Source organism: Geodermatophilus sp. TF02-6 (assembly GCF_003319115.1).
Taxonomy (GTDB): Bacteria; Actinomycetota; Actinomycetes; order Mycobacteriales; family Geodermatophilaceae; genus Geodermatophilus.
The window spans coordinates 1-57,318 of sequence record NZ_QOHF01000020.1 but is presented as its reverse complement, the minus strand read 5'-3'; the positions used below and the strand labels follow the sequence as shown (position 1 = coordinate 57,318).

Here is a 57,318-nt window from a genome sequence, read left to right as displayed (position 1 = left end):
CGGCTGGTCAGGAGGAGCCACATGATCGCCAGTCTGCCCCGTGGCGTCCCGCGGCAACCGTGCCGGTCAGTCCGGGTCGGGTGCGAGCCGGACCACCATCTTCCCCGTGTTGGCTCCGCGGAGGAGGTCGAGGAAGGCCGGCACGGCGTTCTCGATGCCCTCGTACACCGTCTCCCGGACGACGAGGCGGCCCTCGCGCAGCCAGCCCGACACGGTCTCGGTGAACTCCGGCCGCAGCTCGGCGTGGTCGCCGACGAGGAACCCGCGCAGGGTCAGCCGCCGGCCCACCATCAGCGACAAGTTGCGCGGGCCCTGCGGCGGCTCGACGGCGTTGTAGCCGGAGATCGACCCGCACAGCGCGGCCCGGCCGTGCACCCGCAGCGCGCCGATCGCCGCCTCCAGGTGCTCGCCACCGACGTTGTCGAAGAACACGTCCACGCCGTCCGGGGCGGCGGCGCGCAGCAGCTGCGCGACCGGCCCCTCGTGGTAGTCGAAGGCCGCGGTGAAGCCGAGCTCGCGCAGCCAGGCCACCTTCTCCGGCGACCCGGCGCTGCCCACCACCGACCCGGCGCCGCGCAGCCGGGCGAACTGGCCGACCAGGCTGCCCACGGCCCCGGCGGCGCCGGAGACGAACACGTCCTCGCCCGGGCGCAGGCCGGCCACCCGGAACAGTCCGGTGTAGGCGGTCAGCCCGGGCATGCCGAGCACGCCCAGGTACCAGGACGGGGAGACGTCGGTGGCGGCCGGCAGCCGGGTCACCTGCGCGGCGTCCAGGACGGCGACCTCGCGCCAGGCGGCGTCGGTGAGCACCAGCGACCCCTCGGGCAGCTCCGGTGCCCGCGAGGCCACCACCCGGCCGACGGCGCCGCCGCGCATCACCTCGCCGACCTCCCACGGCGGGGCGTAGGACGGCTCCGGCCGCATCCGGCCGCGCATGTACGGGTCGACCGACATCACCACCATCCGGACGACGACCTGCCCCTCGGCCGGCTCGGGGACCGGCACCTCGACCAGCCGGAAGTCCTCTGGGGTCGGTTCACCGTGCGGCCGGGCGGCCAGGTGCCACTCACGCGTCGTCGTCGTCACGGTCCGATCCTGCATCCGCCGAGGTCGCGCCGCCTGGTTGCCCGATACGTCCTACGCTCGGGGCATGTTCTCCTCCCGGGCCAAGACCCAGCCGGTGGCACCCGAGGACGCCCTGCCGGGCCGCCCCGACCCGCTGCCGAACGTCCCCGAGACGCACGCGGTCAACGGCAACCGCATCAAGCCACCCTTCCCCGAGGGCCTGCAGACCGCCGTCTTCGGCGCCGGCTGCTTCTGGGGGGTCGAGCAGGTCTTCTGGCAGACGCCGGGCGTCTACTCCACCGCGGTCGGCTACGCCGGCGGGTACACGCCCAACCCGACCTACGAGGAGGTCTGCGCGGCGCGCACCGGCCACACCGAGGTCGTGCTGGCCGTCTTCGACCCGGCGGTGGTCTCCTACGACCAGCTGCTCAAGGTGTTCTGGGAGGACCACGACCCCACCCAGGGCATGCGGCAGGGCAACGACGTCGGCACCCAGTACCGCTCGGCGATCTACGTCCAGACGCCGGAGCAGGAGGCCGCCGCCCGGGCCAGCCGGGAGGCCTTCCAGCAGCGGCTGACGGCGGCCGGCTACGGCGAGATCACCACCGAGATCGCCCCGCTGCGCGACTTCTTCTACGCCGAGGACTACCACCAGCAGTACCTGTACAAGGTGCCGAACGGCTACTGCCCGATCCACTCCACCGGCGTCTCCTGCCCGGTCGGCATCTCCGGCGTCTAACCGCATCCCCCTGGGCATGGGAAGCGATACGTGCGCATCCGGCACCAGAACGGGTGTATCGCTTCCCATGCCTCAGGCGGCCCTGAGCGGGGTGCTCGCGCTGCTGCGGCGGGAGCCGGACGTCGAGGCCCCGGACCTGGTCGCCGTCGACGCCACCGACCGACTGCTGCTCGACGAGGCGGCCCCGCTGCTCGCGGCGGCCGGCCCCGGCGAGGTGGCCGTCGTCGACGACTCGTACGGCGCGCTGACCCTCGGCGCGGTCACCACCGGCGCCCGCGACGTCCGGGTGCACCAGGACCTGCTGGTCGGCGAGCTGGCCCTGGCCCGCAACGCCGAGCGCACCGGACTGGCCGGCACCTACCGCCCGCTGCCGCTGGGCCCGGGGCTGGCGGACGGCGCCCGCGTGGTGCTGGCCAAGGCGCCGAGGTCGCTCGACGCGCTGCGCGAGCTGACCGAGGTGGTCGCGGCATCGGCCGGCCCGGAGGTCACCCTGCTCGTCGGCGGGCAGGTCAAGCACATGACCCCGGCGATGAACGACGTCCTGGCCGGCGGGTTCACCGAGGTGCACGCCACGCTGGCCCGGCAGAAGTCGCGGCTGCTGGTCGCCCGCGGACCCCGGCCGGGGGTGACGTCGTCCTTTCCTCGCCGGCAGGAGCACCCCGACCTGGGCCTCGCCGTCTGCGCGCACGGCGCGGCGTTCGCCGGCACGCGGGTGGACGCCGGCACCCGCGCCCTCCTGCGCGCGCTCCCCCGCGCGGCGCCGGACGCCCGGACGGCGCTCGACCTCGGCTGCGGCACCGGCGTGCTGGCCACCGCGCTGGCCCGGGCCCGGCCGCAGCTGGCGGTGCTGGCCAGCGACGCCTCCGCCGCGGCGGTGGCCTCGGCGCAGGCGACGGTGCGGGCCAACGAGTTGGGCGACCGGGTGCGGGTGACGAGGGACGACGCGGCGTCCACCGTCGCGGCCGGGAGCGTCGACCTGGTCGTCTGCAACCCGCCGTTCCACGTGGGCGCGGCCGTGGTGACCGCCGCCGCCGACCGGCTCTTCGCCGCGGCCGCGCGGGTGCTGCGGCCCGGCGGTCAGCTGTGGTGCGTCTACAACAACCGGCTGCCGCACCGGGCGGCGCTGCGCCGGCTGGTCGGCCCGACCCGGGTGGCCGCCGCCGACCGCTGGTTCACCGTCACCGTCTCCACCCGCCGCAGTCGAGGCTGAGCCAGCGGTGCCAGGCGCCTGCTCGTCGCTGCGCCGGCCCTGCCGTCAGGGAGGCCGGCCGACCCCGTCGAGGTAGCCGTCCAGCGCCGCCGCGGCGCGCACCATCGCCCGTGACCGGCCGGTGAGGGCGGCCTCACGGCACGCGACGACCGTGCGGATCGCCGTCGCGTCGCCGCTGTCGCGGAGGGCACAGAGCACGTCGCGGATCTGGTCGAGCCGGGAGTACGCCAGGCGCATCTGGTGGGCGATCCGGGCGTCGCGGACGTCGACGGGTGAGTAGCTGCGGTACCCGCGCGACCCGGTACGGGCCGGGGACACCAGCCCGGCGGCGTCCCAGGAGCGCAGGGTGGAGGGGCGGACGCCGAGCGCTTCGGCCACCTGGCCGATCAGCATGTCGTCCTCCGCCCGCACGTCGGCCAGGACCTCGTCGGCCACGGCCTCGAGGGCCCGGCGGGTGGCGCGCAGCGCCGACCGCTGGCTCTGCAGCTCGGCGTGGCCGGCGTCGACGAGCTCGAGGGCCGCGGCGAGGTCCCCGGCGCGGACGGCCCGCATGACCGCCCGGGCGGCGGGTGCGCCGAACCCCCGCAGCAGGGCGCGGTAGGTCAGCAGCGCCTGCAGGTGGCGCTCGTCGTAGCGGCGCTGCCCGCTGGGGATGCGCTGCACCGGGGGCAGGACGCCGCTGGCCTCGTCGTTGCGGACCTGCTGGGTCGAGATGCCGGCCGCCCGGGCGAGGTCGACCGGCCGGTACGGACCGCTGCCTCTCCCCATGGCCTCCTCCGCGGTTGGCGGGTTCTCACCCGCCCACCTGCCGGGATCTCCGCCGGACCCTCAACCAGCTCGTGAATGCCATGGTGGAGGCATGGCCACCGATCCGGAACCCGGCGAGCGGACCAGCACGGCCCGGCTGCACGACGGCACGCAGATCGAGGTGGTGACGGTCGGCCGCGGTCCGCACGTCCTGCTCCTCGTGCGTCCCCGGCCGCACGACCCGGACGCCGCGACCGCGATGCGGCAGTGGGGAGCCGACCCCGACGCCGGGGCGACGCTGGTCCACGGCCTCGCCGACACCCGCACCGTCGTGGCGGCGGACTACGAGGGCCACCGGCTGGCCTCCCCGGCACCGGACACCCTGACCCCCGACGCCGTCGCCGCCGACCTGCTCGCGGTCGCCGACGCGGCCGGCGCCGAGAGGTTCGTCTGCTACGGCTACTCCTGGCTCGCGCTGGCCGCCCTCCAGCTCGCCGTCCGCACCGACCGGCTGACCGGCCTGGTGATGGGGGGCTTCCCGCCGGTCGGCGGGCCGTACGCCGAGATGCTGGCGGTGACCCGCGCCGCGCACGCCATGGCGGTCGCGCAGAGCGACGCGGCCGCCCCGGACGGCCCCGAGGTCGAGCCGGGGGACTGGAGCGCGGTGCGCGTGCAGACCGGCTCCGGCCAGACCCGGCAGTTCGTCACCCTCTACGAGGCGCTGCAGGACGTCGACGACGCGGCCGCCTCCGCTCGGCTGGACGTGCCGCGTGCCTGCTTCGCCGGCGAGCTCGACGTCATCGAGTACGGCCCCGACTGGGGCGGCGTCCGCGTCGCCATCGGCGAGGCCCTCGCCCGGTACCGGGACGAGCTGCAGGCGGCGGGCTGGGCCGTCGAGCTCCTGCCCGGGCTCGACCACCTGACCGCCGCGCACGGCGACGTCGTCCTGCCGCTGCTGCGTCGTCGGCTCCCCGTGGCCGCCGCGTGAGCGACGACGCGCCGCTGACGGACCTGCGGGTGTGCTTCCTCGGCGGCTCCTTCGTCGCCGGCGTCGGCGACCCCGACCACCTGGGCTGGGTGGGCCGGCTGGCCGCCCGCACCCACCGCGGCGGGCGGCCCCGTCCCGGGTCCCGGCCTGGGCTTGCGAAGGCTGGGGAGGACGGGGTCCTCCTACTACGAGGGCGGGGAGGACGGGGTCCTCTTCGGCCGCCGGGTAGGTCGAGTAGGGGCGTGGTCGTGTACGTCGGTGCTCCTGACCGGCGCAGTCGGTGCGCGGAGCGGCCGGGGACACCCGGTCGAGCAAGGAACGAGCGCCATGGTTGCCATCCGCACCGTTCCTGGCAGACTGGGGACGTGGCCCACCTCCTGCGGGGGGGTGTGGAAGTGAGGACCGGGACGCCCGCGGATCGTGGGACCCGGTCCTCGCGCTCTCCGGAGCCGCTCACGCGGGTCGATGCCGCTCCTCCGGGTCAGTGGGTGGCGACCTCGATCTCCTCCACTCGACCCACCAGGTCCAGCCAGTCCGTCCGGCCCGTCGTGCGAGCCGCGCCGTAGGCACCTGCGATGGCGTCCGGGACCCACAGGAGCGGCTCCTCCACGGCCCGGGCGGTCTCCACCCACAGCGCACCGGTGATCAGCCGCCGACCGCGCCGACCTCGACCGGCTCGCCGGCCGCGACCCTCCCGGGGACGTGCCCTCCCCGGGAGGGCAACCCGCCCCGACCTACCATCACCCTCGTGATGCCGGTCGTGACCGAGCGTGCGAGGTCACGCAGAGCCGCAGCACCCGCGGTCGCGGAGCCGACGAGCCGGGAGCACCTCCCGCTCGCGGGGGACGGCGAGGGGGGTCGGTGACCGGGCAGGCCCCCGAGCGCTCGCTGTTCGCCGGCGGCGGTGAGGTCGGCCGCGCGATGGCCGAGCGCGACTGGGCGCAGACCCCGCTCGGCCTGCCCGAGACCTGGCCGCCCGAGCTGCGCAACGTCGTCCGGATCGTGCTCACGTCCCGGTTCGCCATGTGGGCGGCCTGGGGCCCCGACCTGACGTTCTTCTACAACGACGCCTACCGGGACGACACGCTGCAGGCCAAGCACCCGTGGGCGCTGGGCCGGCCCGCCCGCGAGGTGTGGGCCGAGATCTGGGACGACATCGCCCCGCGCATCCGGTCGGTCCTCGACACCGGGGTCGCGACCTGGGACGAGGACCTGCTGCTGTTCCTGGAGCGCAACGGCTACCCGGAGGAGACCTACCACACCTTCTCCTACAGCCCGTTGAGCGGCCCGGACGGGCGCACCGAGGGCATGCTGTGCGTGGTCACCGAGAACACCGAGCGGGTCCTCGGTGAGCGGCGGATGGCGCACCTGCGCGACCTGGCCGCGGCGATCGGCACCTCCCGCACCGAGGCCGACGTGCTCGCCGCCGTCGGCGAGCAGCTGGGCCGCAACCGCGCCGACCTCCCGTTCAGCGCCACCTACCTGGTCGACGGGTCCGGTACGGCGCGGCTGGGCTGCGCGGCCGGCATCGAGCCGGGCTCCCCGGCGGTGCCCGCCGTCCTGACGCCGGACGACGGCGACCCGGTCTGGCCGCTGGCGCGGCTCCTGGCCGGGGAGCCGGTCCTGGTCGAGGACCTCGCCGACCGGTTCCCGGACCTCCCGACCGGGGCGTGGGACCTCCCGCCGCGGCAGGCGGCCGCACTGCCGATCGCCTCCGGCGTGCAGGACCGCGGCGCGGTGGCGGGGTTCCTGGTGGTGGGCCTGAACCCGCACCGCCGCTCCGACGACGCCTACCGCGGCTTCCTGGAGCTGGTGGCCAACCAGATCGCCTCCGCGCTGGGGAACGCCGGCAGCTACGAGGCCGAGCGGCGCCGCGCCGAGGCGCTGGCCGAGCTGGACCGGGCCAAGACCGACTTCTTCAGCAACGTCAGCCACGAGTTCCGCACCCCGCTGACCCTCATCGCCGGGCCGGTCGCCGAGCTGCACCGCTCACCGGCGGCGGACGCCGACCCGCGGGTGCGCGAGGAGCTCGAGGTGATCGAGCGCAACGCCCAGCGGCTCCGCAAGCTGGTCGACACCCTGCTCGACTTCTCCCGCATCCAGGCCGGCCGGATCGACGCCCGCTTCGAGCCGGTCGACCTCGCCGCGACCACCGCCGAGCTGGCCAGCGTGTTCCGCTCCGCGGTCGTGCGGGCGGGCCTGGCGTTCACCGTCGACTGCCCGCCGCTGGAGGCGCCGGTGCACGTCGACCGCGACATGTGGGAGAAGGTCGTCCTCAACCTGCTCTCCAACGCGCTGAAGTACACCTTCACCGGCGGGATCACCGTGCGGCTGCGGCGGGACGGCGGGACGGCGCGGCTCACCGTGAGCGACACCGGCACCGGCATCCCCGCCGAGGAGCTGCCCCGGCTGTTCGAGCGGTTCTCCCGGGTGCGCGGCGCCCGCGGCCGCTCCGGCGAGGGCAGCGGCATCGGCCTGGCGATGGTGCGCGAGCTGGTCGGCCTGCACGGCGGCACCATCGACGTCGAGAGCACCCTGGGCGCCGGCAGCACGTTCACCGTCACCCTGCTGCTGGGTGCGGCCCACCTGCCGGCCGAGCGGCTGGCCGAGCCGGCGCCGGACGCGCCCGCGGTCTCCCCGGCCGCCGTCCCGTTCGTCACCGAGGCGCTGCGCTGGCTGCCCGGGGACGACGGCGACGCGGCGGGCACGGTCGCGCCGTCCCCGGCCCCTGGGACCGCGGCCGGGCGGGTGCTGGTGGCCGACGACAACGCCGACATGCGCGAGTACGTGCTGCGGCTGCTGGCGCCGCGCTACGACGTCCGGGCGGTCGCCGACGGCTCCTCGGCGCTCGAGGCGGCCCTCGCCGACCCGCCCGACCTCGTCGTCAGCGACGTGATGATGCCCGGGCTGGACGGGGTGCAGCTGCTGGCCGCCCTGCGCGCCGACGTCCGCACCGCTCGGGTCCCGGTCGTGCTGCTCTCCGCGCGGGCCGGGGAGGAGGCCGCGGTCGAGGGGCTGGCCGCGGGAGCCGACGACTACCTGGTCAAGCCGTTCTCCGCGCAGGAGCTGCTGGCCCGGGTCGGTGCGCACCTGCAGCTGGGTCGGGTCCGGCGGGCGGCGGAGGAGCGGTTCACCGCCGTGGCCGACGTCGCCCCCGCGCTGATCTGGGTGGCCGACCCCGAGGGACGGCGGGTGTTCGTCAACCGCGGCTGGACGGAGTTCACCGGCCGCCCGGCGTGCGAGGAGCTGGGCACCGGCTGGGAGGCGGGCATCCACCCGGAGGACCGGGACCGCTACGCCCGGGTCGTCGCCGCCGCGACCGCGCAGCGCAGCGGCTGGGAGGTGGACGTCCGGCTGCGCCGCACCGACGGCGCCCACCACTGGCTCCTGGAGCGGGCCGCCCCGATCGGCGCGGACGAGGACTTCGCCGGGTACGTGGGCAGCTGCACCGACATCAACGCCCGGACCCGGGAGACCGCGCGGCAGACCCTGCTGGCCGAGGTGGGCACCGCGCTGGACCGCGAGACCACCGTCGACGGGCAGGTGGGCGCGCTGGCCCGGCTCCTGGTCGACCGCCGGCTGGGCGACATCTGCACGGTGCGGCTCGTGGGCGAGGACGGCCGGCTGCGCTACGCGGGGATCGCCGGGCTGGACGCCGCGACCGAGGCCGCCCTGGCCGCGCTCGACCCCGACGCGGGGCTGGCGCGGGAGGTCCTGGCGACCGGCCGCCCGGTCCGGCGCGCGCCGCTGCCGGCCGGCTGGCCGCTCCGGGCCGACGCGCCGGAGGGGGAGCGGGCGGAGACCGACCGGCGGCTGGGCATGCGCTCGGGTCTGGTCGTGCCGCTGACCGTCCGCGGCCGGGTCCTCGCCGTGCTCGCCCTGGCCCGCCGAGGGGACGCCCCGCCGGTCGACGACGACGACCGGGTGCTCGCCGAGGAGATCGCCGCCCGCGCCGCCCTCGCCGTCGACAACGCCGTCCTGCTCGCCGACGAGCGGGCCGCCGCGCACCGGCTGGCGCTGCTGCAGCGGGCCACCGCCGAGCTGTCGGCGGCCACCACCCCGGTCGAGGTCGCGCGGGCCGCCGCCGACCACCTGCGCGCGCTGACCGGGCCGCAGAGCCGGGTCGCCGTCTACGAGCTGGACGCCGCACACCGGGCCCTGGTCGCGCTGGCCATCGACGGCGCCAGCGCCGCGGGGGAGCGGGCGTGGCGCGTGCTGCCGCTGTCGGCGCCGCTGATCGCCACCGCAGCGGTCGCCGAGCGGCGCGCGGTCTGGGTGGAGGACGTCGCCGCGTCGCCGCCCGGGGCGCAGCTGCCCCCCGAGCTCGCCGAGTCGGCGCGCGGCTTCGGCCTCGCCGCCCACGTCGCCCTGCCGCTGGCCGTGGCCGGCCGGGTCGTGGGCGTCGTGGCGATCGCCTGGTCGACGGTGCAGCGCTTCTCCGCCACCGACCGCGGCATGCTGCTCGCCGTCGCCGAGCAGTGCGCGCAGGCCCTCGACCGGGCCCGGCTGTTCCGCGCCGAGCGCGGGATCGCCGAGACCCTGCAGCGCAGCCTGCTGCCGGCGCAGCTGCCGCGGCTGGACCGCCTGGCGCTGGCCGCCCACTACCTGCCCGGCGCCGAGGGCACGCAGGCCGGCGGGGACTGGTACGACGTCGTCGAGCTCGCCGGCTCCCGGGTGGCCATCGCCGTCGGCGACGTCGTGGGCCAGGGGCCGGCCGCGGCCGCGGTCATGGGCCAGCTGCGCAGCGCCCTGTCGGCCGCCCTGCTGCAGGGCTGCGGCCCCGCGGAGGCGCTGGAGCTGCTCGACCGGTTCGCCGTCCGCCTGCCCGGCGCGCTCGCCTCGACCGCCGCCTGCCTGGTCGTCGACGCCGCCGCCGGCACCGTGCGGTGGGCCCGGGCCGGGCACCTCCCGCCGCTGCTGGTGACCGCGGGCGGGGCCCGGCTGCTCGACGGCGCCGGCTCCGGGGCCGTGCTCGGCGCTCCGGGTCGGCGGCCCTACACCGAGGGCAGCGCCGACATCGCCCCGGGCGCCACCCTGCTGCTCTACACCGACGGCCTGGTCGAGCGCCGCGGCGAGCTGCTCGACGACGGGCTGGGCCGGGTCTGCGACGCCGCCGGCCGGTACGCCGCGGCCGACCCCGCCCGGCTGACCGCGCGGCTGCTGGCCGAGGTCCTCGCCGACACCGACCAGCCCGACGACGTCGCGCTGATCGCCGCCCGCCTGCTGCCCGGGCCGCTGGCCGAGCGCCTCCCGGCCGACCCGGTGCGGCTGTCGGCCGTCCGCCGGGCGGTGGCGCGGTGGACGGCGGCGGCCGGACTGCCCGAGGAGACCGCCGAGGACCTCCAGCTGGCGCTGGGCGAGGCCCTGGCCAACGCGGTCGAGCACGCCTACGGCTCCGACGGCGTCGCCGGCTCCTCCGGCGGCGGGCAGTGCAGCTACGGGGTGTCCCGGGACGCCGACGGCGGCGTCCGGGTGGAGGTGCGCGACACCGGCGCCTGGCGGCCGCCGCCGGAGAACCGGGGCTCCCGCGGTCGGGGGCTGGAGCTGATCTCCACGCTGGCCACGGACGTCGAGGTCGACCACGGGCCCGGGTCCCCCGGCACGACCGTCCGCTTCCGCGTGCCCCCCGCTCCAGTCGCGCCCGGGGCCCGGCCGCCGCGCGCCGCCTACCCGGCAGCGGACGGCGGCGCGGCGCGGCTGCTGGTGCACGACGAGCCCGGCGGACTCCGCGTGCAGGTGCTCGGCGAGGTCGACCTCGCCACGGCCGCGGCGGTGCGGGAGGAGGTCCTCGGCTGCCTGGACCGGTTGCCCCCGGGCTCGCGGGCGACCCTGGACCTGCGGTCGACCGGTCACCTCGCCAGCGCCGGGGTCGGGGTGGTGCTGGAGGCCCTGACCCGGGCGGGGCAGGCTGGCGTCGACCTCCGGGTGCACACCGCGCCGGCCACGCCGCCGGCGCGCATACTCGCCCTGGCCGGGGTCGACGACTCCGCGGCCAGGGCGCTCCCCCTGCGGTGACGACGCGCACAGGTCACCTCGGCGGAGCAGCCGGAGCAGGTGCACGAGGACGTCGGACGGTCGGCCGGGACGACCCGGTCAGGGAGAGGTCGGGAGCAGTGGACCGAGCGGCAGGCGAGCACCGGACGCCGACCGCCGTCCCGCACCCCGGCAGCGGGCACCCGGCGTCCCCGCGGGTCCGGCACGGCGCCGCGGTGGTGGACGGGGAGGCCGAGCTGTTGGCCGCGGCCGTGTCGTTCCTCGAGGAGGGGTTGCGCGCCGGCGACCTCGTGGCGCTGGCGTCCCCGCCGGAGACCGCCGAGCTGGCCCGCGCCGAGCTCGGCGAGCGGGTCCCCGTCGACCCCGCCCTGAGCCTGCTGGGCGCACGGGCGCCCGACGTCCTCGCCCGGGTCCGGCGCTCCGCCGAGGAGGCGGCGGCCGGTCGCGGCGGCCGGCTGCGGATTCTCTCGCAGGTCGACCTCGGGCCGTACCCGGCCGGCTGGCGGGAGGGGCTGCGGCTGGAGTCGGCGGCCAACCGCTTCCTGGGGGACGCCGCGGTCGACGTCCTGTGCGTGTACGACCGGCAGCGGCTGCCGGCCGAGGTCGTCGACCACGCCGCGCGCACCCACCCGCTGCTGGTCCGGGACGGCGCCTGGTCGGTCAGCCCGGCGTTCCGGGACCCCGCCGCGTACCTGCGGGAGCTGCCGTGGCCGCGGGAACCGGTCGAGGACACCGCACCGGTGCTCGCCGTCGACGACGCCCCCGGCCTCGCGGCGCTGCGCCACGCGCTCGGCGCCGTCCTCGCTGACCGGGTCCCCGACCGGGAGCAGCGCGAGGACCTGCTGCTGGCCGCCGCCGAGGTCGCCGCCAACGCCTTCCGGCACGGCGAGCGGCCCGTGTCGGCGCGGATCTGGACCGACGGGCGCCGGGTGGTCTGCGCCATCACCGACTCCGGGCACACCTTCGCCGACCCGCTGGCCGGTTTCCAGCCCGCCCACGGCGCCGACCTGTCCCGCGGCGGCATGGGGCTGTGGCTGGCCCGCAAGCTCTGGGACTCGGTGGACCTGTTCCCCGGGCCCGCCGGGCTGACCGTCCGGCTGTCCAGCCGGCTGCGCTGACGGAGGATCCCTGCGGTGATCGTGGTGACGGCGGCGGGTGGGCAGACCGGCGCCGCCGTCGTCCGGGCGCTGCGGGCCCGCGGCGAACCCGTCCGCGCCGTCGTCGGCCGGCCGCGTCCCCGCCCCGAGCTCACCGGCCTCGGCGCCGAGGTCGTCGTGGCCGAGCTGACCCAGCCGCTGCCCTGGGCCGACGTCCTGGCCGGCGCCGACGCGCTGTACCTGGCCTGGCCGAACTTCGACCCCGACGAGGCCGAGGGCGCCCGCGCGCTGTTCGGCGAGGCGCGGCGGGCCGGGGTGGGGCGCGTCGTCTACCACTCGGTGCTGCGCCCGCAGGCCCGGTCGATGCCGCACCACGCCGGCAAGGACCGCGCCGAGGAGGCGCTGGACGCCGCCGGGCTGCCCTCCTGGCGGGTGCTGCAGCCCTGCGCCTACGCCCAGAACCTCGACGACCAGCTGCCCGACGTGGCGGCGACCGGCCGGCTGCGCAGCCCCTGGGGTCTGCGGACGGCGCAGTCGCTGGTCGACCTGGCCGACGTCGCCGAGGCGGCGGCGGTGCTGCTGTGCGAGGACGGCCTGGACGGCGGGACGTTCGAGGCGGCCGGGCCCGAGCCGCTGACCGCGCCGCGGCTGGCCGAGCTGCTCGGCACGCACCTGGGCCGCCAGGTGACCGCCGAGGACGTCGTCCCCCGGGGCGAGGTGCCGGCCTCCTACGCCGGGCGCTGCCGCCGGCTGATGTTCGACCACTACCGGGCGCACGGCTTCGTCGGCAGCCCCCGGGTGCTGACCGCGCTGCTCGGCCGCCCGCCGCGCTCGTTCGCCGAGCACCTGGCCGCGGTGCCCGACCCGGGAGGGGGAGCGGGCCCACTAGCGTGAGTGGCGTGGGGGACGCGGTCGACCTGATCCTGGAGCAGTGGGCCCGGGAACGGCCCGACCTCGACTGCAGCCCCATGGGGGTCATCGGCCGGATCACCCAGCTGCAGCGCGAGGTCTACCTCGCCCAGCGGGAGACCTTCTCCCGGCACGGCCTGGACGCGCCGTCCTTCGACGTGCTGGCCGCGCTGCGCCGCGCCGGCCCGCCCTATCAGCTCACCCCGACGGAGCTCATGCGCACCGCGCTGGTCACCTCCGGTGCGATCACCCAGCGGCTGGACCGGCTGGAGGAGAAGGGACTGATCACCCGCGAGCGCAGCGAGGCCGACGGGCGGGCCGTCGTCGTCACGCTGACCGACGCCGGCCGGCAGGCCCTGGACGCCGCCCTGCCCGACCACCTGGAGACCGAGCGGCGGCTGCTGACCGGCCTCCCCGACACCGACCGCGAGAAGCTCGCCGAACTGCTGCGCCGGCTGCTGGTCGCCCTCGGCCGGGTCCCCCAGCGGCCGTGACACCGCCCTTCCCCCGACACCGCCCCTCCCCCGCCGGATCTCCCTCCGCTGTCTCCCTCCGCCGATCCTGAAGTGCGGGAAGCGACACGCCGTCGAACGGCGGCGTGTCCCTCCCCCAACTCCATGATCGTCTGCCGGGGAGGCCTGATCGCCGGGGCGAGGCCGGGGAGGCCTCAGGGCAGCGGCGGCAGGTCCCCGGGCTCGAGGTCGGGACGCACCCGCACGAAGCGCAGCGGGTGGCGGAAGACGTCGGCCTGCAGCGCGGCGTCCGCGCGCACCTCGACGACGACGTCCGGCCGCACCCGGGTGAGCGGGACCGACAGCCGGCCGCCGCCGAACGAGCCGCTACCGATCCGGTCCGGCCAGGGGTGGTCGGGCGCGGCCGGGCGGAGGACGGCGGCCAGCTCGGCGCCCTGCGCGGGGGGCAGCGGGCTGGTGCGGCCGACCACCACCAGCTCGCCGTCCCGGTACCGTCCGACGACCAGCTGGCCGGGCCGCTCGAGTGGGCCGACGACGCCGCCGACGACCACCTCGGTGGTCTCCCAGGACTTGACCTTGACCCACTCCCGCCGCCCGGGGGCGTAGCGGGTGCCGGCGCCCTTGGCGACCAGCCCCTCCACCCCGGCCGGGCGGAAGTCGGCGGCCCACTGCCGCGCCGCGGCGGGGTCGGCGGTGACGGGGGAGAGCTGCAGCGGCGGTGCCCAGCGGGCGGCCAGCTCCTCCAGCGCGGCCCGGCGGGCGCGCAGCGGGCGGCCGCGCAGGTCGGCGCCGCCGAGCGCGAGCAGGTCGAAGGCGACGTAGGACGCCGGGGCGGCGGCGACCAGGGCGCCGATCCGGCGGGGCGCGGTGACCATGCGCCGCTGCAGCTGCCCGAAGTCCAGCCGCGAGCCGCTCCAGACCACCACCTCGCCGTCCACCACCGTGCCGGCGGGGACCTGCGCCACGGCCGCGGCGACGACGTCCGGGAAGCGGGCGGTGAGGTCGCGGCCCTGCCGTGACCAGACGCGGGTGCTCGCGCCGGTGCGGACGACGACCAACCGGTAGCCGTCCCACTTGGGCTCGTAGAGGACGCCGCCGGGCAGCGCGTCGGCCCGCGGGACGTCGCGGGTGGGCCTGGTCAGCGCCACCGCGACCGGCCCGGCCAGGTCGGGCGGCACGTCGGGCGGGTGGTGGGGTGATGCCATCCCGGTCAGCGGCACGCCGGCCAGCCTGCGGGCTCCCGGCCCCCGGTGCACCGCGCCCAGCTGCGGGTGCACCCCATCGGGGGAGGCTGCCGGGACGGCGGTGTCACGCTGGGGGAGTGACGGAGCGCAAGCCGCCCGGGACGTCGTTCGAGACCTGGGTCGACGGGCAGATCAGCCGCGGCCTGGCCCGGGGCGACTTCGACGACCTGCCCGGCGCCGGTAGGCCGCTGCCCGGCCTGGACCGCGAGGAGACCGCCTACGACTGGGCGGTGGCCAAGGCCCGGCGCGAGGGCGTGGACACCGCGGCGATGCTGCCGCCGGGGCTGGTCCTGCGCCGGGAGCGGGACCAGCTGCCCGCGCGGGCCGCGCTCCTGGGGTCGGAGGCCGCCGTCCGGGCGCTGGCCGAGGACTTCAACGCCCGTGTCGAGGCGTTCTGGCGGCGTCCGCAGGAGAGCCGCTGGGCCCCGGTCCCCGGCCTGGCCGACGTCGACGCCCTGGTCGCGCACTGGCGCACCACCCGCCCGCCGCCGCCCCCGGCGCCGGCCGAGGTGCCCGCACCGCCGGCCCGGCGGCGCCGGTGGTGGCGACGGCGGGACGGGTGAGGGGCGCGGCAGCCGGGTAGGGGCACGGCCTGCCGACGAGGAGGTCGCCATGACCGAGGTGCCAGGTACCGACCGACAGCAGGCCGGCGAGAACGTCCTCCACGAGACGCCGCTCGTCCCGGAGTCGGTCGAGGCCGCCGACGACGACCCGCGCAGCACCGACCACCCGACCAACCGCGGGGACGAGGGCGAGACCGGCGACAGCGTCAAGCCCCCCGCCGGGAGCACGGACCTCGACGTCTGAGCGCAGGACCCGCCGGGGCCGGGTCGCCGTCAGCTGCGCCGCAGGCCGGCGGCCTGCAGGACGGCGAAGGCGGCGACGACGACGGTCTGGAGCACCAACCAGACGGCGCCGACGGTGGTCGGCGAGCCGAGGCCGGCCGCCACGACGACGACGGAGCCGGCGCTCCACAGCGCGTTGGCCGCGACGACGGTGCGGACGGCGGGCGGCGCGGGCCGGTCGGCGACCAGCCAGACGGCGGCCGCGAAGACCAGCAGGAAGACGCCGGTGCCGCGCAGCCAGCCGGGAGGCAGGCCGAGCAGGTCGGCGAGGGGCGCGGCGGCCAGCAGGTACGCCGCGCCGTTCAGTCCGCTGACGCCGGCGTCGAGCCGCAACGCCGCGCGGAGCAGCGGGGCGGGAGCGGTGGTGGTCGTGGTCATGGCGGCAACCGTGGCCCCGGCCGCGCGGCGGGTCGATTACCTGCGAGGTAGGCGACGCTGCCGCCGTCCCCCGCTAGCGTCGGCCGGGTGACCGCCGCCCCTGCCCGACCGCTCGTGGGGGAGCTGCTGCGCGACTGGCGCCGGCGGCGCCGGCTGTCCCAGCTCGACCTCTCCAACGAGGCCGGGGTGTCGGCCCGGCACCTGAGCTTCGTGGAGACCGGCCGGGCGCGGCCGAGCCGGGAGATGGTGCTGCACCTGGCCGAGCAGCTGGAGGTCCCGCTGCGGGAGCGCAACGAGCTGCTGCTGGCCGCCGGCTACGCCCCCGTCTACGGACGGCGGCGGCTCGAGGACCCCGGCATGGCCGCCGTCCGGACGGCGGTGGACCTGGTGCTGGCCGCCTACGAGCCCTACCCCGCCGTCGTGGTGGACCGCGGGTGGCACCTGGTGGCCGGCAACCGCAGCACCGCGCTGCTCACCGCCGGAGCCGCACCCGACCTGCTGGAGCCGCCGGTCAACGTGCTCCGCCTGGGTCTGCACCCGCGGGGCCTGGCGCCGCGGATCCTCAACTTGCCGCAGTGGCGCGCCTGCCTGCTCACCCGGCTGGCCCGCGAGGCGCACCTGACCGCCGACCCGGGGCTGACCGCCCTGCTCCGCGAGCTCGCGGCCCTGCCCGGCGGCGCCGACCGGCGCCCGCCCGACGGGATCGCCGTCCCGCTGCGGCTCCGGCACGGCGACGGCGTGCTGTCGTTCCTCAGCACGGTGACCACCTTCGGCACCGCCGTGGACCTCACCGCCGCCGAGCTGTCCATCGAGGCGTTCCTCCCCGCCGACGCGGCGACCGCCGCGGTGCTCCGGAGCTGACCGGCCGGGTGCTCACCCGGTCACGAAGCCGGAGCGGTAGGCCAGCACGACCGCCTGCGTGCGGTCGCGAGCGCCGATCTTGGCCAGGACGGCGGCGACGTGGCTGCGCACCGTCTCCACCCCGATGACGAGCTCGGCGGCGATCTCGCCGTTGCTCAGGCCGGTCGCCATCAACCGCAGCACCTCCTCCTCCCGCGCGGTGAGCCGCGCCAGCCCGGGGGCGACGACCGGCGCTCCGCTGCGGACGTGCCGGCGCGCGAGCTCCCGCACCGCCTCCGGGAACAGCAGCGACTCGCCCCTGGCCACGGTCCTGATCCCGTGCAGCACCTCCTCCGGGGTCGAGCGCTTGAGCAGGAAGCCGGCAGCGCCGACCGCGAGGGCCTCCACGACGTAGTCGTCGTTGGCGAACGTGGTCAGCACGAGGACCCGCGCGGCCGACCGGGCACGGACGAGGGCGCGCGTGGCGGCGATCCCGTCCAGCCGGGGCATCCGGACGTCCATGAGGACGACATCGGGCGCGGTGCGGCCCACCAGGTCGAGCACCTCGGCCCCGTCGCCGGCCTCCCCGACCACCTGCAGGTCCGGCTCGCTGCCGACGACGGCGGCCAGCCCGCTGCGGATCAGGGGCTCGTCGTCGACCAGAGCGACCCGGATGGTCACCGGGCGCTCCCCCACGCGTGGACCGGCAGCCGCACGGCGAGCAGCCACCGGCCGTCCTCGTCGGGGCCGTCGTGCAGGGAGCCGCGCAGGTCACGGACCCGCTCCCGCACCCCGAGCAGTCCCCGACCGCCGCCTCCGGCGGCGTCGCCGACCACGCCCGTCCGGACGTTGGCGACGCGCAGGTCGAGCTCCTCGCCCGTGGCGTCCACCGTCAACCGGCAGGAGGCGCCCGGGGCGTGGCGCAGCACGTTGGTCAGGCTCTCCTGCACGATCCGGTAGGCCTCCCGCGAGACCACCGCCGGCAGGGCGCCCAGCTCGCCGGCGACGTGCACCGCCACGTCGACGCCGGCCGCGCGGGCGGTGGCGACCAGCGCGGGGAGGTCGCGGAGGTCGGGGGTCGGCGCCACGCCCGCCGGGGTGCCCTCGTCCTCGCGCAGCAGGCCGAGCACGTGGTCGAGGTCCACGAGGGCCCGGCGGGCGGCGTCCTCGGTCGCCCGGATCGCCCGCTCGGCGCCGGCCGCGTCGCGGGCGAGCAGCCGGCGGGCGGCACCGGCCTGCACGCTGGCCAGGCTCAGCGCGGAGCCCACGCTGTCGTGCAGCTCGCGGGCCAGCCGGTCGCGACCGGCCAGCAGCGAGACCGACGCCTCGGCCGCGGCCAGGCGTTCGGCCGTCGGCCCGGCCAGTAGCCGGGGAGCGAGGACGGCCAGCCCGCGGCCGAGCAGCTCGCCGCCGACCACGGCGGCCAGCAGGACCCCCACGGCCAGGGGCAAGCGCACCACCGCGTCCTCGGGGACCGGCGCCTGCAGCAGGTCCGCCGCCGTGGCGGGATCGGCGAGCAGCAGCACTCCGCTGGGCAGCCCGACGACCAGCAGCGTCCCGGCGACCGTGCCGGCCGCCACGTGCAGCACCAGCAGGACGGCGGTGCGTCCGCGTTGCCGCCAGGTGGTGGAGGGGGCCGGCCGGTCCCGCTCCCGCCCGGTCAGCAGCGCTGCGACGGCGACCCCCTCGACCGCCCGGACCTCCGCCAGGCTGCCGACGACCGCCACCGGAGCGGCCAGCAGGAGCAGGGCCAGCGGGACGACGGCCACCGCGGGGAGCCCGGCAGAGGCGAGGGCCTGCACCGGCCAGGCCAGGACCACGCCGACGGCCAGCCCGATCGCCCCGCCCGGGAGCAGGTAGACCCACCGGTGCAGCGACCGCCGCAGCACCGGGGCCGCCGTCCTCGTCACCGTGCCATCCTCCCGGAGGGACGGCCCCGCAGAGCTCCTCCGCGCGGCGTCACCGGCGGACCGACACGGCCGGAGCGCCGCGGCCGCAGACGGCGCAGGCGCCGCGCCGCCGGTAGGCGTAGCCCGCGACGGCCGCTGCCAGCGCCAGCCCCCAGGGCAGGGTCGGGAACACCACCAGGAACGCTGCGGCCGTCCGGTCGCCGGAGAGCAGCCCGCCGATCCCGTGCGCCAGCAGGCCGGGGCTGGCGGCCAGCAGCGCGACGGCGACGAGGCCGCCGGCGACCACGGGTACCCGCAGCGGGACCGGACGCCCACGCAGCCCGGGCACCCACCCGGGCCAGGTCTCGCCCCACGGCCGCACGAGCCCCGCAGTCAGCACCGCACCGCCGAGGGCCGCGGCGCCCAGCGCCAGCCCGAACAGCCGCATCGACGCGTCGACGTCCTCACCCTGCGGCACGCCCAGCTCCCAGGGGGTCAGCCAGGTCATCCGCACGAGGGCGTAGGGCAGGGGGCCGGCCGCGGCGATCCAGGTGGCGACCCGGCCCCACCGCAGCGCCGCGTCCGGCTCGGTCCACCGGGCAGCCGGGCGACCGCAGACGCCGCACCGCCCGGTCGTGGCCCGCCGCAGCAGGACCGCGACCGCGGCCCACAGGCCGGCACCGGCCAGCAGCAGGGCCAGGTGGGCGGGCGGCAGACCCCGGTCGGCGAAGCCCGCGACCAGGTCCCTCGCCAGCTCGCCGACGGTCGTCGGCCGCAGGACGCCGGACGCCAGGCCGACGGCGCCCAGCGCGAGGACCGCGAGCAGCCAGGGCCGTCGCCGCCGGTCGTGGACGGCGCCGGCGGTGAACGCCGCCAGGAACGCCGCGGGGCCGACGATCGCGCAGAGGTAACCGAGCAGGACCAGGGCGCCGATGTCGGCCGAGAGCGCGGCCAGCAGCGCCGCCTCGGCGGCGGTCGCCACCACCAGGCCGGTCGAGGGGCCGCGCTGCCGGGCGGTGAGGGCGAGGAGGAGGCCGGCGCCGGCCGCGGCCAGCACCGCCGCGCTCCCGACGCGGGGCGGCAGCAGGGGCAGCAGCCCGAAGTCGCCCCCGCCGTTCCACGGCCAGCTGTCCGGGTCGAGCAGCCAGCGCAGCGCGACCAGGACGTGCAGGCCGCTCCAGGCGGCGGCCGCCAGGAGGGTGCGGTCGAGCAGGACGACCGGTCGGTTCCGGCCGGTGCGCGCAGGTGCGGGGTGGCGGTGCAGGTCGGTCACGATCGACTCCCCGGGGGACGGTCCGGGCCGGGCCCGGATCCGCTCCCCAGCCTCGGGACGACGCCCGCGCACCGGCTCCCCCGCGCGGGGGAGCCGCGTCCGCCGCACGGGGGGAGGGACGCGGCGCCCCGTCCCGGGTCGGCCCCGTCCCGAGGCTCGCCCGAGCGGAGCGAGGGGTGAGGAGGACGGGGTCCTTCCGCTACAGGACGTCGAACTCGTTGAACGCCGCGCCGCCGGAGAGCCGCGCGTAGCCGGGCCCGCGGTCGAAGAACGGCTCGTCGCCGGTGCGGTCGGCCCGCATCGCCGCGCGCAGCTCCTCCGTCGCGGCCTCGTCGGCCGTGCCGTCGTCCCGCACCGCGACGCCGTAGTCCTCCCGGGCGCCGTCGACCGACACCTTGCGCCAGGCGATGTCGCGCAGCACCTCGCAGACCGGCCGCTCCAACGGATCACCCCAGCCGCCGCCGCCCGTCGTCCGGATGCGGACGACGGTGCCGGCCGCCAGCGGCTCGGCGTCGGCGAGCGCGTCGACGTCGTGCTCGTCCGGGCCGCCCGGGTCGACGGTGATCTGGAACGGGCGGCCGGCGCGACCGCCGTTGACCCCCCAGCAGGACAGGATCGAGCGGTCGGCGATCGACATGAAGTGCGCGTCGCGCAGCACCCGGATGTGCTTCTCGTAGCCGCAGCCACCCCGGTACCGCCCCGGGCCTCCCGAGTCCACCGCCAGCCCCAGCCGCTCCACCCGCAGCGGGAAGCGCCCCTCGGTGAACTCCGTCGGCAGGTTCCGCGAGTCGGGGACGACGTGGATGGTGTCCTCGCCGTCGGCGTAGTACCGCCCGCCCGAGCCGCCGCCGAGCACCTCGCGCATCAGGTACGGCTCGCCGTCGAAGTCGGTGCCGTAGACGCCGGTGTAGCGGATCGTCTCCTGGTCGGCCGGCATCCGGCCGCCGGTCGCCTTGGCCAGCACCCCGGCGAGGACGCCGAGCAGCCGCAGGATGACGAACGTCCGGGCGTTGGTCGGCGCCGGGAAGACCGGCGTGAGCAGGGTGCCCTTCTCCGGGAACCGCATCTCGATCAGCGGCACGACGCCCTCGTTGACGTCGAGCTCGGCCATGCGCTCGGGCGTCTCGGCCAGGTTGCGCAGGATCGGCGCCAGCCACTTCTTGAGGAAGTTGCCGTCGGCGTAGTCGCCGCAGTGGTTGATCGGTCCCTTGGCCTGCGGGCCGGTGCCGGTGAAGTCGATGACGAGCGGGGTCTCGTGCCCCGACCTCATCGTCAGCGTGATCCGCTGCCGGTGCAGCTGCGGCTCCTCCACGCCGTCGTGCTCGGCGTAGTCCTCCCAGACGTAGGTGCCGTCGGGGATCTGGGAGAGGATCTCCCGCCGGTAGACCTCGGTGGAGTTGGCCAGGATCGCGTCGAAGGCTGATTCCACGGCCTCGACCCCGTATCGGTCGAACAGCTCGCCGAGCCGCCGGGCGCCGGCCAGGCAGGCGGAGCACTCGGCGTCGAGGTCGGCGGCCAGGGAGTCGGGCATCCGCGAGTTGCGGGTCATGATCGCCAGCGCCGCCGCGTTGGGCACGCCGCGGTCCCACAGCTTGATCGGGGGGACCATCAGGCCCTCCTCGTACACGCTGGTAGCCGCGCTCGGCATCGACCCGGGCACCGCGCCGCCGATGTCGTCGTGGTGGCCGAACGCCTGGATGAAGGCGACGACCCGTTCCTCCGGACCGGCGAGGCCGTCCACGTGCGCGAAGACCGGGACGGTCACGCACAGGTCGGGCAGGTGGCCGATGCCGCCCTCGGAGAGGTAGACGTCGTTGTGGAAGAAGACGTCGCCGGGGTTCATGGTCCGAACCGGGTGGTCGCGGACGACCGGGTGCACCAGCGCCGAGTACGAGCGGCCGGTGAGCTTGCGCAGCTCGCGGTCGTGGATGCCGGCCCGGAAGTCGTGCGCGTCGCGGATCATCGGCGAGCGCGAGGTGCGCCCGATGGAGGTCTCGACCTCCTTCTCGATCGCCGCGAGCGTGCCGGCGACGATCTCGACGAGGACGGGATCGGCCTCGACCGTGCCGTCCGTGAGCGCCCCGTTACGGCCATTGTGGCCACTTCGGCCGTTCGGTCCGCCGGTCATCGCGGGGTCTCCTTGGTCAGCAGCAGGTTGCCGTGGGTGTCGACGGTGGCGACGAAGCCGGGGTGCACCGGCACGGTGGAGCCGAACTCCTCGACGATCGCCGGGCCGCGGACGACGTCCCCGGGTGCGAGGCGCGGCCGGTCGTAGGTCGGGGTTTCCACCCAGCCGTCGAAGAACACCCGGCGGGAGCCCGTGACGGCCCGCTCGACCCCGCCGTCCCGCGGCTCCGGCTCCACCAGGTCCGGACGGCGGATCGGGCCGATCCCGCTGACCCGCAGGTTCACCCACTCCACGGCCTGGCGCGGGTCGTCGGCGAAGTCGTAGCCGTAGAGCTGGCGGTGGGCGGCGTGGAAGGCCTGGGCAACTGTGTCACTGCCCTCGGCGTCGAGTTGGCCGTCGGGGACCGGCACGCGCACCTCGAAGGCCTGGCCCACGTAGCGCAGGTCGGCGGTGCGCTGCAGGCGCTGGTCGGCCCGGTCGAAGCCCTCGCCGTCCAGGGCGGTCCGCGCGCGGGTCTCGAGGTCGGCGTACACCGCGCGCACCCGGTCGAGGTCGAGGTCGGCGTGCCGCTGGATCGCGGTCTGGACGTGGTCGTTGCGGACGTCGACGGTGAGCAGGCCGAACGCGCTGACGTTGCCCGGGTTCGACGGCACCAGGGTGCGGGGCAGGCCGAGGATGTCCATCAGCCGGCAGGCCAGCAGCGAGCCCGAGCCGCCGAACGTCGTCAGGGTGAAGTCGCGGACGTCGAGCCCGCGGGCGACGGTGACCTGGCGCAGCGCGTTGGCCTGGTTCCACGCGGAGATCTCCAGGATCCCGGTGGCGGTCCGCTCCAGCGACAGGTCGAGCTCCCCACCGAGCGCGGCCAGCCCCTTGGCGGCGGCGTCCACCGACAGCGGGATCTCCCCGCCCAGCAGGTGCGGCGGGATCCGGCCGAGGACGACGTGCGCGTCGGTGACGGTCGGGGAGTCGCCGCCGTCCGGGTAGCACATCGGGCCGGGGTCGGCGCCGGCCGACCTCGGGCCCACCTTGAGCGTGCCCTCGGGGGAGAGCCAGGCGATGGAGCCGCCGCCCGCGCCCACGGTGACCACGTCGATCATCGGGATCTTCGACGGGTGGTCGCCGACCGAGCCCTCGGTGGTCAGTGTCGGCTCCCCGTCGACGACCACGGTGACGTCGGTGGAGGTACCCCCGCCGTCGCAGGTGAGCACCCGGTCGAAGCCGGCCGCACCCGCGATCAGCGCCGCGCCCAGGGCGCCGGCGGCCGGGCCGGAGAGCACCGTGGTGATCGGCTGGTGCACCACCTCGGCCGCCGACAGCACGCCGCCGTTGCTCTTCATCACGTAGAACGGCACGCCCGGCGCGATCTCGTCCAGCCGGGTGCGGATGTTGGTGACGTACGCGGCGACCTTGGGCTTCACCGCGGCGTCGACCAGCGTGGTCACCGACCGCTCGTACTCGCGGTACTCCCGCAGCACCTCGCTGGACAGCGACACGACCGCGTCCGGGTGCTCCTCGTGGATCACCTCGAGCATGCGCCGCTCGTGCGCGTCGTCGGCGTAGGAGTGCAGGAAGCAGACGCCGATCGTGCCGATGCCGGCGTCCCGGAAGAACCGGGCGGCGGCGCGCGCGTCGTCCTCGTCGAACGGGCGCACCTCCTCGCCGCGGGAGTCGAGCCGGCCGCGCACCGTGCGGACCAGGTCGGCCGGGACGATCCGCGGCGGCTTGACCCAGAAGTAGCTGTTGCCGTAGCCGTCGGGCACCGACTGGCGGGCGATCTCCAGCACCGACTCATAGCCCTCGGTGGTGACGAAGCCGATCCGGTCGAGCTCGCCCTCGAGCAGGTGGTTGGTGGCCACCGTCGTCCCGTGGCTGACCGCGGTGACCGCGGTCCCGGGCAGGCCCATCAGGTCCAGCACCTTGCCGACGCCGGCGAGGAAGCCCTCGGCGGGGTCGGCCGGGGTGGACGGCGTCTTGGTCGTCGTGGTGCGGCCGGTCTCCTCGTCCACCGCGACGACGTCGGTGAACGTCCCCCCGGTGTCGATGCCGATCCGGACCCGGCGGGGCGGCGCACTCATGACCGATACCTTAGCGGTGAGAGATCGGCGCGGGAAGGACAGCCTCCGCCGCTCCGGGCAGGGGCGGTCGCCGCACGGTGACGGCCGCGCCGAGGTCGTGGGACCCTCGGGAGGTCGCATCCGAGGAGTGGGGGACTCGTGGACCGACCGAGCTGGGCTCCGTCGGAGGTCGACCTGAGCCGACCGAGTGCGGCGCGGGTGTACGACTTCTACCTCGGCGGTTCGCACAACCTCGAGGTGGACCGTTCCATGGCCCGTGAGGCCATCTCGCTGTGGCCGGACCTGCCCGCGATCATGCAGAGCAACCGGGCCTTCCTGCGGCGCGCGGTGCGTCACCTCGCCGGACAGGGGATCACCCAGTTCCTCGACATCGGGTCCGGCATCCCGACCGTGGGCAACGTCCACGAGGTCGCCCAGCAGGCCAGTCCGGACGCCCGGGTCGTGTACGTCGACAACGACCCGGTGGCGGTGGCCCACAGCCGGGCGATCCTGGCCGGTGACGAGCGCACGGCCGTGGTGCACGGCGACCTGCGGGAGCCCGAGGCCGTCCTCGAGGACTCTCGGGTGCGGGCGACGATCGACCTGGACCGGCCGGTGGCGGTCCTCATGGTGGCGGTGCTGCACTTCGTCCGCGACGAGGACGACCCCGCGCGGGCGGTGGCCACGATCCGCGACCGGCTGGCCCCCGGCAGCCACCTGGCGATCTCGCACGCCAGCGCCGAGGGCCGTCCGGACTCCGCGGAGTCCCACCAGGAGCTCTACCGCCGCACCCCCACCCCGATGACCATGCGCAGCCGTGCGGAGATCGCCCGCTTCTTCGACGGGTTCGACCTCGTCGAGCCGGGCCTGGTGTGGTTGCCCCTGTGGCGCCCGGAGGACCCCTCGTCCGCGGGAGACCGGCCCGAGCGGATGACCGGCTTCGCCGGGGTGGGCCGCCGGCGGTGACCGCATCCGCGCAGGACGAGCGGGACGCCGAGGAGCGGTCGGGGGCGCTCCTCGAGCTGGCGTCGAGATGGGCGGAGGCCGTCGCCGGCACGAGCTACGTGTCGCTCCCCCGGCCCGAGGTGGAGCAGCTGCTGTCGGGGCTGCTGCGCCGACTGGTGGCAGCGGCGCGGCTGCGCGGTGTACAGACCGCTGCGGCCGTGGGCGCCGAGGTGGGAGCCGCCCTGGTCGACGCGCACTTCACCAGCCCTCCCACGCTGTCCCGGACCCTCGCCGTGCTGCTCGACGGCCCGCCGGGTGGAGGGTCCGCGGAGGAGGACGGGGCGGGGGAGGCGGGTGCGCGGCAGCGCTGGCACCGCGTCGTCGCGGCCGTCGCGGCCGGCTTCAGCGCGGCGCTGCAGGAGCGCGCACTGCGCGAGCAGGAGGAGATCCTGCGGGCGGCCGCCGAGGCCCGGGAGCAGGCCGAGCAGGCGCTGCACGTCAGCGAGGAGCGGTTCCGGGCGGTCTTCGAGGGAGCCCCGGTCGGGATCGGGATCGGGGACGTCGACGGGCGCATCCTCGAGGTCAACCCGGCGCTCGAGGCGATGCTGGGCCACCCGGCCGAGGAGTTCCGCCGCCGTGAGGTGCGCGAGTTCATGCACCCGGCCGACCTGGAGCAGGTGTGGCGGCTCTACGGCGAGCTGGTCCGCGGCGAGCGCGACCACTTCCGGCTGGAGAAGCAGTTCCTGCGGTCGACCGGCGAGTCGGTGTGGACCGACCTCACGGTGTCCCTGCTGCGCGACGAGCACGGGCGGCCGCGCTACCAGCTGGCGGTGATCCACGACGTCACCTCGCTGCGCCGGCTGCGGCGCCAGCTCGAGCACGACGCCACCCACGACTCGTTGACCGGCCTGGCCAACCGCAAGGTGTTCCTCGACCACCTGGACGACGTGTTCCGGCGAGCCGCACCCGGAGCCCGCGCGGGCCTGTGCTTCCTCGACCTCGACGGGTTCAAGGCGGTCAACGACACCCTCGGCCACGAGGTCGGTGACCGGCTCCTGGTGGCGGTCGCCCGGCGCCTGGACGCCGTGGTCGCCAGCTCCGGCCACGAGGTCGCCCGTCTCGGTGGGGACGAGTTCGTGGTGCTCGTGTCGGACTGCAGCGGCCCCGACCAGTTGATCGCCCTCGCCGAGGACGTCCTCGCCGCCGTGGCAGAGCCGGTCCCCCTGGGCTCGGTGCAGGTCGCGGTCACCGCGAGCATCGGCATCGTCGAGCGGCCGATCGCCGGCATCGACCCGGCCGAGCTGCTGCGTGCCGCGGACATCACGCTCTACTGGGCCAAGGCCGACGGCAAGAGCCGCTGGGCGCTGTTCGAGGACGAGCGCAACGCCCGCGACCTCACCCGCTACTCCCTGTCCTCGGCCCTGCCCGGGGCCATCTCCCGGGGGGAGTTCGTGCTGCACTACCAGCCGCTGCGCCGCCTCTCGGACGGTGCGCTGCACGGGATCGAGGCGTTGGTCCGCTGGCAGCACCCGAACCTGGGGCTGCTCGGCCCGGAGAGCTTCGTCGGCCTCGCCGAGCAGTCCGGGCTCATCGTGCCGTTGGGGCGGCACGTGCTCCAGGTGGCCTGCCGGCAGGCGTTCGCCTGGTTCGGCGCCTGCCCGGGGGGTCCGTTCGTCAGCGTGAACCTGGCCACCCAGCAGCTGCGGGACGAGGGCCTGGTCGACGACGTCCGGGTGGCGCTGCGCGACAGCGGGCTGCACCCGCGGCAGCTGCAGCTGGAGATCACCGAGAGCGCGGTGATCGGCACCGACCTGCTCACCGGGTCGACCCTCGACGCCCTGTCGGAGATGGGCGTCCGCCTGGCCATCGACGACTTCGGCACCGGCTGGTCGAACCTCACCTACCTGCGTCGGCTGCCCCTGGACGAGCTCAAGCTCGACGGGTCGTTCCTGCGCGGACTGCGCAGCGGCACCGACGTCGACCCCGTCGACTCCCAGCTGGTGGCCTCCGTGGTGTCCCTGGCGCACCTCCTGGAGCTCACCGTCACCGCCGAGGGCATCGAGACCCGGGCGCAGGTCGACCACCTCGTCGCGATCGGCTGCGACGCGGGGCAGGGGACCCACCTGGGCGCTCCCGCCGACCGTGACGAGACCGGCCGTCTCCTGGGCCTGGAGCCTCGACCGGGGGGCTCGCGCCGGGCGCCGCGCCCGACCGCGCCGACGGCGCTGGACGAGGCGCCCACCCGTTCCGGCTGAACCTCCGGCCGTTCCCGTTCACCCGCGGGCCGGGCGGGAGGACGTGCCGTCGCGGCGGCTACTCGGGCGTGTCGTCCCCGACAGGCGGGCCCATCCCCGACGCCGCGTCCGCCTCGGCGTCGATCTCGTCGAGGTCGACGTCCTCGTCGTCGTCCGTCCCGGCGTCGACGTCCTCGTCGACGTCCCGCAGCGCGTCGTCGGGCGCCAGGAAGGCGTCATCGGGGCCGGTCATGGCGTTCTCCTCGGGGTGGGTGGGGATTGCGTGCCCCGGCGCGCTCGGTGCCGCACCGGGGTCAGCCGACTTCGACGTCCCTGAGCCGGACGTGCCGGAAGGCGGCGAGCCGTTCGGCCTCGGCGGTGACCGCCGTCCGCAGCGCCGCCGCCGGCTCGCGCCACAGCCGGACGACGACGCTCAGCGAGCGGCCGGACGCCCGGGGCCGCCAGCTGCCCGCGACCTCGCCGTCGGCGAGCACCGCGCCGGGCCGGCCGAGCACCGGCCACAGCTCCTTGGCCCGCTCCCGCCGCGGCACCAGCAGCTCCCGGTCGCGGGCCTGCAGGAACAGGTCGAAGGGGCCGAGCAGCCGCACGCCCGCCGCGGCGGGCACGTCGCCGAGCCGGTCGGCGTCCTCGGCCAGCAGCCAGCGGCGCTCGCCGTCCACCGCCACCTCGACGGTGTCCTCCGGCCACCGGGCTCGCACCTCCGCGACCGGCGCGTCGAGGTACCCGGCCACCTGCTGGGGCGTCGCCGGGCCGAGCAGCCGCAGGTGGCCGCGGACGACGTCGAGCCGCGGCGGCACCCCCTCGGTCGGCGCCAGCCCCGGGACCGGCCGCAGCACCGGCGGTGAGGTGCCCGGCTCCAGCTCCAGACCGGCGCGCAGGGCCGCCAGCCGGAACGGCATCTCGTACAAGTGCGTGGCGGCGCAGGGCCGGCAGTGGCGCAGGTAGGGCGGCGGCATGAGCTCGGCCAGCCGGCCGGAGACGGCTCCCTTGACCATGGGAGTGGTGACCACCTCGCGCAGAGCCGCGGCGACGGCGTCCAGCGCCTCGAGGTTGCCGATGCCCGCGGCCCTCAGCGGCTTGCTCGCGTCGAAGATGCGCTTGCCCGCGTCGGCGTCGGAGAACGGTGCGGTGGCCGCCGCGACCGCGGGCAGATCGGCCCGGCGGTACAGGTGCGGGGCGCCGCGGACGGTCCAGACGGTGACCAGCTCGCCGCCGTCCAGGGCGGCGACGTCGACGCCGCGCACCGCCAGCGCCCACAGCCCGCCGTCCGGACCGGTGTCCTGCACCCCCAGGTCGAGCACGGCGGTGTCGGCGAGCGGGCCCGCCGCCCGGTCCAGCTGCTGGGCGTGCACCCGCAGGTCGAGCACCTGCCGGCGGGTCAGGGTCCGTGCCACGGGCCGACCGTAGCCGCCCGGGGTGACCGACCGGACCTGCCGTTGTCGCGCCGGGGTGACCGTGGTCTCATCGCCCCGACGGCAGGGCCGCGAGGCGCCGTCACGGGAGGAGGGCCCATGGCCGAGGAGTGCGTCGCCGGGGACGTCGTCGACCGCGCGCCGGCCCGGCGACGGCGGTGCGCCCCTGGGGGCGGCTGAGTGGACGCGCACCTGTCGGAGGCGTTCGTCGCCGCCACCGGGGTCCTGCTCTGTGTCGTCGCCGCCGACGGGCGGATCCTGCTGGCCAACCCGGCGCTGCAGCAGTTCACCGGGCGGTCGGCCGACGAGCTCCTCGGGCGGCTGTTCTGGGAGGTCTGGGTCGTCCCCGAGCACCGGGAGCTGGCCCGGGACGCCGTGCACCGGGCGATGGCCACCGGCCGGGCCTGGCCGCAGGAGGGCGACTGGCTGACCGTCGACGGCGGACGGCGGACGATCTCGATGCACAACGACGTGCTGCGCGACGCCTGCGGCCGACCCTACGCGATCGCCTGCGTGGGCCTCGACGTCACCGACCGCAGGCGGCGCGAGGCCCGGCTGCACGAGCAGGCCGCCACCGACCGGTTGACCGGCATCCCGCACCGCGGGGCGCTGTTCGACGCCCTCCGCCAGCACCTCGACCCGGCCGAGGGCGCCGGCTGCACGATGCTCTTCTGCGACCTGGACGACTTCAAGACGGTCAACGACGTCCACGGGCACGCGGTCGGCGACCGGCTGCTGGCCGCGGTCGCCGCGCGGCTGCGCGACCTGCTCGGGCCGGAGGAGGTGGTCGCCCGCTTCGGCGGCGACGAGTTCGTCGTCCTCTGCCCGGGGCACGCCACCGACCGGGTCGATGCGCTGTGCGGCCAGGTCGCCGACGCGGTGTCCGCACCGTTCGACGGCCCCTGCGGCCCGCTGTCGGTCGGGGTCAGCGTCGGCGTGGCGTTCGGGCACCCCGGGGAGGCCGCCGACGACCTCATCGCCCGCGCCGACCGCGCCATGTACGGCGCCAAGACCCACCACCGCCGGCGCCGGGCGCGCGCCGAGTAGCCGGTCACCGGCGCGGACGGCCGATGCCCGCCGCGTAGAGGACGGCGAGGACGGCGCCGGGCGGGCCGGCCACCCAGACCCACCACGGGTACACGACGTCGCCGGTGGTCACCGACACCAGGCCCCACACCACCAGGTTGACCGCCACGACGCTGGCCCAGACGATCGTCAGCACGCGCATCGTCGTCCCGCCGGCGTCGCGGGAGAACACCCGGCCCGGGGGCGGGGGCGCCGGCGGGGGAGGTGGCGGCTCGGGCAGGTCGCGGGTCACCCGGGCCAGCTCGCCGCGGGTCCGGGCGGCCCAGGCCGACTGCACCCGGGCGTCGAACTCGTGCAGGTCCAGCTGTCCCGCCGCGACGGCGCGGCGCAGCCGCTCCTGGGTGGTCGCCCGCTCGGGGTCGGAGACGCGCAGCTCGTCGGGGTGCACGGGATCGGTCACGGTCCGATCGTGGCACCGCTGGGGACCGGCGGGCGCCACCGACCTGCGCGGCCTCGCCCGGATGACCGAAGCGCAGGTCAGCGCGCTGCACGGGGTCGGTCCGCGGGCCGTGGCCAGGCTGCGGGAGGCGCTGGCCGAGCGGGGGTCGCCCTCCTCCCCCGGCTGACCCGCGGGCGTCGATGAGTGCGCGGCCCGTGCGCAGTCCCGGGAAGGCCGCAGCCGCCACGCTGGTTGCCCGTGGTCATGAGCATCCCGCTGTCCATCCTCGACCTCGCGCCGATCGCCAAGGGGACGACCGCGGCCGACAGCATCGCCGCGAGCGTCGCGCTCGCCCGGCGCGCGGAGGAGACCGGCTACCGACGGGTCTGGTACGCCGAGCACCACAACATGCCGCGCATCGCCTCGTCGGCGACGAGCGTGCTGATCGCGCACGTCGGCGCGCGGACGTCGTCCATCCGGCTCGGCGCCGGGGGCGTCATGCTGCCCAACCACTCGCCGCTGACCATCGCCGAGCAGTTCGGCACCCTCGAGGCGATGTACCCCGGCCGCATCGACCTCGGCCTGGGCCGCGCGCCGGGCTCTGACCAGAACACCATGTACGCGCTGCGCCGCGATCCGCGCTCGGCCGACCGCTTCCCGCAGGACGTGCTCGAGCTGCAGGCCTACCTGGCCGGCGAGAGCCGCGTGCCCGGCGTCGACGCCATCCCCGGCAAGGGCTCGAACGTGCCGCTGTACGTGCTCGGCTCGTCGATGTTCGGGGCGACGCTGGCCGCCGCGCTGGGCCTGCCCTACGCGTTCGCCTCGCACTTCGCCCCGGCGATGCTCGAGCCGGCCGTGGAGGCCTACCGGCGGGAGTTCAAGCCCTCGGCGCAGCTCGATGCCCCGTACGTCATCGCCGGGGTGAACGTGGTCGCGGCCGACACCCGCTCCGCGGCGGAGGAGGCGTTCGCCGCCGTCCGCCGGACCCTCGCCGTCGGCCTGTTCGGCCGCGGCCGGTCGATGTCGGACGACGAGGCGCAGCTGCTGCTCGACGGCGGCGCCGGCCGGCACGTCGACACGATGCTCACCCACACCGCCGTCGGCACCCCGGCCGAGGTGCGCGAGTACCTGGCGGGCTTCGCGGAGCAGGCCGACGCCGACGAGCTGATCGTCGCCCACCAGTTCCCCGGCGTGGAGGGCCGGCTGCGGTCGGTCGAGCTCACCGCCGAGGCGATGCAGACCGTGGCTGTCTGAAGCAAGGACCCCCCTGCCCCCCACGGCCCCGTCCTCGGCCCCTGCAGGTAGCAGGACCTCCCCCCTCTCAACCCTCGCGAGCTCGGGCTGAGCCTCCGGGCGAGGCCAGCGTGCGAGGGGTGGGGAGGAGGGGGTCCTTCTACCGAGCCGGCGAGGGTGAGGGGGACGGGGTCCTTTCACCTGCGAGGGTGGCCGTTCCAGTACGTCACCAGGCTCGCGGCGGGACCCGGGAGGGGTCGCCGAGGGCCCTCTCCTGTCGCGGGAGGGCCCTCGGCGTGCCCGGATCAGACCATCAGTACCAGTTGTTGGCCTGGTGGAAGCTCCAGGCCGCGCAGGGGCTGCCGTACCGGTTCTCGATGTAGATCAGGCCGGCGTCGATCTGCTTGTACGGGTCCGACGTCTTGGCGATGCCGGTGCTGGCCCAGGTCGAGTCGAGGAACTGGGCGATGCCGTATGCGGTGCTGGTCGGGTTCTGCGCGTTCGGGTTCCAGCCGCTCTCGGCCTGCCACAGCTTGTCCAGGCAGGAGAACTGGGTGGCGTCGCCGACCTTGCCCTTCGCGTAGTCCTTGTACGCCTGCACGCCCGTTGCCGCGGGAGCCGGCGCCGGAGCTGGGGCCGGAGCCGGCGCTGGGGCCGGCGCAGGTGCAGGTGCCGGCGCGGGTGCGGGTGCGGCCGCGCCGGGCCGGCCGTGTCCACCCCAGTGCCCGGGCGCGGCCTGTGCGGCCGACTGCCCGGCGAAGGTGAAGGCCAGGGCGAGGGCGCCCACCGTGGTCACCAGGCGCAGGGTGCGGCGGCGTGGCGCAGCGGTGTCGTCGGCGGGGGTGGCGACGACAGGGGCGTGCTGGACGGTGTCGTGCATGGAGGAACTCCTCAGGGTGCGGTCGCCGGGCGCGCGTCACCCACGACGGCGCCGGCTCGTACGGGCTGCGCTGCGACCCGGTTTCGGGCGGCAGCGACCACCAGCCGGACACGGCGCACCCGCCGGACCCGGAGGGCTCGGCTCGGAGCCGTTCGGTGACGGCAGGGTGCGGTGCGGCTGGTCCTGGCGGACGGGCAGGCGGGAGCGCGACGGTCCCAGGCCTGCACGGACGGGGGCTCGAGCCCCGGTCGGGATCTCTCCGTTCTCCCTCGGCCGCCTACCGGGTCAGCTGACGGGTTCGGGCTGGGAGTGCCCTACCCGCTCCCGGGTGTGCTCCGGGAGCGGGACTCACCCCGGTACTACGGGTGGGTCCCCGGCTCGCATGGTGCGGGTGCGACTCGGCGGCATCCGGCGCGAGATCCCCGGGTTGGGGACGTGACGCCCGGCCGGACGCGAACACCGTAGGGCTCGTTACCGGAACGTGACAATCATCCGAACCGAATTCGTGCGGATCCGTGGTTGCGCAGCGCCGGGCACACGGCCGCTCCGGGGACCTCACGACCGACCGGCGCCACCCCGTTGACCACGGGCGACGGCACCGGTCGGCAGCGGAGCACGGGTTCTCGGTGCTCCGCTGGTGATCACGACGACGCCGGGCGTGTCGTGCGGCGTGTCGAGGTCGGCCGCGGTGACGGGTCCCGGCGTCGGCTCCGGGGGGGAACGCCTGGCCGGTGTGTGTGCCCCGGGTGAACACCTACCTCCCGGGCCATCTCGCGGCGGCCGGACGGGTCCGCGGTCGGCACGAACAGCTGGGGCGCCCCGACGTCCCGAGAGGTGATGCCTACCTGCGGCGGCCGAGCAGCCAGCCGACCAGGACGCCGAGCAGGGTCAACCCCGCGCCGCCGGCCGCGCCGAGGGCGAGGGTCCGGACGTCGGACGGCGCCGCCGCCGGGGCCGGCCGGGTGAACACCTGCCCCACGGACGGCGCAGGCGCCTGGGCAGCGGCCGGCGCGGTGACCCCCGCGGTGACCCCCGCGGTGACCCCGGTGTCGCTGACCGCGGCCGCCGACGGGCGGGGCTCGGCGGGCGCGGCCGGAGCGGCGACGGCGGCCGCGCCGGTCAGCTCGGCGTCGATCGCGGAGAAGAACTGCCCGGCCATCCGCTTGGCCACGCCGGTGATCATCCGCTGGCCCACGCCGGCGACCGGGCCGCCGATCACCGCGTCGGCCGAGTAGGTCAGCGTCGTCGTCCCGGCGTCGGCCGGCTCCAGCCCGATGGTGACCGTCGCCCGCGCGTTGCCCGGCGCACCGGCCCCGGAGGCGTGCATGACGTAGGACTTCGGCCGGTTCTGGTCGGTCAGCCGCACCTCGCCGGCGTACGTCCCGCGGATCGCGCCGACCCCGACCGAGACGTCCATCGCGTACTCGTCCGGGCCGACCAGGCGCAGCGACCCGCAGCCGGGGATGGTCCGCGCCAGCACCGCCGGGTCCGTGATCACGCTCCACACGCGATCGGGGTCGGCGTGCAGCACCGCAGAGCCGTCGAGGTTCATGCGTCCACTCCTGTCCTGCGGCGCCACGCCGCGGTCGTCTCCGAGGACCCGTCGCGCACCAGGTCGTACAGCTGGGTGGGGGAGATGGGCATCGCCGCGATCCGCCGCCCGGTGGCGTCCTCGATCGCCGAGGCGATCGCCGCCGTCCCGGGGATGACGCCCGCCTCGCCGGCGCCCTTGATGCCCAGCGGGTTCAGCGGGGACGGCGTCTCCTGGTGGTCGATCACCACGTCGGGGACCTCCGAGGCGTAGGGCATGAGGAAGTCCATGAACGAGGCGTTCTGCAGCTGCCCGTCGGCGTCGTAGGCCATCCGCTCGTACAGCGCGCCGCCGACCCCCTGCGCGACGCCGCCGTGCACCTGGCCCTCGACGATCATCGGGTTCACCACGTTGCCGCAGTCGTGCACCACCGCGTACTTGACGACGTCGATCTCCCAGGTGGCCGGGTCGATCTCCACCACCGCCGCGTGCGCGCCCGAGGCGAACGTCGAGCGGATCGGCGAGTAGTAGTCGCGGTGCTCCAGCCCCGGGGCGTCGCCGGGGGCGACCGGCGGCTTGTCGTCCGAGGCAGACCGCGCGAACTGGGTGGCCTGCTTGGCGGCCTCGTCGAACGCGTAGCGCAGCGGGTTGGACAGGACGGCGACCGTGCGCAGCGGGATGGCGGCCCCGGGGGTGCCGCGGACGGAGACGACGCCCTCGTCGATCTCCAGGTCGCCCGGGTCGGCCTCCAGGACGTCGGCGGCGATCCGCAGCGCCTTCTCCCTCACCCCCCGCGCGGCCAGCGCGACCGCGTTGCCGCTCATCACCGCCGCCCGCGAGGCGAACGTGCCCACGGCGTAGCCGAACCGGCGGGTGTCGCCGGTGGTGACCTCGACGTCCTCGATCGGCACCCCGAGCTCGCTCGCCACGATCTGGGCGAACACCGTCTCGTGGCCCTGGCCCTGGCTGGTCAGCCCGGTCGACACCAACACCTTGCCGCTGCCGAGCACCTGCACGTGCCCGCCCTCGTAGGGGCCGGGGCCGGTGCCCTCGACGTAGAGCGCCATCCCGACGCCGAGCAGCTTCCCGCGGGCCTCGGCGTCCGCCCGCAGCTCCTCGGCCGACTCCCAGCCGACCAGGGCGCGCAGCTTGTCCAGCAGGCCGGGGTAGTCGCCGGAGTCGTAGATCACCGGGCGCCCGTCCTGGAACGTCAGCCGGTGGTCGTAGGGGAACTGCTCGGGCCGGATGAGGTTGCGCTCGCGGACGACGGCCCGGTCCAGGCCGAGCGCGTCGGCGATGCGGTCCATCGTCCGCTCCATCGCGAAGCAGCCCTGCGGCCGCCCGGCGCCCCGGTACGGCGTCACGATGACCGTGTTGGTGTAGACGCTCTCCACGATCACCCGGTACACGGGGATGACGTACGGGCCGACCAGCTGGGTCGCGGTCACGATCGGCACGATGATCCCGTAGGGCGTGTAGGCGCCGTTGTCGTGCCAGACGTGGACGTCGAGCGCGGTGACCCGGCCGTCGTCGTCGTACCCGACGGTGATCTCCTGCCGCTGCTGGCGCTCGTGCGCCGAGGAGATGAAGTGCTCGCGGCGGTCCTCGGCCCACTTCACCTCGCGGCCGAGCGCGATGGCCGCCATCGGCACCAGCAGCTCCTCCGGCCACGGGTGCACGATCTTCACGCCGAAGCCGCCGCCGACGTCCGGCGCGACCACCTCGACCTGGTCCAGGGAGAGCTGCAGCTTCGCCGCGATCGCCGCGCGCACCGACGTCGAGGCCTGGGTGCTGGTGTGCACCCGCAGGCTCCGGTCGCCGGCGTCCCACCGCGCGTGCACGCCCTTGCCCTCCATCGGCATGCAGGCGCTGCGCTCGATGTACTGGGTGAAGGAGAGCGTGTGCGGGGAGGCGGCCAGCGCGGCGTCGGCGTCCCCGGTCTCCTGGTGGTGCCGCGCGGCGACGTTGTCCGGGACGTCGGCGTGGACGGCATGCACTGCCTCGCGGGCGGCGTCCACCCCGACGACGACGGGCAGCTCCTCGTAGGTGACGACGATCCGCTCGGCGGCGTCCTCGGCGACGTACCGGTCGGTGGCGACCACCATCACCACCGGCTCGCCGACGTGGTTGACCTCGCCGTTGGCCAGCGGGTACCCGGTGCGCGGTGCGTGCAGCTGCGGGTGCGGGATGAGCACCGGCAGCGGCTCGGCCAGCGGGCCGGGAAGGTCCTCGTAGGTGTAGACGGCGACCAGGCCCTCGACGTCGAGGGCGGCGTCCACGTCGACGTCGACGACGCGGGCGTGCGCGTGCGGACTGCGCACGAAGGCGGCGGCCAGCGCGTCGGAGCCGATGTCGTCGAGGTAGCGGCCCCGCCCGGTGATCAGCCGGGCGTCCTCGCGCCGGCGCACCGGCTCGCCGAACAGCTTGGTGGTCACCGCCGTCCCCCTTCACCGGGCATGGGAAGCAATACGTGCGTTTCCGGGCCCAGGACGCAGGTATGGCTTCCCATGCCCAGGGCGGTCGCGGGCATCAGGCGCCGTCCCGCATCGCGGCGGCCGCGTCGTGCACGGCCTTCCTGATATTCGCGTAGCCGGTGCACCGGCACAGGTTGCCGCCGACCAGCTCGTCGACCTCCTCCTCGGTGAGCTCGGCCGACGGATCCCGTGCCTCCAGGCCCGCCGTGATGGTCATGAGGAAGCCCGGGGTGCAGAAACCGCACTGCAGCGCGTGGCACTCGCGGAAGGCCTCCTGGACCGGGTGCAGCACCTGGCCGCCCCCGGAGTCCTCGCGGGCCAGCCCCTCGACGGTCTCCACGGCCGCGCCGTCGGCCTGGACGGCGAGCACGAGGCAGGACCGCACCGCGGCGCCGTCCACCACGACGGTGCAGGCGCCGCACACCCCGTGCTCGCAGCCGACGTGGGTGCCGGTCAGCCCGAGGTCGTGGCGCAGCGCGTCCGACAGCAGCCGGCGCACCGGCACGGTGGCCCGGCGGGGGACGCCGTTGACGGTGATCGTGATCGTGCGCTCGGTGTCCACGGGGACGGTCATGCACCTGTCCTCTCGGCTGCTTCGGCGGCTGCCCGCGCCAGGGTGCGTTCGGTCAGGACGCCGACGAGCAGACGGCGGTAGTCCGCGCTGGCGTGCAGGTCGCCGTCCGGGTCGACGAGGGTGCGGGCCAGCGCGCCGGCGGCGGCCCAGTCGGCCTTCTCGACCGGCTGCCCGGCGACGGCGTCGGTGAGGTCGTGCACCGCGGGCACCAGCCCGACGGACACGTAGGCGGCGCGGACCCGCTCGACCCGGCGGTCGGCGTCGAGGGTGACGACGACGCCCGCGCCGCAGACCGCGTAGTCCCCCTTGCGGCGGGCGATCTCGGCGAAGGCGGTCCCCGAACGGTCGGGCAGCGCGGGGAAGGAGGCGGCCGTCACGACGGCCGGCCCGTGGAGGCTGGTCTCCAGCGGGCCGACGAAGAGGTCCTCCCAGCCCACGGTCGCCACGCCGGCGGGCGTCGCGACCTCCACCGAGCCGCCGGTGAGGGCGAGGACGGAGGTCATCTCGCCGGAAGGGTCGGCGTGCGCGATCGAGCCGACCGTCGTCCCCCGGTTCCGGATGGCCGGGTGGGCGACGTTCGCCGTCGCCCGGGCCAGCAGCGGCTGCACCCGGGCGGCGACGACGTCCTCGAGGAGCCGGACGTGCCGGACCAGGGCCCCCACCCGCACGCCGTCCCCGGTGGCCTCGATGCGGTCGAGGCCGGGCACCCGGTTGATGTCGACCAGCGTGGCCGGCGCGGCGAGCCGCATCGAGAGCAGCGGGAGCAGCGACTGGCCGCCGGCGAGGACCTTGGCGCCCTCCTCCGTGGCGAGGACCTCGAGGGCCTCGGCCAGGGAGCGCGGGTCGGCGTAGCGGAACGGTGCGGGCTTCACCGGTCGCCGAGCCCCGGGGTGCCGCCGTCCCGGCGGAGCTTCCGACGCAACGCCACGAGTGCCTCCTTGCCGCACACACCGCCGACTCCCGGGAGCGCCGGGTCGGCCGGTTCGAGGGTGCTGGTCGACGCGCGTCGTCCGCACCGGCGAGGCGTCAGCGTGTCACGGGACGGTCGGAGGCGGAAGTACCTCAGCGCTAAAACTCTCCGCTCCACCGGGTGCTCGTCCGCACCGGGCCCGAACAGCGGGAAGGGGCCCCGCCACCCGGTGGCGGGGCCCCTCCTCCGCGGTGCTGCCGGGCCACCACGCGGTGGTGGCCCGGCCGGTGTCACGTGGTGCGCCGGCCCTCGCCAGGGGTGTCGGAGCCGGTGGCACCCGGGCGCCCGATCTGGTCGACCGACGACGGGTCGGCCGACTCGTACCCGAACTCGCGGGCGCCGTGCTCGCCGAGCGCCGGCCCGGTGCCGCCGTAGTAGCCGGCCTCGTTGCGCAGGGCCTGCCGCATGTCGGCCGGCGCCAGGACGCGGGCGACGTGCCAGCCCACGACCGCGACGATGGTGCCGAGCGCGATGCCCGAGAGCGAGAAGGTGTCGGTGAACACCAGGGCGACGTCCCCGATCGCGATGATGATGCCCGCGGCCAGCGGCACCAGGTTGATCGGGTTGGCGAAGTCGACCCGGTTCTCCTTCCAGATCTTGGCGCCGAGCAGCCCGATCATCCCGTAGAGGACGACGGTGATGCCGCCGAGCACCCCGCCCGGCGTGGCCGCGACCAGGGCGCCGAACTTCGGGCACAGGCCCAGCAGGATCGCCACGAGCGCCGCCACGTAGTACGCCGCCGTCGAGTACACGCGGGTGGCGGCCATGACGCCGATGTTCTCGGCGTAGGTGGTGGTGGGGGAGCCGCCGACCGAGGTGGCCACCATGGTGCCGACGCCGTCGGCGAAGACCGCCCGGCCCAGCATCGGGTCGAGGTCGCGCTTGGTCATCTCGCTGACCGCCTTGACGTGCCCGGCGTTCTCCGCGATCAGGGCGATCACGGCCGGGAGCACCAGCAGCGCGAAGTTGACTGAGAAGGAGGGCGCGGTGAGGTCCGGCAGGCCGATCCACGGGGCGCTCTCGACGCCGCTGAAGTCGGTGCGGAAGTGCGGGACCGCCACACCGTCACTGGTCGGGAGCACCGAGGTGATCTGACCGGCCGTCTGGTCGAGGACCCAGGACAGGAGGTAGCCGAAGACCAGGCCGAGCAGGATCGAGATGCGCGCCCAGAAGCCGCGCAGCACCAGCGAGCAGACGATCACGAACGCCATCGTCAGCAGTGCCACCCACTGGTCCTGGGGCCAGTAGATGGTGGCGACCACCGGGGCCAGGTTGAAGCCGATCAGCATGACCACCGCGCCGGTCACGGCCGGCGGCAGGACGCGGTGCACGACCGTGGCGCCCGCGACGTGGATGATCAGCCCGACGACGGCCAGGACGGCGCCGGAGATGAGGATCGAGCCGACGACGTCGCCCGAGTCCCCGCCCTGCGCCCGGATGGCCGTGACGCCCCCGACGAAGGAGGCGCTGGTCCCCAGGTAGCTCGGGATCTTCCCGTTGACGATGAGCAGGAAGATGATCGTCGCGATCCCGCTCATCATGATCGCCAGGTTGGGGTCGAGCCCCATGACGATCGGGAAGACGAACGTCGCCCCGAACATGGCGACCACGTGCTGGGCGCCGATGCCGATGGTGCGCGGCCACGACAAGCGCTCGTCGGGCGCGACGGCCTCGCCCAACGGCGGGGTCTTGCCGTCCCCGTAGAGCTTCCAACCGAACGCCATGAGTGCCTCCTCGACGTGCACCTCAGACCTGGTCGGCTCGGCGTCAACGCACGTTGCCGAGCCGGAGCGGCGCCAATGTGTCACGCGCCCGGGAGCTGCGGAAGTACCTCAGCGCTAAATCGTCCCGTCGGCAGTCTCTTACCGCTGAGACAGTTCCCCGGTACGGTCGGGCAGGTGACCGCCCCACCCTCCACGACCGGTGCCCGGCACGTCTCCCTGCGCGGGGGCGTCTACGCCGACTCGGTGAAGTTGATGCAGGTGAGCCGGGACGTCGGGGCCCGCGACGGGGTCTCCGCCGTCCTCGTCGCGATGGCCACGCCGCTCAACCTGGAGCTGGCCGCCGGCATGGGCCTGGCGCCCGACGGCGACCCCGCGCCCGACCAGCTGCTGGTCGCCATCGCGGCCACGGACGACGACGTCCTGGCCGAGGCGGTCGCCGCCGTCGACGCCGCGCTGGCCGCCCGCGAGCGCAGCACCGGCCCGGCCCAGGCGATCCCCGCGCGGACGATCGGCGCCGGCCTCGACGCGCTGGCCACCGACGGCCCGGCGCTGGCGATCGTGAGCGTCCCCGGGCAGTACGCCGTCGCCGAGGCCGCCGACGCGATCGCCGCCGGCCGCAGCGTGCTGGTGTTCTCCGACGGCGTCCCGGTCGAGCACGAGGTCGCGCTCAAGCGCGCCGCGCACGACGCCGGCGTCCTCGTCATGGGCCCCGACTGCGGGACGGCGATCGTCTCGGGTGTCGCCCTCGGCTTCGCCAACGTGGTGCGCCGCGGCCCGGTCGGCCTGGTCGCCGCGTCCGGCACCGGCGCGCAGCAGGTCTCCTGCCTGCTGGACATGGCCGGCGTCGGCGTCTCGCACGTGCTCGGTGTCGGCGGCCGCGACCTGTCCGAGGCCGTCGGCGGGCTGGCCACGCTGGACGCGCTCGCCGCGTTGGACGCCGACCCGGCCACCGAGCGGGTGCTGCTGGTGTCCAAGCCGCCGGCGCCCTCGGTCGCCGAGGCGGTGCGCCGTGCCGCCGACGGGCTGTCGGTCCCCGTGCGCTCGGCCGCGCTGAGCGCCGAGACCCCCGACCTCACCGCCGCCGTCGAGGCGCTGCTCGCCGACCTGGGCGCCGAGGTGCCGCAGTGGCCGTCCCGCCGCGGCGACGGCACCGCCGCCGGGCCCGGCGCCGTCCTCAAGGGCCTCTACTCCGGCGGCACCCTCGCCGACGAGGCGATGCTCCTCGCCGCCCCCGTGCTCGGCGACATCCGCTCCAACACCCCGCTGCGGCCGGAGCTCGACCTCGGGACGGACCTGTCCGCCCGCGGCTCCGTGGTGATCGACTTCGGTGACGACGCGCTCACCGCCGGCCGGGCGCACCCGATGATCGACCCGACGTTGCGGCTCGAGGCCCTCGCCGGGGTCGCCGCCAGCGGGGAGCCGGCGGTCCTGCTCATGGACGTCGTCCTCGGCCACGGGGCCGACCCCGACCCGGCTGCCGCCCTCGTCCCGGCGCTCACCGCCGCCCGCGAGGCCGCGGAGACCCCGCTGCCCGTGGTCGTCGCGCTGATCGGCACCGAGGCCGACCCGCAGGGCTGGGGCCGGCAGGCCGACGCCCTCGCCGCCGCCGGTGCTGTGGTCTTCGCCTCCAACGCCCAGGCCACCCGGCATGCGCTCGACCTGTTGGGAGCGGTGTCATGACCTCTTCCTCCAAAGCCGCGGCCACGCGGCACGCCCTCGACCTGCTGGGAGCCGCGCGATGAGAGACCTGCTCTCCGCCCCGCCGTCCATCGTCGCCGCCGGCGTCGACGTCTTCTCCGACGCGCTGCGCGCCCAGGGGGCCGACGTGCACGACGTCGACTGGCGCCCGCCCGGCTTCGGCGACCCGGCCGACCTCGCGGCGCTCGCGCTCGACGCGCGCCGGGCCGCCGCCAACCGCACCGCGGTGGAACGGGTGATGGCCGCCGGCTCGCGGCTGGTCGACGTCCGGCCGGCCCGCGAGGTGCTCGACCTGCCCGACCGCATCCTGCTGCACGCCGGCCCGCCGATCGCGTGGGCCGACGCGAGCGGTCCGCTGCGCGGTGCGCTGATCGGCGCCTCCCTGTTCGAGGGCTGGGCGGCGACCGTCGAGGAGGCCGAGCAGCTGCTCGCCTCCGGCGGGATCGCCCTCGACCCGTGCCACCACCACCGGGCGGTCGGCCCGATGGCCGGCGTCACCAGCCCGTCGATGTGGGTGTGGTGCCTGGAGGACCCGGTCTCCGGCGGGCGGGCCTTCTGCAACCTCAACGAGGGCCTGGGCAAGGTGCTGCGGATGGGCGCCTACAGCGAAGAGGTGCTCACCCGGCTGGCCTGGATGCGCGACGTGCTCGGCCCGGTGCTCGCCGAGGCGGTCCGGTCGATGACCGACGACCCCTGGGATGTGAAGGCCGCACTGGCGCAGATGCTGCAGATGGGCGACGAGGGGCACAACCGCAACCGCGCCGGCTCCCTCATGACGCTGCGCGAGCTCTCCCCGGCCATCGTCGAGGTCGATGCGCCCGCGAAGGACGTCGCGGCGGTGCTGCGCTTCATCGGCGGCAACGAGCACTTCTTCCTCAACCTCGGCATGCCGACGGCGAAGCTCGCGATGGACTCCGCCCGCGCCGTGCCCGGCTCGACGATGGTCACGGTGATGTCCCGCAACGGGACGGAGTTCGGCATCCAGACCGCGGGCACCGGCGACCGCTGGTTCACCGGCCCGGCGAACACCCCGGTCGGCCTGTTCCTCGGCGACTACGGCCCCGAGGACGCCAACCCCGACATCGGCGACTCCGCGATCATGGAGACCTACGGCGTCGGCGGGTTCACCATGGCCGCGGCCCCGGCGATCGTCCGGTTCGTCGGCGGCACCGTGCCCGACGCGCTGGCCACCACCGAGCGCATGTACCAGCTCACCCTGGCCGAGAACCCGGCGATGCAGGTGCCGATCCTCGGCTTCCGCGGGGCGCCCACCGGGATCGACGTCCTGGCGGTGGCGCGCACTGGCTGGCTGCCGCAGATCAACACCGGCATGGCCGGGCGCGTCGCCGGCACCGGCCAGGTCGGCGCCGGGCTGGTCCAGCCGCCGCAGCAGTGCTTCGCGCAGGCCCTGGCGGCGCTGGCCGAGGAGTCCCGCACCGCGGCCTGAGAGAGGACCCCCTCACCCCTCGGAGAAGGACCCCGCGGTGGGCGAGCTGCCCGCCAGGTCGACGTACTCGGCCAGGCCGGTGCTGATCCCGTCGCCGAGCACGTCGATGTCGGGGACGGTGTCGAAGTCCGCGGTGACGCCGAAGTTGAGGAAGTCCAGGTAGGAGATGATGGCGACGCCGATCCGGACCTGGCCGCCCAGCGGGACGTAGGGGTGGTAGGTCTCCAGGCGGCGACCGAGGAGGTAGAGCGGGGTCCGCGGCCCGGGCACGTTGGTCGTGACCGTCTGCACCAGCCAGTTGGGCCAGCGCGCCGCGGCGCGGGCGCCGAGGTCGAGCAGCATCGCGGGGGCGAAGCCGGCGAGCCTGACCAGCACGTCGCCGGCGACGGCCTGCCCGGACTCCTTGAGGCCGTCCATCTGCGCGCGGATGTCGGCGAGGCGCTCCACCGGATCGGCGATGCCGACGGGCAGCTCGGCGTAGACCGCCGACACCCGGTTGTTCGGCACGCCGTGCTCCGCGGAGGCGCGCACCGACACGGGCACCATCGTGCGCACGATGCTGCCCTCCACCCGCTCCCCGCGGTGCAGCAGCAGGTCGCGGAACCCCCGCGTGATCACGGCGAGCACCACGTCGTTGACGGTGCCACCGAGCGCCGTCCGCACCGCCTTGGCGTCGCCGAGCGACTGCGCCACCCACCGCCACCTGCGGTTCGGCCCGGTCGGTCCGTTCAGCGACGTCACCGTCCGGCGGAGGGGCCGGCTGGCCAGCCGGCGGGCCAGGCGCATCGGCTCGACCGGGGACCGTGCGGTCCGCAGGAGCGGGCTGGCCGCTGCGAGGTTCTCCAGCGGGGCGGTGACCCCGTCGGCGAACGCCCCGGCGAGCAGCCGCACCCCGGACGGCGAGCGCTGGGGGCGCCACTCCGGCGCGGGCGCCTCCGCGGCGTCGGGGGCGCTGTCGAAGAGCACGGTCATCAGGTTGGTGGCCGACACGCCGTCCACCATGGCGTGGTGGATCTTCGAGATGATCGCCCACCGACCGCCCTCGAGGCCCTCGACCAGCCACATCTCCCACAGCGGCTTCGCGCGGTCGAGGTGCTGGGCGAGCACTCGTCCGGCGAGGTTGCGCAGCTGCTCGTCCCCTCCGGGCGAGGGGACCGCGGTGTGCCGGACGTGGTAGAGGATCTGGAAGTGCTCGTCGTCGGTCCACACCGGCCGGCCGAGCATGCCGGGCACGAAGCGCACCCGCTGGCGGTAGCGCGGCACGAGGTGCAGCTTGGCGGCGATCCGCCGGACCAGGTCGCCGTACCCGGGTGCCGGCCCCTCGAAGATCGAGACGAACCCGACGTGCATCGGCTGGTTGTCCGACTCGATCTGCAGGAACGACGTGTCCTGCGCGCTCAGCCGGTCGGTCACCGCAGCTCCGTCTTCAGCAGCTTGCCGGTGGGGCCCTTCGGCAGCTCGTCGCGGAACTCGACGCTCCGTGGGTACTTGTAGGCCGCGAGCCGCTCCCGGGTGAAGGAGATGACCTCGTCCTCCGTCAGCTCGGTGCCCCGCTTGAGCGCGAGGAACGCCTTGACCTCCTCTCCGAGCCGCTCGTCGGGGATCCCGATCACGGCAGCCTCCGCGACGGCCGAATGGCTGTAGAGGACCTCCTCGACCTCGCGGGGGTAGACGTTGTAGCCGCCGCGGATGATGAGGTCCTTCTTGCGGTCGACGATGAAGAAGAAACCGTCCTCGTCCTGGTAGCCGAGGTCGCCGGTGTGGAACCAGCCGCCGGCGAACGCCTCGGCGGTCGCCTCGGGCCGGTTGTAGTAGCCCTTGGTCACGTTGTAGCCGCGGACGACGAACTCGCCGACGTTGTCCCTGCCCGGTGGCAGCCGGCGCCCGTCCCGGTCCCAGACCTGCACCTCGGTCCCCCAGATCGCCTTGCCGACGCTGTAGACCTTCCGCTCCTCCGCGCTGACGTTGAACGTCGCCGTCGACGCGGTCTCCGAGAGCCCGTAGCCCTCCAGGATCACGACGCCGAAGCGCTGCTCGAACGCGTCGATGACCTCGGCGGGGATGGCTGCGCCGCCGGAGACCGCGATCCGCAGCGAGGACACGTCGTACCGGTCGAGGTCCGGGGCGTGCAGCAGTCCGACGAACATCGTCGGGACGCCCTCGAAGACCGTGGCCCGGTCGCGCTGGATCCGCTCCAGCACCGTCGCCGGGTCGAAGCGGGGGACCAGCGACATCGTGCCGCCGAAGCGGACGGCGATGTTGAGCACGCTCGACAGGCCGAAGACGTGGAACAGCGGCAGCACCGTGAGCACGATGTCGTCGTCCCGCATGGAGAACAGCCGGCCCGGGATGTCGCAGTTCATGTACAGCCCGAAGTGGGTCAGCTCGGCACCCTTGGGGCGACCGGTCGTCCCGGAGGTGTAGATGATGACGGCGGTGTCGGTCGGGCGGCGCGGGGCGAACGGAGCCTGCGACGGGTCGACGTCGGCCAGGAGCTGCTCGAACGGAGCCGCGGCGTTGGCCTCGGGCGCCGGCCCGACGACGAAGACGTCCGCGACCCCGGCCTCGGCCGCTCCCTTGGCGGCGTCGTCGAGAACGCCCGCGTACGTGATGAGCGCCTTGGCGTCGGAGTCGCCGAGGTAGTGCGCGACCTCGGGCGCCTTCAGCAGGACGTTCATCGGGACGACGACGCCGCCGGCCTTGAGGATGCCGAAGTAGGCGACGAGGAACTGCGGGATGTTCGGCAACTGCAGGCCCACCGCGTCGCCGGGGCCGATGCCGACCCGCACGAGACCGGCGGCCACCTGTCCGGAGAGACGGTCGAGCTCGGCGTAGCTCATCGTCCCGCCGTCGTACAGCGCGACCGGTCTGTCCGGCGTCCGTGCCGCCGACTCACGGAGGATCACTGCCAGGTTGAAGTCCATGTCGAGTCCCTCTCCGCGCAGGGTGCCAGCTTGCGCCCCCGCTGCACCGGTGTCGACCCGGTGTCGCCACGGCAGGAGACGCCCCGGGCGGCGAGCCCCTCAGCGCTCCAGGAGCCGGCGCAGAGCGGCGTTCACGGTGTCCGGGTCGGTGGCGGTGGGCAGGTGGGCCGCCCCCGGGACGACGGCGAGCTCCGCGCCGCCGACACCGTCGGCGACCTCCCGCACCATCGCGGGCGGTGTCGCGGGATCCTCGGCGCCGGCGATGCACAGGGTGGGGGCGGTGATCTCCCTCAGCCGGTCGCGGACGTCGAAGGCGCCGATCGCCTCGCAGCAGGCCGCGTAGCCCTCGGGTGGGGTGGCCCGCAGCATCCCCACCAGCTCCCCGGCCTCCGTCGGGTGGGCCTGCGCCCACTCGGTGGTGAACCAGGTACCGGTGCGCGAGGGGACGAGGAACTCCGTGCCCTGCTCGCGCACCTGCTGTGCCCGCACCGCCCACGAGGGCGGGTCGGCGAACCGGGCGGCCGAGGCGATGATCGCCAGCCCGTCCAGCCGCTCGGGCACGGTCAGCGCCAACTGCAGCCCGATCGCCCCGCCGATCGACACCCCGGCGTAGGCGAACCGCGCGATGCCCAGCCGGTCGAGCAGCGCCACCACGTCACCGGCCAGGTCGGCCATCGTGCACGCACCCGGCACCACCTCCGAGCTCCCGTGCCCGCGCAGGTCGTAGCGGACCACGCGGAACCGGCCGGCGAACTCGGCGGCCTGGGCGTCGAACAGCCCGACGCCGGTACCCAGCGACGGGCCGAGCACCAGGGCCGGGGCGTCGTCCGGACCTTCGACGACGGCGGACAGGCGGGCGGTCACGCCGGCCCCTCCGGGGTGGCGGCGCCCGCGGCCGGCGCGAAGCCGAACCGGTGGTGGTCCCAGCCGTCCGCCAGCGGCGCCCAGTAGTCGAAGCGCACCTGCTTGACCGCGTACCGCCAGCCGTCGTCGGTGCGGACCAGCCGGTCGGAGTACCGCCCCGCGGCGACGTGCGGGACGCCGTCGACGACGCACGGCTGCCACAGCACCGAGCGCACCGTCGCGGTGTCGCCCTCGACCTCGACCTCGTGGTTGGAGACGTGGTGCCAGAACCGCATGCCGCCGTCGGCCAGGCCGGAGAAGAAGGCCAGCAGGTCGGCCGAGCCGGTGACCACCGCCAGCCCGTCGAAGGTGCCGTCGGGCAGGAACAGCGCCACCAGCGCCGGCCAGTCACCGCTGTCGAGCAGTCGGCAGTAGGCGGCGTCGAGCGCGCGGATCGCCTCGATGTCGTCGTGGAGGCACACCGTGTCCTCCATGCGCCGCAGCCGGGTCTCGAGGTCGCTCACGGGTCCGCCGGGGGGCCGGGGTCCCTGCTCACCGGGTGCGGGAGAAGAAGGAGACGTCGTCGTTGCCGATGAGGTCGGGGACGGTCCAGCCGTCGAGGTCGTACTCGGCCAGGCAGGCCTCGGCGAGGCCCTTCATCGCGCCGGTCGTGCCCTGCGCCTCGGCGGCGAAGAGGAGCTCGGCCTTCACGTTCTCGTGGTTGCCGGAGTAGTTGCGCTCGTAGAGCTCGTGCCGGCCGCCGAACTCGGTGCCCACGGCGTCCCACAGGGCCTTCATGACCTTGACCCGGTCGACGGCCTCGATGCCGTTGGACCCGCGCACGTACTTGTCGAGATAGGGCCGCACCTCGGGGGTCTGGAAGTCGATGGCGTGCGAGTTGAGGTAGATCAGCCCGCTGGCGACGTCGGACTCGATGATCTCCTTGACCCGCGGATAGCCCTGGATCATGAACATCCGGTAGGTCAGCCCGTAGTCGAGCTTGGGCAGCAGGGTGCCGCCGACCCACTCGTCGGGGTTGGCGCACATGGCGTCGGTGAGCGCCCAGAAGACGTTGCGCCAGCCGATGACCTCGCCGACCCGGGTCTGCACGCCGCGGAAGTCCTTGCTGCCGGTGGCCTCCAGCGCCTTGAGCAGCAGGCCGGCGATGAAGTCGAGCTTGACCGCCAGGCGGGTGCAGCCGTGCAGCGTGAACCGCGGGATGAAGCCGGAGACCGGGAAGAAGCCGTTGATCTTCTCGATGTCGCCGTAGAGGAAGACGTTCTCCCACGGCACGAGGACCTTGTCGAACACGAAGATCGTGTCGTTCTCGTCCATCCGGGAGGACAGCGGGTAGTCGAACGGGCTGCCCATGACCGCGGCCTGCTGGGTGTAGGAGGCGCGGCAGATCAGCTTGATGCCCGGTGCGTCCATCGGCACCGTGCAGATGAGCGCGAACTCCTTCTTCTTGATGGGCAGCCCGTAGTGGGCGATGAAGTTGTAGTTGGTGATCGCCGAGCCGGTGGCCACGACCTTGGCGCCGGAGACGACCAACCCGGCGTCGGTCTCCTGCTCCACCTTCATGAAGACGTCGCCGACCTCGTCGGGCGGGAGGTTGCGGTCGACCGGTGGGTTGATGATCGCGTGGTTCCAGTACAGGACCTTCTCCTGCGACTCCTTGTACCAGCGCTTCGCGTTGGCCTCGTAGGGCGCGTAGAACTCGCTGTTGGCGCCGAGGGTGCCGAGGAAGCTGGCCTTGTAGTCGGGGGCTCGGCCCATCCAGCCGTAGGTCATCCGCGCCCAGGCGGCGATCGCGTCCCGGTCGCGGCGCATGTCCTCGGTCGAGTGCGGCGCGCGGAAGAACGGGTGGGTGACCCCGCCGTTGCCGGTGTCGGTCGGCACGGTCAGCACGTCCTGGTGCGCCGGGTCGTGCAGCGCGTCGTAGAGCCGGGCGGTCATGCGCACCGGGTTGCGGAAGGCCGGGTGGGTCGTCACGTCGGCGACCCGCTCGCCGTAGATCCACACCTCCCGGTCGTCGCGGATGCTCTCGATGTACTCGTCGCCGGTCATCGGGCGGGTGGCCGTGGGCACGTCCACGGCCGGAGCGGTGCGCTCCTTCTCGAGTGTCACGGGTGGGACCCTTCTGCGTCGGTGGAGCCGGGCACTGCGGGGTGTGCAGAGAAGCGGTGAAAGGACCCCGTCCTCCCCACCCCTCGCGAGCTCGGGGCGGGACCCGGGACGGGGCCTCGTTCAGGACATGGCGCGGGAGGCGTGCGAGCGCAGGGCGGGGAAGGCGCTGCTGGCGTCGAACCAGCCCAGCTCGGGGCTGTCGAGCGAGGCGGCCCAGTGGACGCCGGTGCGCGGCGGGGCCAGCTCGCGGAACCGGCCGCCGAAGAACAGCAGCGGGTCGGCGTCGGTGACCGCCAGGTCGACGACCTCCCCGATGACGATGAGGTGGTCCCCGCCGTCGTAGGTCCGCCACGGCCGGCAGGAGATGGTGGCCGCGGTGCCCACCAGCACCGGCGACGTCGGCCCCTGGGCCCACGCCGGCTCGAGGTGCTGCGGCCGCCCGGCGAAGTGCCAGGCGGTGTCCAGCTGGTCGGCAGCCAGCACGTTCACCGCGAACGGCGCCCCCTCCAGGTGGGCACAGGCCCGCGACTGGCGGGTGAGCGTCACCTGGCACAGCGCCGGCTCCAGCGAGACGGCGGTGAACGCGTTGACGGTGGCGCCGTGCGGCACGCCGTCGTCCTTGGCGCAGGTGACGACGGTGACGCCGGTGGCGAACCGCCCGAAGGCGTTGCGGGTGCTGCGTGGGTCGGGCACCGACCCTCCTCCACGTCGAGGTGTACGCTGTGCGTACACACTGACCGCTGAGCGTGCGGAAAGTGTGCTGCGGGTCACGCCGTCCCGTCAAGCCCCACGGTGCAGGAGGATGGGCGTCGATGTCCGTGGGGGAGCGCGAGAGCACACATGGCGACCGTGACCACGTGCAGAGCCTCGAGCGGGGCATCGCAGTGCTGCTGGCCTTCGACGAGGAGCACCCCGAGCCGACGCTGGCCGAGCTGTCCCGGATCACCGGCTTCTCGCGGCCGGCCGTCCGGCGGTTCCTCATCACCCTGGAGCGGATGGGCTACGTCCGGGGCCACGACGGGCGCTGGTCGCTGACCCCGCGGGTGCTGTCCATCGGCCAGCACTACACCGCGTCGCACGCCCTCATCGAGGTGTCGCAGCCGCACCTGCTGCGCCTGGCCGAGGAGACGCACGAGTCGGCGTCGCTGGCGACGCTGGACGGGGACGACGCCGTCTACGTCGCCCGGGTGCCGGTCCGCCGGATCATGAGCATCAACGTCTCCGTGGGCACGCGGGTGCCCGCCTACGCCACCTCGATGGGTCGCGTGCTGCTGGCCTGGGCGCCGACGCCGGTCGTCGACTCCGTCCTCCACCGCCGTCCGCTCCGGGCGATCACGCCGTCGACGGTCACCGACCCCTCGGCGCTGCGGGCCGAGCTGGCCCGGGTGCGCGAGCAGGGCTGGGCGGTCGTGGCCGAGGAGCTGGAGGCCGGGCTGCTGTCGGCCTCGGCGCCCGTCCGGGACCGCTCGGGGCAGGTGGTGGCCGCGCTCGCGTCGTCCACCTCGGTCGGGCGGTCGAGCCGGGGCGAGCTGCAGCGCAGGGTCGTGCCGCTGCTGCTGGAGACCGCCGCGCGCATCACCGCCGAGTTCGGCGGCCGGGCGTGACGGCGTGGACCGACAGGACCTCGTCCGGCGCAGCAAGCGGCTGTCGTACGTGCTGCGCCATGCACGGCCCTCGACGCTCTCGTCGCCCTGCCCGTCGAGGGGCTGCTCGACGTCCGGGTGGGCCCGGCACGGATGCCCCGACGATCACGGGGTCGTTGCCGGCTGACACGCCAGTGGCGCCGTGCCAGCCGGCAACGACCCCATGACCACTGCTGGGGTCGGGTGGTCGTCAGGCCTTCACGATCGCGGCCACCGGGCCGCCGCCGGACGGCCCCTGGTGCACCGCGGCCACCGAGACGAAGACGGCGGGGTCGCCGGTGACGGCGGCGGTCACGCCACCGACGGTCGCCTTGATCTGCCGGTGCCAGTGCACGTCGGAGTCGTCGAGCATGGCGTTGCGCCGGCCGCGGACGACGCCGTCCGGGTCGGCCTCGCACTTGAGGAAGACGTTGACCAGGCGGTCGCCCAGGTCGCTGGAGTGCGGCCGCTCCGGCAGCTCCAGCCCGGCGTCGCGGATCGCCTCCCAGATGCCGTCCTGGTCGAGGGCGTCCTTCATCACCGAGTGGCCGATCCGGTAGTCCCCGCCGTGGCCGCGGGCGTTGCCGACGACGACGATCTGCGCCCGGTCCAGCTCCACCCCCGACGAGCAGGAGGCCACCGAGCTGTACAGCGACAGGTCGTGCATGACGTCCTCGTCGCTGGGCATCTCGATCTCGCCGAGCGCGACCGCGATGCCCAGCGCCGTGGTGGCGTTGGAGAGGTCCATCGACTCGTGGGTGTGCTCGGTCCACACCGTCTTGCCGCGGCTCTTGGCGTCGCGGATGGTCTCGATGGTCAGCAGCGGCGTCTTGGTCTGCACGTAGTGGACGTCGGCCGGGTCCTCGATGCCGGCCTCGGCCATCGCCTTCTCCACACCGGCGGCGACCTTCTCGATCATCGCCACGCGGCCGATGTCCTCCGGGAGGATCTGCTCGCTCATCGCGTAGCCGACGGTCAGCCGCGGCTCGTCGGTCTTCTCGACGGCGTCCTCGGGGAGGGTCGCGAAGATCGTCGCGTGCGGGCTGATGACGCCGTCGGTGCCGCCGGACCACACGATCGGGATCTGCTTGACCTCCTCGGCCGAGCGCGACCCCTTCTCCGTCAGCACCTCGCGGAAGGCGCGGTCGGCGATGATCCGGGTGTAGTCGTTGACACCGCCGTTGCCCTCAGTCTTGCCGATCACGGCGATGACCCGGTCGGCCTCGAGGACGCCGTCGTCGATGAGCTTGGCCAGCTCGGAGGCGTCACTGACGGTGTGCAGCGGGACCTTGCGGACCTCGATGGGTGCGGACACTGGATCACTCTTCCTCTGTCGGAACGGGGTGGCGCTCCTGCAGGGTCCCGCCGCGCGCGTGCGAGCGGTGGGGCAGGAGGGTCCTTCTACTGCAGGGTCCCGCCGCGGCCCCGACCCGGGACGGCCCCCTCCCGGGTCCCACCCCGAGCTTGCGAGGGGTGGGGAGGAGGGGGTCCTTCTCCGGAGGGCGGGGAGGACGGGGTCCTTCCCCGGTGGGGGGCAGGAGAGTCCTCCTGCAGGACGGTGCCGACGCCGTCCCCGGCGACGGCGTCGGCGATGTGCTCCAGGGACGTGATGACGGCGCGGCCGCCGCCTCCGTCCACGAACCGCAGCGCGGCCTCCACTTTGGGGCCCATGCTGCCGCGGGCGAACTGACCGGCCGCGGCGTGCTCGCGCAGCTCCGCGGCGGTGACCCGGCCCAGCGGCCGGGCGGCGGGCGTGCCGAAGTCCACCATCACGTTCGGGACGTCGGTGGCGACGACCAGGGTGTCCGCGCCGAGCTCGCGGGCCAGCAGGGCGGCGGTGAGGTCCTTGTCGATGACCGCCTCCACGCCGCGCAGCACCCCACCGGGGTGGGCTGGGTCGTCGGAATCGTCCACCACCGGGATGCCACCTCCACCGGCGCAGACGACGACGAACCCGGCGGCGGCCAGCGCCGAGACCGCGGGGACGTCGACCACCGAGCGCGGCTCCGGCGAGGCGACGACCCGCCGCCAGCCGCGCTCGCCGCGGTCCTCCCAGATCTGCCCGTGCGCGGCGAACGTCTCGGCCTTCTCGCGGGGCAGGAAGCGGCCGACCGGCTTGGACGGCTCGCGGAAGTGCGGGTCGTCGGCGTCGACGAGGGTGCGGGTGACCAGGCCGGCGGTGCGCTGCGGGAGGCCGCGGGCGGCGAGCGCGGCGTCGAGCTCGTCGGCGAGGGTGAAGCCGATGGTCGCCTGCGTCTGCGCCACGCACCAGTCCAGCGGCACCGGCGGCACCTCGTGCGCCGCGAGCTCGTTCTTGACCAGCAGGTTGCCGACCTGCGGGCCGTTGCCGTGGGTCAGCACCACCTCGACGCCGGTGGCGACGACCTCGGCGACGTGAGCCGAGGCGGCGGCGATCGCCGCCCGCTGGGCGCCTGGCGTCGCCGACCCGTCGGGGCCGGTCATCGCGTTGCCGCCGAGGGCGATGACGACGCGTCGGGAAGGGGTCACCTGACCGACCCTAGCCGGGGACTCCCTCAGCGCTGAAGTAAACCGGTCAGCGGCGCCAGAAGTCGAAGGCGTCGCGGCCCGGGCGGAAGCCGGCCGCCTCGACGACGTCCACCGCCAGGTCGAAGTGCTGGCCGACCAGCGCCGGTGAGTGGGCGTCGCTGCCGAAGCTGACCGCCTCGCCGCCTTCCTCGTAGAACCAGCGCACCTGGTCGACCGAGGCCAGCGGGCTGGTGGTGTTGACCTCCAGCGCCCGCCCGGTACCGGCCAGCGCCCGGAACACCGCCCGGTACTCCTCCTCGTAGTCCTTCTCCGCGTAGGCGTCGGTGCCGCCGGGCCAGTACCGCCGCGGGAAGTCGACGTGCGCGAGCACCTGGAAGACGTCGCTGCTCTCCACCATGTCGACGACCTCGGCCAGGTAGCGGCGCATCGTCGTGTCGGGGTCGGGGTAGAGCAGCCGGCCCACCCCGTAGAGCCGCCCGTCCTCGCTCAGCGAGTGCAGGGAGCCCAGCACCCGGTCGACCGGCGCGGCGCGCAGGTGCTCGGCGAGGCTGGCCGCGAACAGGTGCGGCTCGCCGGTCTCCACGCCGGACCAGATGCGCAGCTCCGGGAAGCGCTCCCGGCACTCCTCGAGCTCGGCGGCGTAGCCCTCGACGTCGATCGGCAGGTGCCGGGACGCGTGCCGGTCGACCAGCCCGTCGGCCGTGGCCCGGTCCTCCGGCGACCACGTGGTGAAGTCGAGGTGCTCGGTGAAGGCGATCGCGGGCAGGCCCCGCTCGACCGCCCGCTCGCAGGCACGCACCATGGTGGAGGAGTCGGGCGTGTCCCAGGACCACCTGGTGTGCACGTGGTTGTCCGGCGGTCGCATCGCCTGTGGATTCTCCTCCTCCGTCCCCAGGTCGCGCGCGGCGGCCGGTCCTGTCGCCCCGGCTGCCTACTGTCGGACCCCGTGAGCACCGCCGCGCCGCCCGGCCCCCCTGCAGGGGCCCCGTCCCGGGTCCCGCCCCGAGCGTGCGAGGCCCTCGAGGTCCTCCGCGAGCTGACCGGCCGCCCCGACGCGGAGTTCCGCGAGGGGCAGGACGCCGCCGTCGCCGCATTGGTCGAGCGGTCGCAGCGGGCGCTGGTCGTGCAGCGCACCGGCTGGGGCAAGTCGGCGGTCTACTTCGTCTCCACCGCGCTGCTGCGCCGCCGCGGCGCCGGGCCCACGCTGCTGGTCAGCCCGCTGCTCGCGCTCATGCGCGATCAGGTCGCCGCCGCGTCGCGCGCCGGCATCCGGGCGGTGGAGATCTCCAGCGCCAACGCCACGGAGTGGGACGACGTCGCCGCGCGCCTGGCCGCGGACGACGTCGACGTGCTGCTGGTCTCCCCGGAGCGGCTGACCAACCCGCGCTTCCGCGAGGAGCAGCTGCCCGGGCTGGTGGCCCGCTGCGGCCTGCTCGTCGTCGACGAGGCGCACTGCGTCTCCGACTGGGGGCACGACTTCCGTCCGGACTACCGGCGCATCCGCGACCTGCTCGGCTCCCTGCCCGCGGGCACGTCCGTGCTCGCCACCACGGCGACCGCCAACGAGCGGGTGGTCGCCGACGTCGCCGAGCAGCTCGGTGCCGGCGGCGTGGGGGTGACCACGGTGCGCGGCCCCCTGGCCCGCGACTCGCTGCGCCTGGGCGTGCTCCGGTTGTCCACCGACCGGGGCCGGCTGGCCTGGCTGGCCGCCCACCTCGGCGATCTCCCGGGCAGCGGCATCGTCTACACGCTCACCGTCGCCGCGGCGGAGGAGACAGCGTCCCTGCTGCGTGACGCCGGCCACGGGGTGCGCGCCTACACCGGCCGGCTGGACGACGCCGACCGGCGGGAGGCCGAGGAGGCGCTGCGGTCGAATGCGGTGAAGGCGCTGGTGGCCACCTCGGCGCTGGGCATGGGCTTCGACAAGCCCGACCTGGGCTTCGTCGTCCACCTCGGCGCCCCGTCGTCGCCGGTCAGCTACTACCAGCAGGTCGGCCGCGCCGGCCGCGCCGTCGAGCACGCCGACGTGCTGCTGCTCCCCGGCCCGGAGGACCTCGCCATCTGGCAGTGGTTCGCCACCTCCTCCATGCCGCGGGAGGACCACGCCGCCGCGGTGCTGTCGGCGATGGCCGACGGCGCGGCCTGGTCGGTGGCGCGGCTGGAGACGGTGGCCGACGTCCGCCGCTCCCGGCTCGAGCTGCTGCTCAAGGTGCTCGCCGTCGACGGCGCGGTCGAGCGGGTGCAGGGCGGCTGGCGGGCCACCGGGCGGCCGTGGGTCTACGACGCCGACCGCTACGCCCGCGTCACCCGCACCCGGGAGGCCGAGCAGCGGGCGATGATCGCCTACGCCCGCCCGGTCGACGAGGCGCAGTGCCGGATGGCCTTCCTGCAGGAGGCCCTCGACGACCCGACCGCCGCACCTTGCGGCCGCTGCGACGTCTGCGCCGGCCCCTGGTACTCGACCGAGGTCCCCGAGGACGCCGCCGCGGCGGCCTCCGCAGTGCTCGACCGCCCGGGCGTGGAGCTCGCCCCACGCGCCCAGTGGCCCACCGGCGCCGACCGGCTCGGCGTCGGGGTGAAGGGCAAGATCGCGGCCGGCGAGCAGGTCGACCCGGGTCGCGCCGTTGCCCGGCTCACCGACCTCGGCTGGGGCCAGCGGTTGCGCTCCCTGCTCGGGGACGACGGCGTCGGGGGCACGGCTGCTCTGCAGTCGAAGGACCCCTTGCCCCCCACCGGAGAAGGACCCCCTGCCCCCCACCGCTCGCAGGCTCGCGGTGGGACCCTGCAGGGGGCCGCGGCGGGACCCGGCAAAGGGCCGACGGGAGGCAGCGGGGTCCTTGATCCTGTGCACCACGCGGTCTCCGACGCCCCTCCCGACGACGAGCTCCTCCGCGCCTGCGCGCGGGTGCTGGCCGCCTGGGACTGGGCGGAGCGGCCGGCCGCGGTCGTTGCCGTGCCCTCCCGTCGGCGGCCGCGGCTGGTCACCGGGCTGGCGCAGGGGCTGGCCGGGCTCGGCCGGCTGCCCTACCTCGGCGAGTTGTCCCTCGCCCACGGTGGCCCGACCGGCCAGCCCGGCGGGAACAGCGCCTTCCGGTTGGCGGGGGTGTGGCAGCGGATCGTGGTGGGTCCCGAGCTGCGCGACCGCCTGGCCCGGCTCGGTCCGGCGCCGCTGCTGCTGGTCGACGACCTCGCCGACTCCCGGTGGACGATGACGGTGGCCGGCCGGGAGCTGCGCCTGGCGGGAGCCTCCCGCGTGCTCCCCTTCGCGCTCGCTCTGACGGCGTGAGTCTCGTACACGCGTTCGAATCCGCGTAGTGTGCGCCCATGTCGCTCGCGTACCAGCCGTCGATGTGGGACCTCGCCGACGAGCCGTCGCTCGCGCCGCTCACCGTGACCCGGCACCTCCTCGACCGCGGCGCCTGGGTGGACCACCTGGCCGGCTGGGTGCAGGGGTCGGACGCCGTCCTCGAGGTGCTGCTCGGCGACATCGGGTGGCGCGCGGACCGTCGGCAGGTGTACGAGCGCGAGGTCGCCGTTCCCCGGCTGCTGCGCTGGTACGGCGGGGGCGAGACCCTGCCACACCCACTGCTCAGCGACGCGCGGGACGCCCTCAGCGCCCACTACGGGCCGGAGCTCGGCGAGCCGTTCGTCAGCGCCGGCATGTGCCTGTACCGCGACGGGCGGGACAGCGTGGCCTGGCACGGCGACCGGATCGGCCGCGGCCGCAACCAGGACACGGAGGTCGCGATCGTGTCGTTCGGGTCGCCGCGGCCGCTGCTGCTGCGGCCCGTGGGCGGTGGCGAGAGTCTGCGCCTCCCCCTGGGCCACGGCGACCTCGTCGTCATGGGCGGCTCCTGCCAGCGGACGTGGGAGCACTGCATCCCCAAGACCACCAAGGCCGTCGGCCCTCGGGTCAGCGTGCAGTTTCGACCTCGTGGCGTCGCTTGACCGCGACCGGACGGCCCGCGCCCGCCCAGGCACGCACACGACCGGGAGCGCAGTGGCAGCCGGGAGCAGCGTCGACAGGCCGGCGTTGCGAGCAGGTGCCAGGACACGCCGCCTCCCGCTCGGCTCCCCCTCCGTGGCTCCACGACGCAGAGCACGGTGGCGCAGGAAACGGTGGCGCAGGGAACCGGAGCGGGGACCCGTCGTCGTCCTACGTCGGGACGCGAGCCGCCCAGCCCATCCACTCCGAGCCCCCTCTGTGACACAGGACGCGAGGGGGGAAGGAATCGGCAGCCGGCGGATGGCGTTGCACCGTGTGTCCGTGGCGAACGACGTTGCACCGTGTGTCCGTGGCGAACGACCCCGGGTCGCGCGTCCACCGACCTCGGACTGCCTGGTGACCGGATGGGTCGGGACCAGGGAGACCGTCAGGGGAACCCCCTGCACGCCCTCGCAGGGCCGTGTATGGTTCTCCCCGCACCGAGCGAGAACAGGCCGCTGGCCTGGCCGACCGCCGGACGAACCCTCGAGGTCCGCCTGCTGCGGAGCTCGGTGTACAGTGGTCAGGCCACCTCGATTGACGGCCGGTGGGTTGGGGTCGTGGGTGTCCGTTCCTTGAGAACTCAACAGCGTGCCGAAAGTCAGTGCCATGGTTTGTGACCCCGTTGTGGGGTTGTGTGGGTTGGCTGATCTCGGGGGTGTGTTGTTTCGGGGTCGGTCAGGCCGGGTGTCGAGCTTTTGCAGCATCTTTGGAGAGTTTGATCCTGGCTCAGGACGAACGCTGGCGGCGTGCTTAACACATGCAAGTCGAACGGGGTTCACCGCTTCGGTGGTGGGCTTGAGTGGCGAACGGGTGAGTAACACGTGG

Annotated in this window: 48 protein-coding genes, 1 rRNA gene and 1 riboswitch (1 of these 50 only partly in view); of the genes, 20 read left to right on the top strand and 29 right to left on the bottom strand. The window is 75.2% G+C overall.

Annotation, left to right across the window (positions count from 1 at the left end):
* Window positions 1-23, bottom strand: the start of a protein-coding gene (locus DQ238_RS17245; protein ID WP_113782496.1) for a hypothetical protein. The gene continues 184 nt to the left of window position 1, outside the view; the window shows 23 of its 207 coding nt (coding positions 1-23); the start codon lies at window positions 21-23; the stop codon falls past the left edge of the window.
* 43 nt (window positions 24-66) lie between these two features.
* Window positions 67-1,101, bottom strand: coding sequence for an NADP-dependent oxidoreductase (locus tag DQ238_RS17240; protein WP_113782495.1), 1,035 nt, complete (start codon window positions 1,099-1,101; stop codon window positions 67-69).
* A gap of 49 nt (window positions 1,102-1,150) precedes the next feature.
* On the opposite strand from DQ238_RS17240, the gene msrA reads away from it, so the two are divergent.
* Together msrA and DQ238_RS17230 are read left to right on the top strand one after the other, a co-directional pair.
* On the top strand, window positions 1,151-1,804 hold the full coding sequence (gene msrA / locus DQ238_RS17235; protein WP_113782494.1) for a peptide-methionine (S)-S-oxide reductase MsrA: 654 nt from the start codon (window positions 1,151-1,153) through the stop codon (window positions 1,802-1,804).
* A 67-nt stretch (window positions 1,805-1,871) separates the two neighbouring features.
* Window positions 1,872-3,014, top strand: coding sequence for a class I SAM-dependent methyltransferase (locus tag DQ238_RS17230; RefSeq protein WP_113782493.1), 1,143 nt, complete (start codon window positions 1,872-1,874; stop codon window positions 3,012-3,014).
* 45 nt (window positions 3,015-3,059) lie between these two features.
* On the opposite strand, the gene DQ238_RS17225 is transcribed toward DQ238_RS17230, so the two are convergent.
* Window positions 3,060-3,782 carry a MerR family transcriptional regulator gene (locus tag DQ238_RS17225; RefSeq protein ID WP_113782492.1) on the bottom strand — a complete coding sequence of 241 codons (723 nt, stop codon included), beginning with the start codon at window positions 3,780-3,782 and terminating at the stop codon, window positions 3,060-3,062.
* 91 nt (window positions 3,783-3,873) lie between these two features.
* Between DQ238_RS17225 and DQ238_RS17220 the strand changes: the two genes are divergently transcribed.
* The gene (locus DQ238_RS17220; protein ID WP_113782491.1) at window positions 3,874-4,749 is read left to right on the top strand and encodes an alpha/beta hydrolase; all 876 of its coding nucleotides are present in this window, start codon (window positions 3,874-3,876) and stop codon (window positions 4,747-4,749) included.
* Between the two features lie 481 nt (window positions 4,750-5,230).
* On the opposite strand, the gene DQ238_RS24145 is transcribed toward DQ238_RS17220, so the two are convergent.
* Window positions 5,231-5,359: a hypothetical protein gene (locus tag DQ238_RS24145; RefSeq protein ID WP_255418066.1), complete on the bottom strand. Its 129-nt coding sequence runs from the start codon at window positions 5,357-5,359 to the stop codon at window positions 5,231-5,233.
* 251 nt (window positions 5,360-5,610) lie between these two features.
* Between DQ238_RS24145 and DQ238_RS17215 the strand changes: the two genes are divergently transcribed.
* The 4 genes from DQ238_RS17215 to DQ238_RS17200 all read left to right on the top strand — a co-directional run bounded on the left by DQ238_RS17215 (window position 5,611) and on the right by DQ238_RS17200 (window position 13,243).
* Window positions 5,611-10,764, top strand: coding sequence for a SpoIIE family protein phosphatase (locus tag DQ238_RS17215; protein WP_113782490.1), 5,154 nt, complete (start codon window positions 5,611-5,613; stop codon window positions 10,762-10,764).
* A 98-nt stretch (window positions 10,765-10,862) separates the two neighbouring features.
* Window positions 10,863-11,861: a sensor histidine kinase gene (locus DQ238_RS17210; protein ID WP_158550824.1), complete on the top strand. Its 999-nt coding sequence runs from the start codon at window positions 10,863-10,865 to the stop codon at window positions 11,859-11,861.
* A gap of 15 nt (window positions 11,862-11,876) precedes the next feature.
* A complete protein-coding gene (locus tag DQ238_RS17205) occupies window positions 11,877-12,734 on the top strand; it encodes an SDR family oxidoreductase (RefSeq protein WP_113782488.1) in 858 nt (285 codons plus the stop codon).
* A gap of 5 nt (window positions 12,735-12,739) precedes the next feature.
* Window positions 12,740-13,243, top strand: coding sequence for a MarR family winged helix-turn-helix transcriptional regulator (locus DQ238_RS17200; protein WP_113782487.1), 504 nt, complete (start codon window positions 12,740-12,742; stop codon window positions 13,241-13,243).
* Window positions 13,244-13,416: 173 nt separating this feature from the next.
* On the opposite strand, the gene DQ238_RS17195 is transcribed toward DQ238_RS17200, so the two are convergent.
* Complete coding sequence (locus tag DQ238_RS17195; protein ID WP_233496052.1) at window positions 13,417-14,499, bottom strand: ATP-dependent DNA ligase; 1,083 nt, start codon at window positions 14,497-14,499, stop codon at window positions 13,417-13,419.
* 44 nt (window positions 14,500-14,543) lie between these two features.
* On the opposite strand from DQ238_RS17195, the gene DQ238_RS17190 reads away from it, so the two are divergent.
* Together DQ238_RS17190 and DQ238_RS17185 are read left to right on the top strand one after the other, a co-directional pair.
* Complete coding sequence (locus tag DQ238_RS17190) at window positions 14,544-15,029, top strand: DUF1992 domain-containing protein (RefSeq protein WP_158550822.1); 486 nt, start codon at window positions 14,544-14,546, stop codon at window positions 15,027-15,029.
* A gap of 49 nt (window positions 15,030-15,078) precedes the next feature.
* Window positions 15,079-15,273: a hypothetical protein gene (locus DQ238_RS17185; protein ID WP_113782484.1), complete on the top strand. Its 195-nt coding sequence runs from the start codon at window positions 15,079-15,081 to the stop codon at window positions 15,271-15,273.
* A 29-nt stretch (window positions 15,274-15,302) separates the two neighbouring features.
* Here the strand turns inward: DQ238_RS17185 and DQ238_RS17180 are convergent, their stop codons facing one another.
* Entirely contained in the window at window positions 15,303-15,689 is a 387-nt protein-coding gene (locus tag DQ238_RS17180; RefSeq protein ID WP_113782483.1) for a hypothetical protein, read from the bottom strand.
* An 87-nt stretch (window positions 15,690-15,776) separates the two neighbouring features.
* Between DQ238_RS17180 and DQ238_RS17175 the strand changes: the two genes are divergently transcribed.
* The gene (locus DQ238_RS17175; RefSeq protein ID WP_233496051.1) at window positions 15,777-16,550 is read left to right on the top strand and encodes a helix-turn-helix transcriptional regulator; all 774 of its coding nucleotides are present in this window, start codon (window positions 15,777-15,779) and stop codon (window positions 16,548-16,550) included.
* A 12-nt stretch (window positions 16,551-16,562) separates the two neighbouring features.
* Here DQ238_RS17175 and DQ238_RS17170 read toward each other — a convergent pair whose 3' ends face one another.
* From DQ238_RS17170 to DQ238_RS17150, 5 genes are all read right to left on the bottom strand, one after another.
* A complete protein-coding gene (locus DQ238_RS17170) occupies window positions 16,563-17,210 on the bottom strand; it encodes a response regulator transcription factor (protein ID WP_113782529.1) in 648 nt (215 codons plus the stop codon).
* A complete protein-coding gene (locus tag DQ238_RS17165) occupies window positions 17,207-18,439 on the bottom strand; it encodes a histidine kinase (protein ID WP_147263103.1) in 1,233 nt (410 codons plus the stop codon). The genes DQ238_RS17170 and DQ238_RS17165 overlap by 4 nt, the downstream gene beginning before the upstream one ends.
* 49 nt (window positions 18,440-18,488) lie before the next feature.
* Entirely contained in the window at window positions 18,489-19,691 is a 1,203-nt protein-coding gene (locus tag DQ238_RS17160) for a hypothetical protein (protein WP_113782481.1), read from the bottom strand.
* A gap of 199 nt (window positions 19,692-19,890) precedes the next feature.
* Entirely contained in the window at window positions 19,891-21,819 is a 1,929-nt protein-coding gene (locus DQ238_RS17155) for a hydantoinase B/oxoprolinase family protein (protein ID WP_113782480.1), read from the bottom strand.
* The gene (locus DQ238_RS17150) at window positions 21,816-23,894 is read right to left on the bottom strand and encodes a hydantoinase/oxoprolinase family protein (RefSeq protein WP_113782479.1); all 2,079 of its coding nucleotides are present in this window, start codon (window positions 23,892-23,894) and stop codon (window positions 21,816-21,818) included. Before DQ238_RS17150 ends, DQ238_RS17155 begins: the two co-directional genes overlap by 4 nt.
* 138 nt (window positions 23,895-24,032) lie before the next feature.
* Here DQ238_RS17150 and DQ238_RS17145 point away from each other — a divergent pair, with 138 nt between their 5' ends.
* On the top strand, window positions 24,033-24,839 hold the full coding sequence (locus tag DQ238_RS17145) for an SAM-dependent methyltransferase (protein WP_113782478.1): 807 nt from the start codon (window positions 24,033-24,035) through the stop codon (window positions 24,837-24,839).
* Window positions 24,836-27,073 carry a bifunctional diguanylate cyclase/phosphodiesterase gene (locus tag DQ238_RS17140; protein WP_113782477.1) on the top strand — a complete coding sequence of 746 codons (2,238 nt, stop codon included), beginning with the start codon at window positions 24,836-24,838 and terminating at the stop codon, window positions 27,071-27,073. The genes DQ238_RS17145 and DQ238_RS17140 overlap by 4 nt, the downstream gene beginning before the upstream one ends.
* A 58-nt stretch (window positions 27,074-27,131) precedes the next feature.
* On the opposite strand, the gene DQ238_RS22890 is transcribed toward DQ238_RS17140, so the two are convergent.
* Both DQ238_RS22890 and DQ238_RS17135 read right to left on the bottom strand, forming a co-directional pair.
* On the bottom strand, window positions 27,132-27,305 hold the full coding sequence (locus DQ238_RS22890) for a hypothetical protein (protein ID WP_158550820.1): 174 nt from the start codon (window positions 27,303-27,305) through the stop codon (window positions 27,132-27,134).
* A 61-nt stretch (window positions 27,306-27,366) separates the two neighbouring features.
* Window positions 27,367-28,467 carry a winged helix DNA-binding domain-containing protein gene (locus tag DQ238_RS17135; protein WP_113782476.1) on the bottom strand — a complete coding sequence of 367 codons (1,101 nt, stop codon included), beginning with the start codon at window positions 28,465-28,467 and terminating at the stop codon, window positions 27,367-27,369.
* Window positions 28,468-28,665: 198 nt separating this feature from the next.
* Between DQ238_RS17135 and DQ238_RS17130 the strand changes: the two genes are divergently transcribed.
* Window positions 28,666-29,532 (top strand): GGDEF domain-containing protein, encoded by an 867-nt coding sequence (locus DQ238_RS17130; RefSeq protein ID WP_113782475.1) that lies wholly within the window; start codon window positions 28,666-28,668, stop codon window positions 29,530-29,532.
* A gap of 4 nt (window positions 29,533-29,536) precedes the next feature.
* Here the strand turns inward: DQ238_RS17130 and DQ238_RS17125 are convergent, their stop codons facing one another.
* Window positions 29,537-29,971, bottom strand: a complete 435-nt coding sequence (locus tag DQ238_RS17125; RefSeq protein ID WP_158550818.1) for a DUF1707 domain-containing protein — start codon at window positions 29,969-29,971, stop codon at window positions 29,537-29,539.
* A gap of 243 nt (window positions 29,972-30,214) precedes the next feature.
* Between DQ238_RS17125 and DQ238_RS17115 the strand changes: the two genes are divergently transcribed.
* A complete protein-coding gene (locus DQ238_RS17115; RefSeq protein ID WP_113782474.1) occupies window positions 30,215-31,204 on the top strand; it encodes an LLM class flavin-dependent oxidoreductase in 990 nt (329 codons plus the stop codon).
* 292 nt (window positions 31,205-31,496) lie between these two features.
* Here the strand turns inward: DQ238_RS17115 and DQ238_RS17110 are convergent, their stop codons facing one another.
* From DQ238_RS17110 to DQ238_RS17085, 6 genes are all read right to left on the bottom strand, one after another.
* Window positions 31,497-32,063: a transglycosylase SLT domain-containing protein gene (locus DQ238_RS17110; RefSeq protein WP_113782473.1), complete on the bottom strand. Its 567-nt coding sequence runs from the start codon at window positions 32,061-32,063 to the stop codon at window positions 31,497-31,499.
* A 259-nt stretch (window positions 32,064-32,322) separates the two neighbouring features.
* Window positions 32,323-32,477: riboswitch (cyclic di-AMP (ydaO/yuaA leader) on the bottom strand.
* A 427-nt stretch (window positions 32,478-32,904) separates the two neighbouring features.
* Complete coding sequence (locus DQ238_RS17105) at window positions 32,905-33,615, bottom strand: carbon monoxide dehydrogenase subunit G (RefSeq protein WP_113782472.1); 711 nt, start codon at window positions 33,613-33,615, stop codon at window positions 32,905-32,907.
* Window positions 33,612-36,029, bottom strand: coding sequence for an aerobic carbon-monoxide dehydrogenase large subunit (gene cutA, locus DQ238_RS17100; RefSeq protein ID WP_113782471.1), 2,418 nt, complete (start codon window positions 36,027-36,029; stop codon window positions 33,612-33,614). Before cutA ends, DQ238_RS17105 begins: the two co-directional genes overlap by 4 nt.
* A gap of 94 nt (window positions 36,030-36,123) precedes the next feature.
* Window positions 36,124-36,642, bottom strand: a complete 519-nt coding sequence (locus tag DQ238_RS17095; RefSeq protein ID WP_113782470.1) for a (2Fe-2S)-binding protein — start codon at window positions 36,640-36,642, stop codon at window positions 36,124-36,126.
* Window positions 36,639-37,514 (bottom strand): xanthine dehydrogenase family protein subunit M, encoded by an 876-nt coding sequence (locus DQ238_RS17090; RefSeq protein ID WP_113782469.1) that lies wholly within the window; start codon window positions 37,512-37,514, stop codon window positions 36,639-36,641. Before DQ238_RS17090 ends, DQ238_RS17095 begins: the two co-directional genes overlap by 4 nt.
* A 328-nt stretch (window positions 37,515-37,842) precedes the next feature.
* Entirely contained in the window at window positions 37,843-39,336 is a 1,494-nt protein-coding gene (locus DQ238_RS17085) for a uracil-xanthine permease family protein (RefSeq protein ID WP_113782468.1), read from the bottom strand.
* A gap of 174 nt (window positions 39,337-39,510) precedes the next feature.
* Here DQ238_RS17085 and DQ238_RS17080 point away from each other — a divergent pair, with 174 nt between their 5' ends.
* Together DQ238_RS17080 and DQ238_RS17075 are read left to right on the top strand one after the other, a co-directional pair.
* The gene (locus tag DQ238_RS17080; RefSeq protein ID WP_233496050.1) at window positions 39,511-41,016 is read left to right on the top strand and encodes an FdrA family protein; all 1,506 of its coding nucleotides are present in this window, start codon (window positions 39,511-39,513) and stop codon (window positions 41,014-41,016) included.
* 58 nt (window positions 41,017-41,074) lie between these two features.
* Complete coding sequence (locus DQ238_RS17075; RefSeq protein WP_113782466.1) at window positions 41,075-42,481, top strand: DUF1116 domain-containing protein; 1,407 nt, start codon at window positions 41,075-41,077, stop codon at window positions 42,479-42,481.
* A 12-nt stretch (window positions 42,482-42,493) separates the two neighbouring features.
* Here DQ238_RS17075 and DQ238_RS17070 read toward each other — a convergent pair whose 3' ends face one another.
* From DQ238_RS17070 to DQ238_RS17045, 6 genes are all read right to left on the bottom strand, one after another.
* Window positions 42,494-43,894: a wax ester/triacylglycerol synthase family O-acyltransferase gene (locus tag DQ238_RS17070; protein ID WP_233496049.1), complete on the bottom strand. Its 1,401-nt coding sequence runs from the start codon at window positions 43,892-43,894 to the stop codon at window positions 42,494-42,496.
* Window positions 43,891-45,405, bottom strand: coding sequence for a long-chain fatty acid--CoA ligase (locus DQ238_RS17065; RefSeq protein WP_113782465.1), 1,515 nt, complete (start codon window positions 45,403-45,405; stop codon window positions 43,891-43,893). The genes DQ238_RS17070 and DQ238_RS17065 overlap by 4 nt, the downstream gene beginning before the upstream one ends.
* 99 nt (window positions 45,406-45,504) lie before the next feature.
* The gene (gene pcaD, locus DQ238_RS17060) at window positions 45,505-46,269 is read right to left on the bottom strand and encodes a 3-oxoadipate enol-lactonase (protein ID WP_113782464.1); all 765 of its coding nucleotides are present in this window, start codon (window positions 46,267-46,269) and stop codon (window positions 45,505-45,507) included.
* Entirely contained in the window at window positions 46,266-46,772 is a 507-nt protein-coding gene (locus DQ238_RS17055) for a nuclear transport factor 2 family protein (RefSeq protein WP_199506415.1), read from the bottom strand. Before DQ238_RS17055 ends, pcaD begins: the two co-directional genes overlap by 4 nt.
* Window positions 46,773-46,800: 28 nt before the next feature.
* On the bottom strand, window positions 46,801-48,375 hold the full coding sequence (locus tag DQ238_RS17050; RefSeq protein WP_113782463.1) for a 4-hydroxyphenylacetate 3-hydroxylase N-terminal domain-containing protein: 1,575 nt from the start codon (window positions 48,373-48,375) through the stop codon (window positions 46,801-46,803).
* A gap of 120 nt (window positions 48,376-48,495) precedes the next feature.
* On the bottom strand, window positions 48,496-49,068 hold the full coding sequence (locus DQ238_RS17045; protein WP_113782462.1) for a flavin reductase family protein: 573 nt from the start codon (window positions 49,066-49,068) through the stop codon (window positions 48,496-48,498).
* 119 nt (window positions 49,069-49,187) lie between these two features.
* Here DQ238_RS17045 and DQ238_RS17040 point away from each other — a divergent pair, with 119 nt between their 5' ends.
* On the top strand, window positions 49,188-49,979 hold the full coding sequence (locus DQ238_RS17040; protein WP_113782461.1) for an IclR family transcriptional regulator C-terminal domain-containing protein: 792 nt from the start codon (window positions 49,188-49,190) through the stop codon (window positions 49,977-49,979).
* Between the two features lie 229 nt (window positions 49,980-50,208).
* Here the strand turns inward: DQ238_RS17040 and DQ238_RS17035 are convergent, their stop codons facing one another.
* The 3 genes from DQ238_RS17035 to DQ238_RS17025 all read right to left on the bottom strand — a co-directional run bounded on the left by DQ238_RS17035 (window position 50,209) and on the right by DQ238_RS17025 (window position 53,370).
* On the bottom strand, window positions 50,209-51,312 hold the full coding sequence (locus DQ238_RS17035) for a ring-opening amidohydrolase (RefSeq protein ID WP_113782460.1): 1,104 nt from the start codon (window positions 51,310-51,312) through the stop codon (window positions 50,209-50,211).
* A gap of 86 nt (window positions 51,313-51,398) precedes the next feature.
* Window positions 51,399-52,505 (bottom strand): carbamate kinase, encoded by a 1,107-nt coding sequence (locus DQ238_RS17030; RefSeq protein ID WP_113782459.1) that lies wholly within the window; start codon window positions 52,503-52,505, stop codon window positions 51,399-51,401.
* Between the two features lie 46 nt (window positions 52,506-52,551).
* Window positions 52,552-53,370: a PHP domain-containing protein gene (locus tag DQ238_RS17025; protein WP_113782458.1), complete on the bottom strand. Its 819-nt coding sequence runs from the start codon at window positions 53,368-53,370 to the stop codon at window positions 52,552-52,554.
* 81 nt (window positions 53,371-53,451) lie between these two features.
* Here DQ238_RS17025 and DQ238_RS17020 point away from each other — a divergent pair, with 81 nt between their 5' ends.
* The 3 genes from DQ238_RS17020 to DQ238_RS17010 all read left to right on the top strand — a co-directional run.
* Window positions 53,452-55,791 (top strand): RecQ family ATP-dependent DNA helicase, encoded by a 2,340-nt coding sequence (locus DQ238_RS17020; RefSeq protein ID WP_233496048.1) that lies wholly within the window; start codon window positions 53,452-53,454, stop codon window positions 55,789-55,791.
* Between the two features lie 38 nt (window positions 55,792-55,829).
* Entirely contained in the window at window positions 55,830-56,453 is a 624-nt protein-coding gene (locus DQ238_RS17015; RefSeq protein ID WP_113782457.1) for an alpha-ketoglutarate-dependent dioxygenase AlkB, read from the top strand.
* Window positions 56,454-57,196: 743 nt separating this feature from the next.
* Window positions 57,197-57,318, top strand: a 16S ribosomal RNA gene (locus DQ238_RS17010); the annotation flags it as partial.

Bases quoted from the DNA above. Each gene is read 5' to 3' on its own strand.
- DQ238_RS17240 (WP_113782495.1), bottom strand. From the start codon at position 1,101: ATGCAGGATCGGACCGTGACGACGACGACGCGTGAGTGGCACCTGGCC.
- msrA (WP_113782494.1), top strand. From the start codon at position 1,151: ATGTTCTCCTCCCGGGCCAAGACCCAGCCGGTGGCACCCGAGGACGCC.
- DQ238_RS17230 (WP_113782493.1), top strand. From the start codon at position 1,872: ATGCCTCAGGCGGCCCTGAGCGGGGTGCTCGCGCTGCTGCGGCGGGAG.
- DQ238_RS17225 (WP_113782492.1), bottom strand. From the start codon at position 3,782: ATGGGGAGAGGCAGCGGTCCGTACCGGCCGGTCGACCTCGCCCGGGCG.
- DQ238_RS17220 (WP_113782491.1), top strand. From the start codon at position 3,874: ATGGCCACCGATCCGGAACCCGGCGAGCGGACCAGCACGGCCCGGCTG.
- DQ238_RS17185 (WP_113782484.1), top strand. From the start codon at position 15,079: ATGACCGAGGTGCCAGGTACCGACCGACAGCAGGCCGGCGAGAACGTC.
- DQ238_RS17180 (WP_113782483.1), bottom strand. From the start codon at position 15,689: ATGACCACGACCACCACCGCTCCCGCCCCGCTGCTCCGCGCGGCGTTG.
- DQ238_RS17155 (WP_113782480.1), bottom strand. From the start codon at position 21,819: ATGACCGGCGGACCGAACGGCCGAAGTGGCCACAATGGCCGTAACGGG.
- DQ238_RS17150 (WP_113782479.1), bottom strand. From the start codon at position 23,894: ATGAGTGCGCCGCCCCGCCGGGTCCGGATCGGCATCGACACCGGGGGG.
- DQ238_RS22890 (WP_158550820.1), bottom strand. From the start codon at position 27,305: ATGACCGGCCCCGATGACGCCTTCCTGGCGCCCGACGACGCGCTGCGG.
- DQ238_RS17115 (WP_113782474.1), top strand. From the start codon at position 30,215: ATGAGCATCCCGCTGTCCATCCTCGACCTCGCGCCGATCGCCAAGGGG.
- DQ238_RS17110 (WP_113782473.1), bottom strand. From the start codon at position 32,063: ATGCACGACACCGTCCAGCACGCCCCTGTCGTCGCCACCCCCGCCGAC.
- DQ238_RS17105 (WP_113782472.1), bottom strand. From the start codon at position 33,615: ATGAACCTCGACGGCTCTGCGGTGCTGCACGCCGACCCCGATCGCGTG.
- DQ238_RS17095 (WP_113782470.1), bottom strand. From the start codon at position 36,642: ATGACCGTCCCCGTGGACACCGAGCGCACGATCACGATCACCGTCAAC.
- DQ238_RS17085 (WP_113782468.1), bottom strand. From the start codon at position 39,336: ATGGCGTTCGGTTGGAAGCTCTACGGGGACGGCAAGACCCCGCCGTTG.
- DQ238_RS17075 (WP_113782466.1), top strand. From the start codon at position 41,075: ATGAGAGACCTGCTCTCCGCCCCGCCGTCCATCGTCGCCGCCGGCGTC.
- DQ238_RS17065 (WP_113782465.1), bottom strand. From the start codon at position 45,405: ATGGACTTCAACCTGGCAGTGATCCTCCGTGAGTCGGCGGCACGGACG.
- DQ238_RS17040 (WP_113782461.1), top strand. From the start codon at position 49,188: ATGTCCGTGGGGGAGCGCGAGAGCACACATGGCGACCGTGACCACGTG.
- DQ238_RS17025 (WP_113782458.1), bottom strand. From the start codon at position 53,370: ATGCGACCGCCGGACAACCACGTGCACACCAGGTGGTCCTGGGACACG.
- DQ238_RS17015 (WP_113782457.1), top strand. From the start codon at position 55,830: ATGTCGCTCGCGTACCAGCCGTCGATGTGGGACCTCGCCGACGAGCCG.